General features: G+C 28.1%; 50 protein-coding genes (1 of these 50 cut by a window edge). 12 read left to right on the plus strand and 38 right to left on the minus strand.

The window, feature by feature from the left end:
* From ABHC41_RS09955 to ABHC41_RS09990, 8 genes are all read right to left on the minus strand, one after another.
* The coding region (locus ABHC41_RS09955) for a glutamate decarboxylase (protein ID WP_195238365.1) at window positions 1-1047 on the minus strand (1047 nt) is incomplete at its 3' end.
* Between the two features lie 318 nt (window positions 1048-1365).
* Window positions 1366-2427, minus strand: a complete 1062-nt coding sequence (locus ABHC41_RS09960; protein ID WP_092921564.1) for a DUF2776 family protein — start codon at window positions 2425-2427, stop codon at window positions 1366-1368.
* A 205-nt stretch (window positions 2428-2632) separates the two neighbouring features.
* Complete coding sequence (locus ABHC41_RS09965; RefSeq protein ID WP_166506129.1) at window positions 2633-4027, minus strand: glutamate decarboxylase; 1395 nt, start codon at window positions 4025-4027, stop codon at window positions 2633-2635.
* Between the two features lie 104 nt (window positions 4028-4131).
* A complete protein-coding gene (gene gadC / locus ABHC41_RS09970; RefSeq protein WP_092921567.1) occupies window positions 4132-5553 on the minus strand; it encodes a glutamate:gamma-aminobutyrate antiporter in 1422 nt (473 codons plus the stop codon).
* 229 nt (window positions 5554-5782) lie between these two features.
* Entirely contained in the window at window positions 5783-8989 is a 3207-nt protein-coding gene (carB, locus tag ABHC41_RS09975; RefSeq protein ID WP_166506130.1) for a carbamoyl-phosphate synthase large subunit, read from the minus strand.
* 34 nt (window positions 8990-9023) lie between these two features.
* On the minus strand, window positions 9024-10070 hold the full coding sequence (gene carA / locus ABHC41_RS09980; RefSeq protein WP_195581680.1) for a glutamine-hydrolyzing carbamoyl-phosphate synthase small subunit: 1047 nt from the start codon (window positions 10068-10070) through the stop codon (window positions 9024-9026).
* A 10-nt stretch (window positions 10071-10080) separates the two neighbouring features.
* Entirely contained in the window at window positions 10081-10797 is a 717-nt protein-coding gene (gene pyrF / locus ABHC41_RS09985; RefSeq protein WP_195581681.1) for an orotidine-5'-phosphate decarboxylase, read from the minus strand.
* A 468-nt stretch (window positions 10798-11265) separates the two neighbouring features.
* Window positions 11266-12108: a nitroreductase family protein gene (locus tag ABHC41_RS09990; protein WP_166506133.1), complete on the minus strand. Its 843-nt coding sequence runs from the start codon at window positions 12106-12108 to the stop codon at window positions 11266-11268.
* Window positions 12109-12537: 429 nt separating this feature from the next.
* Between ABHC41_RS09990 and ABHC41_RS09995 the strand changes: the two genes are divergently transcribed.
* Window positions 12538-13767, plus strand: a complete 1230-nt coding sequence (locus ABHC41_RS09995) for an aminopeptidase (protein WP_092921577.1) — start codon at window positions 12538-12540, stop codon at window positions 13765-13767.
* A gap of 263 nt (window positions 13768-14030) precedes the next feature.
* On the opposite strand, the gene ABHC41_RS10000 is transcribed toward ABHC41_RS09995, so the two are convergent.
* From ABHC41_RS10000 to ABHC41_RS10030, 7 genes are all read right to left on the minus strand, one after another.
* A complete protein-coding gene (locus ABHC41_RS10000; RefSeq protein ID WP_092921581.1) occupies window positions 14031-14990 on the minus strand; it encodes a carbohydrate kinase family protein in 960 nt (319 codons plus the stop codon).
* Window positions 14991-15144: 154 nt separating this feature from the next.
* Window positions 15145-17535 carry a homocysteine S-methyltransferase family protein gene (locus tag ABHC41_RS10005; protein ID WP_195581682.1) on the minus strand — a complete coding sequence of 797 codons (2391 nt, stop codon included), beginning with the start codon at window positions 17533-17535 and terminating at the stop codon, window positions 15145-15147.
* Complete coding sequence (locus ABHC41_RS10010) at window positions 17507-18232, minus strand: vitamin B12 dependent-methionine synthase activation domain-containing protein (protein ID WP_195581683.1); 726 nt, start codon at window positions 18230-18232, stop codon at window positions 17507-17509. The genes ABHC41_RS10005 and ABHC41_RS10010 overlap by 29 nt, the downstream gene beginning before the upstream one ends.
* A gap of 3 nt (window positions 18233-18235) precedes the next feature.
* Window positions 18236-18691 carry an S-ribosylhomocysteine lyase gene (locus ABHC41_RS10015; protein WP_092921587.1) on the minus strand — a complete coding sequence of 152 codons (456 nt, stop codon included), beginning with the start codon at window positions 18689-18691 and terminating at the stop codon, window positions 18236-18238.
* 126 nt (window positions 18692-18817) lie between these two features.
* Complete coding sequence (locus ABHC41_RS10020) at window positions 18818-19933, minus strand: HAMP domain-containing sensor histidine kinase (protein ID WP_195581684.1); 1116 nt, start codon at window positions 19931-19933, stop codon at window positions 18818-18820.
* Window positions 19923-20612, minus strand: a complete 690-nt coding sequence (locus ABHC41_RS10025; RefSeq protein ID WP_195581685.1) for a response regulator transcription factor — start codon at window positions 20610-20612, stop codon at window positions 19923-19925. Before ABHC41_RS10025 ends, ABHC41_RS10020 begins: the two co-directional genes overlap by 11 nt.
* A gap of 107 nt (window positions 20613-20719) precedes the next feature.
* Window positions 20720-21400 (minus strand): M15 family metallopeptidase, encoded by a 681-nt coding sequence (locus tag ABHC41_RS10030; RefSeq protein ID WP_195581686.1) that lies wholly within the window; start codon window positions 21398-21400, stop codon window positions 20720-20722.
* Between the two features lie 152 nt (window positions 21401-21552).
* Between ABHC41_RS10030 and ABHC41_RS10035 the strand changes: the two genes are divergently transcribed.
* On the plus strand, window positions 21553-22278 hold the full coding sequence (locus ABHC41_RS10035; protein ID WP_330405538.1) for an ATP-binding protein: 726 nt from the start codon (window positions 21553-21555) through the stop codon (window positions 22276-22278).
* Window positions 22279-22686: 408 nt separating this feature from the next.
* Here ABHC41_RS10035 and ABHC41_RS10040 read toward each other — a convergent pair whose 3' ends face one another.
* Entirely contained in the window at window positions 22687-23547 is an 861-nt protein-coding gene (locus ABHC41_RS10040; RefSeq protein WP_271893740.1) for a C39 family peptidase, read from the minus strand.
* Between the two features lie 1131 nt (window positions 23548-24678).
* Here ABHC41_RS10040 and ABHC41_RS10045 point away from each other — a divergent pair.
* Window positions 24679-24894: a hypothetical protein gene (locus ABHC41_RS10045; RefSeq protein ID WP_195581688.1), complete on the plus strand. Its 216-nt coding sequence runs from the start codon at window positions 24679-24681 to the stop codon at window positions 24892-24894.
* A gap of 158 nt (window positions 24895-25052) precedes the next feature.
* On the opposite strand, the gene ABHC41_RS10050 is transcribed toward ABHC41_RS10045, so the two are convergent.
* The 6 genes from ABHC41_RS10050 to ABHC41_RS10075 form a co-directional block, all read right to left on the minus strand.
* Window positions 25053-25670 carry a DUF488 domain-containing protein gene (locus tag ABHC41_RS10050; protein WP_195238378.1) on the minus strand — a complete coding sequence of 206 codons (618 nt, stop codon included), beginning with the start codon at window positions 25668-25670 and terminating at the stop codon, window positions 25053-25055.
* Window positions 25671-25877: 207 nt separating this feature from the next.
* Complete coding sequence (gene mprF, locus ABHC41_RS10055) at window positions 25878-28418, minus strand: bifunctional lysylphosphatidylglycerol flippase/synthetase MprF (RefSeq protein ID WP_330678046.1); 2541 nt, start codon at window positions 28416-28418, stop codon at window positions 25878-25880.
* A gap of 294 nt (window positions 28419-28712) precedes the next feature.
* Complete coding sequence (locus tag ABHC41_RS10060) at window positions 28713-29150, minus strand: YaiI/YqxD family protein (RefSeq protein ID WP_195238379.1); 438 nt, start codon at window positions 29148-29150, stop codon at window positions 28713-28715.
* A 154-nt stretch (window positions 29151-29304) separates the two neighbouring features.
* Window positions 29305-29973, minus strand: coding sequence for an ATP-binding cassette domain-containing protein (locus ABHC41_RS10065; RefSeq protein WP_166506144.1), 669 nt, complete (start codon window positions 29971-29973; stop codon window positions 29305-29307).
* A 1-nt stretch (window position 29974) separates the two neighbouring features.
* A complete protein-coding gene (locus ABHC41_RS10070) occupies window positions 29975-30730 on the minus strand; it encodes an ABC transporter permease subunit (RefSeq protein ID WP_195238380.1) in 756 nt (251 codons plus the stop codon).
* Window positions 30705-31706, minus strand: a complete 1002-nt coding sequence (locus tag ABHC41_RS10075; RefSeq protein ID WP_271893735.1) for an ABC transporter substrate-binding protein — start codon at window positions 31704-31706, stop codon at window positions 30705-30707. Before ABHC41_RS10075 ends, ABHC41_RS10070 begins: the two co-directional genes overlap by 26 nt.
* Window positions 31707-32013: 307 nt before the next feature.
* Here ABHC41_RS10075 and rbr point away from each other — a divergent pair, with 307 nt between their 5' ends.
* Window positions 32014-32595 carry a rubrerythrin gene (gene rbr, locus ABHC41_RS10080; protein ID WP_195928805.1) on the plus strand — a complete coding sequence of 194 codons (582 nt, stop codon included), beginning with the start codon at window positions 32014-32016 and terminating at the stop codon, window positions 32593-32595.
* 167 nt (window positions 32596-32762) lie between these two features.
* On the opposite strand, the gene ABHC41_RS10085 is transcribed toward rbr, so the two are convergent.
* The gene (locus ABHC41_RS10085) at window positions 32763-33104 is read right to left on the minus strand and encodes a zinc ribbon domain-containing protein YjdM (RefSeq protein WP_092921613.1); all 342 of its coding nucleotides are present in this window, start codon (window positions 33102-33104) and stop codon (window positions 32763-32765) included.
* Window positions 33105-33473: 369 nt separating this feature from the next.
* Here ABHC41_RS10085 and ABHC41_RS10090 point away from each other — a divergent pair, with 369 nt between their 5' ends.
* On the plus strand, window positions 33474-34574 hold the full coding sequence (locus tag ABHC41_RS10090) for a PQQ-dependent sugar dehydrogenase (protein WP_271893733.1): 1101 nt from the start codon (window positions 33474-33476) through the stop codon (window positions 34572-34574).
* Between the two features lie 220 nt (window positions 34575-34794).
* Here ABHC41_RS10090 and ABHC41_RS10095 read toward each other — a convergent pair whose 3' ends face one another.
* Window positions 34795-35313: a YmaF family protein gene (locus ABHC41_RS10095; RefSeq protein WP_195581691.1), complete on the minus strand. Its 519-nt coding sequence runs from the start codon at window positions 35311-35313 to the stop codon at window positions 34795-34797.
* Between the two features lie 427 nt (window positions 35314-35740).
* On the opposite strand from ABHC41_RS10095, the gene ABHC41_RS10100 reads away from it, so the two are divergent.
* Window positions 35741-36445 carry a DUF421 domain-containing protein gene (locus ABHC41_RS10100; protein ID WP_166506151.1) on the plus strand — a complete coding sequence of 235 codons (705 nt, stop codon included), beginning with the start codon at window positions 35741-35743 and terminating at the stop codon, window positions 36443-36445.
* Window positions 36446-36936: 491 nt separating this feature from the next.
* On the opposite strand, the gene ABHC41_RS10105 is transcribed toward ABHC41_RS10100, so the two are convergent.
* Window positions 36937-37305 carry a phage holin family protein gene (locus ABHC41_RS10105; protein ID WP_166506152.1) on the minus strand — a complete coding sequence of 123 codons (369 nt, stop codon included), beginning with the start codon at window positions 37303-37305 and terminating at the stop codon, window positions 36937-36939.
* Window positions 37306-37989: 684 nt separating this feature from the next.
* On the opposite strand from ABHC41_RS10105, the gene ABHC41_RS10110 reads away from it, so the two are divergent.
* Complete coding sequence (locus ABHC41_RS10110; protein ID WP_271893731.1) at window positions 37990-38595, plus strand: cupin domain-containing protein; 606 nt, start codon at window positions 37990-37992, stop codon at window positions 38593-38595.
* Window positions 38596-38869: 274 nt separating this feature from the next.
* On the opposite strand, the gene ABHC41_RS10115 is transcribed toward ABHC41_RS10110, so the two are convergent.
* Window positions 38870-39505, minus strand: a complete 636-nt coding sequence (locus tag ABHC41_RS10115) for a flavodoxin family protein (protein ID WP_092921625.1) — start codon at window positions 39503-39505, stop codon at window positions 38870-38872.
* 232 nt (window positions 39506-39737) lie between these two features.
* Here ABHC41_RS10115 and ABHC41_RS10120 point away from each other — a divergent pair, with 232 nt between their 5' ends.
* Window positions 39738-40079 carry a helix-turn-helix domain-containing protein gene (locus ABHC41_RS10120; protein WP_195928811.1) on the plus strand — a complete coding sequence of 114 codons (342 nt, stop codon included), beginning with the start codon at window positions 39738-39740 and terminating at the stop codon, window positions 40077-40079.
* 617 nt (window positions 40080-40696) lie between these two features.
* Window positions 40697-41827: a zinc-dependent alcohol dehydrogenase gene (locus ABHC41_RS10125; RefSeq protein WP_166506155.1), complete on the plus strand. Its 1131-nt coding sequence runs from the start codon at window positions 40697-40699 to the stop codon at window positions 41825-41827.
* A 158-nt stretch (window positions 41828-41985) separates the two neighbouring features.
* On the opposite strand, the gene ABHC41_RS10130 is transcribed toward ABHC41_RS10125, so the two are convergent.
* From ABHC41_RS10130 to ABHC41_RS10155, 6 genes are all read right to left on the minus strand, one after another.
* Window positions 41986-42351: a metalloregulator ArsR/SmtB family transcription factor gene (locus ABHC41_RS10130; protein WP_092921631.1), complete on the minus strand. Its 366-nt coding sequence runs from the start codon at window positions 42349-42351 to the stop codon at window positions 41986-41988.
* Window positions 42352-42367: 16 nt separating this feature from the next.
* Window positions 42368-43144, minus strand: a complete 777-nt coding sequence (locus tag ABHC41_RS10135; protein WP_271893727.1) for a nitroreductase family protein — start codon at window positions 43142-43144, stop codon at window positions 42368-42370.
* A gap of 461 nt (window positions 43145-43605) precedes the next feature.
* Window positions 43606-43986: a hypothetical protein gene (locus ABHC41_RS10140; protein WP_271893726.1), complete on the minus strand. Its 381-nt coding sequence runs from the start codon at window positions 43984-43986 to the stop codon at window positions 43606-43608.
* A 12-nt stretch (window positions 43987-43998) separates the two neighbouring features.
* Window positions 43999-44361: a class I SAM-dependent methyltransferase gene (locus ABHC41_RS10145; protein WP_271893724.1), complete on the minus strand. Its 363-nt coding sequence runs from the start codon at window positions 44359-44361 to the stop codon at window positions 43999-44001.
* 579 nt (window positions 44362-44940) lie between these two features.
* Complete coding sequence (locus ABHC41_RS10150; protein ID WP_092921635.1) at window positions 44941-46089, minus strand: toxic anion resistance protein; 1149 nt, start codon at window positions 46087-46089, stop codon at window positions 44941-44943.
* Window positions 46090-46116: 27 nt separating this feature from the next.
* On the minus strand, window positions 46117-47259 hold the full coding sequence (locus ABHC41_RS10155) for a 5-bromo-4-chloroindolyl phosphate hydrolysis family protein (RefSeq protein ID WP_166506159.1): 1143 nt from the start codon (window positions 47257-47259) through the stop codon (window positions 46117-46119).
* A 484-nt stretch (window positions 47260-47743) separates the two neighbouring features.
* Here ABHC41_RS10155 and ABHC41_RS10160 point away from each other — a divergent pair, with 484 nt between their 5' ends.
* A complete protein-coding gene (locus tag ABHC41_RS10160) occupies window positions 47744-49123 on the plus strand; it encodes a GntP family permease (RefSeq protein ID WP_271893722.1) in 1380 nt (459 codons plus the stop codon).
* 361 nt (window positions 49124-49484) lie between these two features.
* On the opposite strand, the gene ABHC41_RS10165 is transcribed toward ABHC41_RS10160, so the two are convergent.
* The 6 genes from ABHC41_RS10165 to ABHC41_RS10190 all read right to left on the minus strand — a co-directional run bounded on the left by ABHC41_RS10165 (window position 49485) and on the right by ABHC41_RS10190 (window position 56398).
* A complete protein-coding gene (locus ABHC41_RS10165) occupies window positions 49485-49661 on the minus strand; it encodes a hypothetical protein (RefSeq protein ID WP_195238405.1) in 177 nt (58 codons plus the stop codon).
* 12 nt (window positions 49662-49673) lie between these two features.
* Window positions 49674-50990, minus strand: coding sequence for a hypothetical protein (locus ABHC41_RS10170; protein ID WP_271893719.1), 1317 nt, complete (start codon window positions 50988-50990; stop codon window positions 49674-49676).
* A 219-nt stretch (window positions 50991-51209) separates the two neighbouring features.
* Window positions 51210-53261, minus strand: a complete 2052-nt coding sequence (locus ABHC41_RS10175; RefSeq protein WP_195238409.1) for a DUF262 domain-containing protein — start codon at window positions 53259-53261, stop codon at window positions 51210-51212.
* 256 nt (window positions 53262-53517) lie between these two features.
* The gene (rlmH, locus tag ABHC41_RS10180) at window positions 53518-53997 is read right to left on the minus strand and encodes a 23S rRNA (pseudouridine(1915)-N(3))-methyltransferase RlmH (protein ID WP_271893717.1); all 480 of its coding nucleotides are present in this window, start codon (window positions 53995-53997) and stop codon (window positions 53518-53520) included.
* 46 nt (window positions 53998-54043) lie between these two features.
* Window positions 54044-54838, minus strand: coding sequence for an MBL fold metallo-hydrolase (locus ABHC41_RS10185; protein WP_092921643.1), 795 nt, complete (start codon window positions 54836-54838; stop codon window positions 54044-54046).
* Window positions 54839-54925: 87 nt separating this feature from the next.
* Window positions 54926-56398, minus strand: a complete 1473-nt coding sequence (locus ABHC41_RS10190) for a M1 family metallopeptidase (protein WP_176698620.1) — start codon at window positions 56396-56398, stop codon at window positions 54926-54928.
* 150 nt (window positions 56399-56548) lie between these two features.
* Between ABHC41_RS10190 and ABHC41_RS10195 the strand changes: the two genes are divergently transcribed.
* Window positions 56549-57601 carry a DnaD domain protein gene (locus ABHC41_RS10195; RefSeq protein ID WP_092921645.1) on the plus strand — a complete coding sequence of 351 codons (1053 nt, stop codon included), beginning with the start codon at window positions 56549-56551 and terminating at the stop codon, window positions 57599-57601.
* An 8-nt stretch (window positions 57602-57609) separates the two neighbouring features.
* Window positions 57610-57671, plus strand: partial view of an ATP-binding protein gene (locus ABHC41_RS10200; protein ID WP_092921647.1) — the 5' end (the start) only. 931 nt of this gene lie beyond the right edge of the window; the window shows 62 of its 993 coding nt (coding positions 1-62); its start codon is at window positions 57610-57612; the stop codon falls past the right edge of the window.

Raw genomic sequence — 57671 nt, forward strand, 5'->3', positions numbered from 1 at the left:
ATCTTTTGTACGTTGATGTATTTGTCTATATCCTTCAAATCCAAGACGTAAGAAGTTATAATATTGTCCTATAACTTGACTTGCTGATCTTGAGAAGTTTATAGCCATAGTTGGCATTGATCCACCTAAGTAACTTACTTCAAATATTAATTCTTTTGGTAAGTATTCTTCATCTTTCCATATTACCCAACCTATACCTGGGTATACTAATCCATATTTATGACCTGATGTACTTATTGAAACTACATTTTTTAATCTAAAGTCCCATTCAAGCTCTGGATCTATAAATGGTACGAACATACCACCTGATGCACCATCTATATGTATAGGTACTGATATCTTAGCTGTTTTATTGTATTCTTCTAATAAAGCATCTAATGCTTTTATATCATCAAATTTACCTGTGTATGTTATACCTAGTAAACCTACTACACCTATTGTATAATCATCTACATAATCTAACACTTTGTCTACATCTAAACTCATGTGTTCTTCATCCATTGGTACTAAACGCATTTCTATATCCCAATATACACAGAATTTTTCCCAACAAACTTGATATCCTGAAGATATTACTAAGTTTGGTTTCTTAGCATTTACATCTATTCCCGCTTCTTTTGCTCTATTTCTCCATCTGAATTTCATAGCCATACCACCTAGCATACATGCTTCAGATGAACCTACTGTAGAAGTACCTATGTATTTCATATCTTCTGGTGCATTCCATAAATCTGCTAACATACTAACACATCTATTTTCCATTTCTGTTGTTTGTGGATATTCAGACTTATCTATAGCATTTTTTTCTAATGTTTCTGCCATAAGTTTAGTTGCTTCTGGTTCCATATAAGTTTGGCAGAATGTACATAAATTAAGTCTTGCATTACCTTCATTCATTAACTCATCTTTAATTAATTGATATGCTACATTTGGAGCAATAGAATCTTTCCCTAAAACATCTTTGGCTACCTCAGAGCCAGATTCTATTGTCCCAAATACTGGTGTATCATATTTATCGCCTAATCTGTCTTTTCTACTAAATAACATTTTTGATTCCTCCTAATAGTGTTTTTATAATTATTAATTTTAATAATTATAAATTTAATTTTTTGTTCAAATTATTGAGCATTTTTCATTTTAGACTTTTTATATATTATTTTGTTTTTTGTTATACTATATATATACCTCTCTTTTTGTGTGTTAAACATATTTTTACAATTTTTTTATATATTTTTTCTTTTTTCTAAATTTTCTTTATAATAGAAAAGAGTATTTTTCAATGCATAAAACAAGTTCTATACATTTCAAAATACTCTTTTTTGCAATTTAATTTTATATTAAAATCAATTTTCTTGTTTAAGTTAATTATTTTGAAGATGAAGTTCCACTTTCTAATATAGATACTATAGAGAATAATGTAAAACAAATGGCTCCAAGTCCAATCATTACACGCGCTGGTATAAAGTATGCTATATTAAATATTTCAGCTTCAAATAAAAATGCTCCCATAAATAAGCATATAAGTGCTGTCACTACTGGTATTAAAGGTACTCTCTTAGCTAATGGATTTGATTTTCTCCACACCATTCCTAATAAAAGTACTTTACTTAATATACTGTAACATACTATCCCTAATCCAATTAGAACAAATCCTGGAGCTATCCAAGCAGGATTTGTAGCTATTGAAAGTACTGCTATCCCCCATATTATATCTATGGTTCCTAATATAACAACTAATATTGACCATTTATAGCGCTCTTTCTCTGTAAACTTATTTTGTATTTGTCTTACAACACTAGCTACTAGTGCTACTAAGCTAGCACAAACTAATGAGATTCCTATTATTACATGCCCTGCTACAAAATTTTCAGTAGCCGAAGATGACATTAATAAATATATACCCCTAATAAAAGCAATTAACGCGCAAACAACAGGTACTGATATTAATATTTTAGCTGTAGATTCTTTAAAAGAATCTTCAGGTTCATCTCCTTCTTTTAAATTAGAACTATTTTTAGGTATTAAAAGAAATTTAGTTGATGAAGTTGCAACTGTTGAAACACAACAAGCTATTAATCCTAATCCAAATACTACGTTTCCTGAAACAACATATGCTGAATTTTGACCTGCTGTTTCAAATAACATTATTCCTGATACCATTGTAAATATTGATGCTAAATAACCTATACTTGGTAAAACCCACTTATCAAAATTATTGTACTTATTTATAAGCTGTCTTATTATAGTTGCTGCAGTGGTAAATAGTGCAATACATATAGCTGTTAAATATATCAGAACATGGCCTGCAACTACAAACTCAGATCCTATTAATTGCCCTAAATTTTTCACATAAAACCCATACCCTAGACATACCACTCCCATAAGTAATGGTATCGCCCTAAAAAATATACTAATATAATAATTCATCTTTCTTACCTCCAAAAAAATTTTGAAAGTAGATAAAAATCAAACCAATACCTACATATTAATTATTAGCTTGATTCATAGCTACTTATCTTATTGTAAAAAAGCAACTAGAATTATATTTAATTCCAATTGCTTTTTTATATATATTTTACCAAGTTAGATTAAAGGTTTGATTACTAAAATCTTATTATAATTTAATTTATTTTTAGTGAGTAAATCCATATTTTTTATTTTCTTGTTTTTTTCCATGAACTAATATCTTAGCATTATTTAAATCATTTATAGCCATTTTTAAATCTCTTATGAATAATTCAGCCATATCATAACTTAAGTCTGCTCTACATACTATACGTTGTATTATTGTATCTTGTAGGTTAACTGGTAATGGATATGCTGGTATTTGCCATCCTTTCATAGCTAGTCTATCTGCTAAATCATATAATGTCCATTGTACATCATCTTCATTTTTTAATCTGTAACATACTATTGGTAAATTTTCACCATCATTATAGATTTTAAATAAACCAGTAGCTTCTATTTCTCTACTTAAGTACATAGCTACTTCTTTTGTACGTTGATGTATTTGTCTATATCCTTCAAATCCAAGACGTAAGAAGTTATAATATTGTCCTATAACTTGACTTGCTGATCTTGAGAAGTTTATAGCCATAGTTGGCATTGATCCACCTAAGTAACTTACTTCAAATATTAATTCTTTTGGTAAATATTCTTCATCTTTCCATATTACCCAACCTATACCTGGGTATACTAATCCGTATTTATGTCCTGATGTACTTATTGAAACTACATTTTTTAATCTAAAGTCCCATTCAAGTTCTGGATTTATAAATGGAGTAAACATACCACCTGATGCAGCATCTACGTGTATAGGTAACGATACTTTAGCTGTTTTATTATACTCTTCTACTACTGCGTCTAATGCTTTTATATCATCAAACTTACCTGTATATGTTATCCCTAATAAAGCTGCTATACCTATTGTATAATCATCTACATAATCTAACACCTTATTAATGTCTAAACTCATATGTTCTTCATCCATTGGCACTGTACGCATTTCTATATCCCAATATACACAGAATTTTTCCCAGCAAACTTGATATCCTGAAGATACTACTAAGTTTGGTTTCTTAGCATTTACATCTATTCCTGCTTTTTCTGCTCTATTTCTCCATCTGAATTTCATAGCCATACCACCTAGCATACATGCTTCAGATGATCCTACTGTTGATGTACCTATATAGTTCAACTCTTTTGGAGCATTCCATAGGTTAGCTATCATATCAACACATCTATTTTCCATTTCTGTTGTTTGTGGATATTCAGATTTATCTATAGCATTTTTTTCTAATGTTTCTGCCATAAGTTTTGTTGCTTCTGGCTCCATATAAGTTTGACAGAATGTAGCTAAGTTAAGTCTTGCATTTCCTTCATTCATTAACTCATCTTTAATTAATTGATACGCCACGTTTGGAGCAATAGAATCTTTCCCTATTACGTCTTTTGGAATATTAGAGCCAGACTCTATTGTCCCAAACACTGGTGTGCTGTAAGTATCTTCTTTTTTACTACATAACATTTTAAAAATCCTCCTAGAACTTCATGCTTTGATTTAAATTTTTAATGATTTTTTCTAGTGTCTATTTTGCGACTTTTTTACACTTTCTTTAGAGTTAAGACTGTTTAATTAGCCTTTCTCTTTTTATCAGTTATTGCATAAATTACAAAAGGTATTAGAATAGTTATTACAAAACTAACACTTAATATTGTTAAATATTCTGTAACACTCTTACCACTTAATTGGCTAGGTGGAACAAATGATATTACTAGAGCAAATATAGATGTTATGAATCCACATGCTGCTACTATTAATTTAAATGTTTTTCCTCCTGGAACTTGGTAAGAACGTTTTAAATCTTTATGTTTAAGTACTAAAGTAAAGTATCCTATGAAGAATAGTAAGTATCCTACTAGATATATTACAACTGTTAGTGATATTGCTGTAAGGAAAGATACGTTATTTCCTCCTCCACCAAAAGTAAGAACAGCTGCCCATATTGTAACTACTATTCCTTGAATTAATACTAAACGTACTGGAACATCATGTTCATTTGTTTTTGTTAATGATTTAGGTAAAATTCCTTTTTGTGCTGCTGAATACATTCCTCTTGAAGGACCTACAACCCAAGCACTAACTTCTCCCATTACTCCTAAAGCTAATAATAAAGCTATTAATTTTACAAGCCATGTAGCATTAGCACTAAAATGAAGTATTAGAACTTTAAATGTTTCAACAACACCTGAACTTAAGCTTAATTGAGACTTAGGTATTACAGATGCTACTGTTAAACCACCTATAGTATTTAGTATTATAGCTAGTACTACTAATATTATCATTGCTAATGGGTAATTTTTCTTAGCATTTTCTAATTCATTTACATGAGATGCTGATGCTTCAACCCCCATATAAGCTAATATAAATGAAACGAATACAACTAATGTATTTACTTTTGTAAAATCAGGTACGAAATATTTCATTCCAATTTTTACATCTACTGGGTTACCTTGTACTAAGTATGCTATTGATAAACCAAATAAAATTATAGCGGGTATAACTATACCAAATATAAATCCAGCCTTAGCTATCTTAGCTGTGTTTTTTGTTCCGCCTAACTGAGAAAATGTTAATCCCCAGAATATAACTAAAACTCCTATAAATTTTATAGCTGGAACATTGTTTAACGCATTCCAGTTAAATATGTATGAAACACATCCTAAAATAAAATAAATCATAGTTACAAATCCAACTGTGATTTGGAACCATTGGAAGAATATAGCTGCAAAGCCGTATCTTTCACCTAGAGTATTACCTACCCAAGCGAATATTCCCCCTTCTTGCCATCCTTCTACAGTGGCCATTTCTGCTGCACATAAAGCAACTGGTAAAAACCATAAAATTCCTCCTAATAAAAGGAAAAATACTAGATTAAATCCTGATGTTGCGAATGTTGGATATTCATAAACAGTCATTACCATTGATGCTGTCATTGCAAAGAATGCAAACAATGTAAGTGTTCCCTTTTTACCTACTTGTGCATCTTTCATTTGAATCATCTCCTAGGTATTAATTTTTTCTAACATATACTAAATTATCTTAGGCCTAAAGTAACTTATTGTCGTTATATGACATAAATACCCACGCTTCAACATCCATAACCATTTGATTTAAAATTTATTTAGTTTTCTTATTTTATAATTTTCTAACTTTTTCCATGTGTTAAAATTAATAAACACCACTTTAGAGATATCTCTAAAGTGGTGTTTATTAATTTTATTATTCAGCTATATTGTATACTTCTAAACCTTCATTCATTATATGCTTCTTTTTCACTTCAACTAAAGCCTTTAATGTATCAAGTGATGTCATTACTTCCGTAGAGAACTCTGTTGCAGTTCTTCTTATTTTAAATCCATCTCTTGTTGAGTCATTCCCTTTAGTAGGGGTATTTATTACTATATCTACTTGCTTGTTTCTTATAACATCAAGTATGTTTGGTCTAGCTTCTTCTACTCTCTTAACTATATCAGCATCTATTCCATTTTCTTGTAATATCTTAGCTGTTCCTTCTGTAGCTACGAAAGTATAGCCTAATTCATTCATATCTTTTGCTATTTCTATAAACTCTTCTTTATCATGATTATTTATAGTTGCAAGTACTACACCTTTTTTGTCAGACATAGTTTTTCCTGCTCCTAAGAACCCTTTATATAAAGCTTCTTCTAAAGTCTCACCTACACCTAGTACTTCTCCTGTAGATTTCATCTCAGGCCCAAGACTTACATCAACACTAGCAAGTTTTGACATTGAGAATACTGGAACCTTTACAGATACTAGATTAGGCTCTTTATATACACCTGTTCCATATCCTAAGTCTACTAACTTCTCTCCCAACATACATCTAGTAGCTAGGTCCACTATAGGTACATTACTTACCTTACTTATATAAGGTACAGTTCTACTTGCTCTTGGATTAACTTCTATTACATATAATTCATTTTTGAATTCTATAAATTGTATATTTACCATTCCAAGTACGTTTAGCTCTAAAGCAATTTTCTTCGTGTAATCTAATATTTTGGCTTTTATTTCATCATTTATATTTTGACTTGGATACATTGTTATACTATCCCCAGAATGAACCCCAGCTCTTTCTAAATGCTCCATTATTCCTGGTATTAGTATATTTTCTCCATCACATATAGCATCTACTTCTATTTCTCTACCTGTTAAGTACTTATCTATAAGTACTGGATTTTTCTTGTCTCTCTTGAAAGCATCTTCCAAGTATCTAGCTAACTTAGTTTCATCATAAGTTATTTCCATACCTTGACCACCAAGTACATAAGATGGTCTAACAAGTACTGGGTATTCTAATCTCTTAGCTTCTTCTATACCTTCTTCCACTGACCATATAGCTTTTCCTTTTGGTCTGTTTATATTTAATTTCTCTAGTAATTCTTCAAACTTTTCTCTGTCTTCTGCTGCATCTATGTCAGTAAAGTCAGTTCCTAATATTTTTATATTCTTTTCATGTAAGAATTTAGCTAATTTTATAGCTGTTTGCCCACCAAATTGAAGTATTACTCCATCTGGATTTTCTTTTTCTATTATATTTAATACTTCTTCTTCTGTTAATGGTTCGAAGTATAGTTTATCTGATGTATCAAAGTCTGTACTTACTGTTTCTGGGTTGTTGTTTACTATTATAGTTTCTATTCCCATTTTTCTTAATGATTTTACACAATGTACTGAGCAATAATCAAATTCTATCCCTTGACCTATTCTTATTGGTCCAGAACCTAATACTACAACTTTTTTCTTATTACTTACCTCTACTTCATCAAATTGCTCATAAGTTGAGTAGTAATATGGAGATAATGCATCAAACTCTCCTCCACAAGTATCAACCATCTTATATGCTGGTTGTATGTTGTATAGCTTTCTTAACTCACATAATATCTCTGGACTTATCTTCATTAAGTCAGCTATACCTTTATCTGAGAATCCTTTTTTCTTTAGTTCTAATAGGTAATCTTTATTTAAGTCTTCTATTTTCATACCTCTTAATTTTTCTTCTTGCTCTACTATCCACTTAAACTTGTGTATAAACCACTTATCTACACCTGTTATTTGCTCTATCATGTCAACTTTATAGCCTCTTCTTATCATTTCAGCTAAGTCGAATAATCTTTCGTCATCTGGTACCACTATACTCTTCTTTAATTCTTCTAAGCTCTTTTCTTCTGAAGGAGCATGAACTAATGAATATTTTCCTATTTCAAGAGATCTTATACCTTTTAACATTGCAGCTTCAAAGTTACTTCCTATACTCATTATTTCTCCAGTTGCCATCATCTTTGTTCCTAACTTCCTATTAGCTTGCTTGAACTTATCAAATGGCCACTTTGGTATCTTAACTACTACATAATCAAGCGTTGGCTCAAAACATGCGTATGTTTTCTTTGTAACTGCATTTTCTATTTCGTCTAGAGTGTATCCTAAAGCTATTTTTGCAGCAACCTTAGCTATTGGGTATCCAGTAGCCTTAGATGCTAATGCCGAAGATCTACTAACTCTTGGGTTTATTTCTATAATTGCATATTCTAAACTGTGTGGGTTAAGTGCTATCTGTACATTACACCCACCTTTAACCTCTATTGCATTTATTATATCTATAGATGCTTTTCTAAGCATTTGGTATTCTCTATCACTTAAAGTTTGACTTGGAGCTACAACTATACTATCCCCTGTATGAACTCCAACAGGGTCTATATTTTCCATATTACATACAGTTATACAATTTCCATTGCCATCTCTTATTACTTCATATTCTATTTCTTTCCAACCCTTTATACTTTTTTCAAGCAATACTTGGTTAACCGGGCTTAATTGTAAACCTTGAGTAAGTATTTCTGTAAGTTCTTCAACATTTTCAGCTATACCTCCTCCAGTTCCACCTAGTGTATATGCAGGTCTAACAACTACTGGATATCCTATTTTTCCTGCAAACTCTAATCCACTTTCTAAGTCAGTTACTATATCACTAACTACAACTGGTTGATTTATTTCTCTCATTACTTCTCTGAAAGTATCTCTGTCTTCACCTTTTTTTATAGATTCAACAGATGTACCTATTATTTCAACATTATACTTTTCAAGTATTCCAGCTTCATGTAATTCAACTGCTAAATTAAGAGCTGTTTGACCACCCATTCCTGCTAATAAGCTATCTGGTCTTTCCTTTTCTATTATTTTTTCTATAAATTCTATTGTTAATGGTTCTATATATATTTTATCCGCTACTTCTTTGTCCGTCATTATAGTAGCTGGGTTACTGTTTATTAATACGACTTCTATTCCTTCTTCTTTTAATGCTTGGCAAGCTTGTGTTCCAGAATAATCAAACTCTGCTGCTTGCCCTATGATTATAGGTCCTGAACCTAATACTAATGTCTTTTTTATTCTATCTATTTTAGGCATAATTTTTTCTCCTTATCTAATTAAATTTAACAATCTATACTAATGCTAAGAATTTATCAAATATATAATCATTGTCTTTTGGCCCTGGGCAAGCCTCTGGATGATACTGGACACTGTATATAGGTAATTTTGTATGTCTCATTCCTTCTACAGTATTGTCGTTTAAGTTTATATGCGTTACTTCCATATCCTGTGGTAATTCACATACGTAATAACCGTGATTTTGAGATGTTATAAATACTTTGTTTTCCTCTAAATCTTTAACTGGATGATTTCCACCTCTGTGTCCAAACTTTAACTTTCCTGTTTTTCCACCTAAAGTTAATGCTAGTAATTGGTGTCCTAAGCATATTCCTGCTATTGGCTTTTTACCAATTAATTCTTTTATATTTTCTATAACATCTTCTAAATCTTCAGGATCTCCAGGTCCATTAGATAAGAATATTAAATCTGGGTTTATTCCTAATACATCTTCTGGCTTTGTTGTTGCAGGAAATACGGTTATATCACATCCACGATTTGCAAATGATCTTAGTATGTTTTCCTTAACTCCAAAGTCCATTACAGCAACTTTTGTTCCTCTTCCAGCTATATGCTCTACTTCTTTCCTAGTTACTGTTTTTACCGCTTGAGTATTTGAGAATGCATCTAATTTAGCTTGAACTTGCTCTAATGATATACCTTCTAAAGTTATTATGCCTTTCATAGTTCCGTTGTTTCTTAATATTTTTGTAAGAGCTCTTGTATCTATTCCTTCAAGCCCTATAACTTTATTTTGCTTTAGGTATGTGTCTAAATCCATTTCACATCTAAAGTTATTTGGCATATCACTTTTTTCTCGTACTATAAATCCCTTTACATGAACTCCCTTAGATTCTACGTCTTCTAAGTTTATACCATAGTTTCCTACAAGAGGATATGTCATCGTTACTATCTGTCCATAGTACGAAGGATCTGTTAACACTTCTCCATATCCTGTCATAGAAGTATTGAATACTACTTCTCCTACACTGTCATTTAAATATCCAAAGGCTTTACCTTCGAATATAGTTCCATCTTGTAATATTAATTTCCCCTTCATATTAACCCTCCTAAGCATTCGCTATTTCATTTACTATATTTTTAGCTGACTGAGCTGGATTTTCAGCTTTAGTTATAGGTCTTCCAACTACTAAATAATGTGCTCCTTTGTTGATTGCATCAGCTGGAGTTACTACTCTCTTTTGATCTCCCTTGTCTGCACCTGCTGGTCTTACACCTGGGCATACTGTTACGAAATCTTTTCCGCAAGCCTCAACTATCTTATCTACTTCTTGTGCTGAACAAACTATTCCATCAATTCCTGCTTCCTTAGCTAGTTTGGCTCTTTTTATAGCTAATTCTTCTGTAGTCATATTGCATCCTATATCTTGTAAATCTTTATTGCTTAGCGATGTTAATACTGTAACACCTACTATTATAGGTTTTTCTATATTCAATTTCTCAGCCTCTTCCTTAGCAGCTAATGCACATTGTCTCATACCTTCTATATCAGAAACATGTATTGTCATTAACCAAACATTATCCCTAACTGCTGCTCTTACTGCACTTTGCATAGTATTTGGTATATCATGGAACTTAAGGTCTAAGAATATTTTTTTACCTTTTTCTTTTAAGTAATCTACTGTTTTACCTCTTGTTGCTACATATTGTTCTAACCCTACTTTAAATATATCCACTTCATTTTCTAGTGTATCTATTAATTCTTTAGCTTTATCAAATTCGTTAGTGTCTATCGCCACTATTAGTTTGTCTTTTCCATTTACCATAATTTTACTCCCCTTTTTAATAAAGCCTTAATAAAAAATCCTCATACCACAGGGTATAAGGATTCTATCTATACATAACATTACATTTATAAGCTATGAGATATCTTTCCCAGCCTCTCTGGACTAGTTTAAAAGACTTTATTATATTTTTATTTTAAAAATTCACTTCGTTCATATCGCCAACGATATGTCTTCGTATTCACTCAGTCACATCCGTTGCTAAAAAAACCTCTAGCCAATCCAGCTAGAGGTTATATATACAAAATTAATTATTATAGTTAACCTTTTTAGCCTCTCTGGACTAGTTTCAAGGAATTTCTATTTTATTTTAATTACATACTACACTTCATATCCTCTCGGGATATTTTAAAGCTTTATCTTGTATACAATTATTACATCTTTTCCTTTTAATGTCAACTCTTCTTTTGTTCTTCTCTCTTTATAAATCGATATAATATATAATATTTTCTATTCTTCTATTATAGCACTTATATAATACTCTTTCCCTAATCTTTTTTTAGCCTTTGTTTTTTCATATTTTACTTTCATATCATATTTTTTACAAGCTATATCAAAATTTCTAAGACAAATTCCCATACTTATTTTACTCATTTTCTCTATAGACTTTTTTTGTTTTTCTTCATATATATCAATAGATGTTTTCGTATTGTAAAATCTCCAAGGTTGTACATTCTTTACAGATGATGACATTCTTACAGCACTTAATATTTTAGTCCACTTTCTATCCATTTTCTTTGATATTTCTTTTATTCTTTTTCTTCTTGGCTCTGCATTTACATTTCTAAAAATATGCTCTCCTTCTTTTGGGTATCCAAAAGCTATTACAATATATGGTTGCTCTTCACTTTCCTCTATACTTTCTTCTAGTTCTATATCTTCTTCCTTAACTTGTTCTTTTGAATATATTTCTATACTCTCTGTATCAATGTCTATAATCTCCTTTACATCTTCTTGAGATAAGTTACACTCTATCCAACAAGTACCTAAACCTAAAGTTGTTAATTGTAACACTACATTTTCTATTGCAAAACCAATATTTTGTAAATAGTCTTCCCCTTTATTCGATGTTACTAATATATAGTGAGGTGCCTTTATATTACAGTCCTTTTTCATTAAAAACTGTATCAAGTGACCTCTATCTATTAAATGTGCTTTTATATCCAATTCTTCATTTAAATAATCAATACTCTTACATATTTCTTTAATTTCTTTCATTAATTCTGGTTTTACAGCTCTATTTGAATATTCTTTTATCGTTCTTCTATAAAATATAGCATCATATAAGTCCATTTATTTCCTCCTAAAATATTTCCAATATCTATATAAATCAAATTGATATATTATATATCTTTTATTAATAGTTATATTTTTCTAGTCATTTCTACAAATTCATATATTATATTATAAATTTTTTTATTCTTTTTGTACATTTAAATACATATTATTTATAATTTATAGTTAAATATTTTTTATATATTTACTTATATTTTTTGGGGTATAAAATATAGTATTATAGTTTATCTAGTGCTTATTTTTGCCGATAATTTATTTTATAAGAAAACTGTTTCCAATTTTCTGTTTTTGTAAATATATTATAAATATTTTTTTATAGTAAAATTATGTAATTCCCTTATTTTTTTAGTATTATTAAGTTAGCAGTGAATAAACTATAATTATCTTAATAAGATAATTTTATTAAAATTTTAGGAGGTTCAAATTATGGAATTTGAAAGAAATTTAGATAAGTATGCTGAGTTAGCTGTTAAAGTTGGAGTTAATATACAAGCTGACCAAACTTTACTTGTTAGATCGCCTATCGAATGTGCTCCTTTTGTTAGAAAAGTTGTTGAGCATGCTTATAAGGCTGGAGCTAAAAATGTACATATAGAATGGTCTGATGAAGAATGTACTTTAATAAAATACTTAAATGCACCTGAAGAAGCATTTAACGAATTCCCTAAGTGGACTTCAGAACAATATGTTGATATAGCAAAAGAAGGGGGAGCTTTCTTAACTATATATGCTCAAAACCCTGATTTATTAAAAAATGTAGATCCTCAAAGAGTCGCTAACTTCCAAAAAGCATCTGCACAAGCTTTAAAGGAATGGAGATCTTACACTCTATCTGACAAATGTAAATGGAGTATAGTATCTGTACCAACTGAATCTTGGGCAGCTAAGATATTCCCTGATGTTTCTAAAGAAGAAGCTGTTGAAAAATTATGGGAAGCAATATTTAAGTGTTCAAGAGTTTCTGGTCAAGACCCAATAGAAGCTTGGAATAATCACAACAATGACTTAAAAACAAGAATGAATTTCTTAAATGATAAAAACTTCAAAACATTAAAATTTAAATCAGCAAAAACTGATTTAACTATGGAATTACCTGAGGGGCATATTTGGTTAAGCGGTGCATCTCAAGACCCTAATGGTGTTAACTTCAACCCAAATATACCAACAGAAGAGGTTTTCTCTATGCCTCACAAATTTAAAGTTAATGGTGTAGTTCATAGCACGAAACCACTTGTTTATGGTGGAAATGTTATAGATAACTTCTCTTTAACATTTAAGGATGGAAAAATAATAGATTTCACAGCTGAAAAAGGTGCTGAGACACTAGGTAAATTAATAGACACTGATGAAGGTTCTCATTACTTAGGAGAAGTTGCATTAGTTCCTTTTAAATCTCCTATATCAGACACTAATATAGTATTCTTCAACACTTTATACGATGAAAATGCATCTTGTCACTTTGCATTAGGATCTGCATACAAGACTTGTATAAAAGATGGAGATTCTATAAAAGAAGAGGAAATGGATAAATATGGTGTTAACACAAGTTTAACTCATGTTGACTTCATGATAGGTTCAGCTGATATGGATATCGTTGGTATAACTAACGATGGTGAAGAAATTCAAGTATTCAAAGATGGAAACTGGGCTTTCTAATTTAATACCTATTAAATAAAAGAGATGCTAGTTAGGCTTAGCATCTCTTTTTAAGGTTATATAAAAATAATAGTAAATATTATAATAAGTTTACTGTCTTATCTATTTATTATCTATAGATAATAAAAAACATCTAGGATTACAAAATATAACCCTAGATGTTTTTTGGTTGTCGACGATAAATATTTTATATCAATTAATCTTACATTTTGCAGATTAACTTATAACTTAATTATACATAATTTTTTTAATATAGTAAATTTCTATTTACTATATTTTACTTCTGTCCACTCTATATTGTTAATATATTTTTCAACTAACTCGTGGCTCATATCTGGATGAATAGTTTCTTCTGTTGCTATAGTTATAGATGACATAGCTATTGCATATTTTACAGTATCAACTATATTAATATTATTCATATAACCATTAGCTATACCTGCTACAAAAGAATCTCCTGCACCAGTAACGTTGATTACTTTTACATCATTAGCCTTAATTTTACCTTCTTCTTGCCCATTGTTGTAGTATATACCATCTTCATCTAATGTTATAAATACGTTTTGGATACCTAAGTCTGTAAAATATTTACCAGCTTTTCTTAAATCTTCATCATTGTGTATTTTAAATCCACACATTATTTCAGCCTCATATCTATTTGGCTTTATAGTATGGAACCCTTTTATTAAGTGTTTAACTGTTTTAGCCTTTGCTGCTGAAACTGGATCTAATATAAGTTTAGTATCTTTACTAAAGTTTTGTATTATATATTCTACTATATCAGGTCTATCTGAGTCTAGTATCATATACTCGGCATTTCTTATTATTTCCGCTTTTGAGTCTATAAATTCTGTAGTAAACATGTCTATTATGTTCATATCAACTACAGCAGAAACCATCTCACCTTGTTCATCTAAGATAGCCATATATGTAGGAGTGTGCCCTCCTTTTATTATTAGAGACTCGCTCATATCATAGTTCATCTTTTTAGAATGATCTAACATTCTTTTTCCTGTCTCATCATCTCCTAATATAGAGATAAATCTTGTATTTACACCTACTCTAGCCATACATTCAGCTATATTTCTACAAACTCCTCCGAAAGAAGTCTTAACTTTACCTGGATTAGAATCATTACATCTATAATTATTGTTTGTAAACCCGCAGATATCAAAAACTGATACTCCGAAAACTAACGCATAAGGTTGCCTATTGTCTATCATTTTTGTTTAAACCTCCCTAAGAATCACCTTCCTATTTTATCACATTCTTATGAGTTTTTTCTATAGATTTTACGTTTTAATGTCAATTATGCAAATTTTTACACTTTTTTTGTCATATTTTAATAAAATAGGAGGTTAAAATACCCCCTATATTTTATCTTAAATTTGTCTTTGCTATTTCTATAGATGATTTCGCATCTTTAGAATAATAGTCTGCCCCAATCTCTTTTGCATACTCACTAGTAAGTACTGCACCACCAACAAATACTTTCGCATCTAGTCCTTCTTTTCTTATTGCTTCTATTGTTTCTTTCATGCTTTTAACTGTAGTTGTCATTAAAGCACTTAATCCTATAAGTTTTATATTTCTATTTTTAGCCTCTTCAACAATTACATCAATATCAACATCTTTCCCTAAATCTAGGACATCATACCCATAATTTTCAAGCATTATCTTTACAATATTTTTACCTATATCGTGTATATCTCCTTTTACAGTTGCTACTATAATTTTTCCTTTTTGCTCTATACTTTCACTTTTACTTTGTAAACTTACTTTTAGAATATCCAGTGCTACTTTCACAGTCTCTGCCGATTGTATTAATTGCGGTAAGAATATTTCACCATTTTCATATTTTTTACCTATTTTATCTAGTGTAGGTATAAGTATTTCTTCTATTACTTCATTTTCTGATTGACTTTTTAAAATATTTGGTATTACTTCTTTTATTTCTTCTTTAAGTCCTCTTTCTATTATTTGTTCTACTGATAATTTTTCTTTATTATTTTGTCTTGTATTGATATCTTTATTATTTACAACATTTGCATATTTACTTATGTAATTTATACAATTTTTATCTATATTTTTTATTACTTTAAAAGAGTTTATAACCTCCATCATGCTATCTTCATTTGGATTTATAATTGGTAAGTCTAGTCCATTTGCTAATGCCATAGTTAAGTAAGTACTATTTAAAGCTTTTCTATTTGGTACACCAAAAGATACATTTGATACACCTAATATAGTTTTAACTCCCAATTCCTCTTTTATCATTTTTATACATTCTATAGTCGCCATGGCCTCTGATTGCTGCGCTGAAACTGTAAGTGATAAGCAATCTATAAATATATCTTCTTTATTTATTCCATAAGATATTGCTTTATCTACTATTTTTTTAGCAATATTAAATCTTCCTTTTGCCGTTTTTGGTATTCCATTTTCGTCTAAAGTAAGTCCAACCACACATGATCCGTATTTTTTTACTATCGGAAGTATTTTACTTAAGGATTCTTCTTTTCCATTCACAGAATTTACTATAGTTTTACCGTTATAATATCTAAGACCTTGTTCTAAGACATCTATATTTGATGAATCCACTTGAAGAGGAGTATCTATAACAGATTGAATTTCTTTTATAACCATAGGCATAAACTTTTCTTCTTCTATATTAGGTATTCCTACGTTTACATTTAATATTTCAGCTCCACCATTTATTTGTTCTAAACCTAAGTTTATAATGTAATCAAAGTTTCTATTTTTTATTGCATCTTGAAGACTTTTTCTCCCTGTTGGATTTAATCTTTCTCCCATAACAGTCGGAGCTTTTATTTCTACAACCTTTGATGGTGAGCATACAAAACATTTATTTACTTTCTCTACATTTACCTTTTTTAATTCATCTAGATTATTAGATATTTTATTTATAAAAGATGGATCTGTTCCACAACATCCTCCTATTATTGATGCACCTACTTTTACAAAATTTTTAACACCTTTATAAAATTCCTCTGCATCTACATCATATGTAGCTTGTCCATCCACTATATTTGGTAGTCCTGCATTAGCTTGAACCACTACCGGCACCTTTGTCATCTTAGCTATTCTCTCTACTATTGGTAAAAGCTGCTTTGGCCCTAAAGAGCAATTTACACCTACAGCATCTACTCCTAATCCTTCTATAGTTAAAACCATACTTTCTGGAAGGCACCCAGTAAAACTTCTCCCATTTTCATCAAAGGTCATAGTACAAAATACAGGTAAGTTAGTATTTTCCTTAGCTGCTAATACTGCTGCCTTAGCCTCATATAAATCCATCATAGTTTCTATTATTATTAAATCTGCACCAGACTTTTCACCTTGTATTGCTTGTCTTTTAAATATTTCATATGCCCTATCAAAACTTAGTGTTCCCATAGGTTCTAACATTTCTCCTATCGGTCCCATATCTAGTGCTACAAATTTATTATTAATATTTTGTGATTCATTAATAGCTTTTTTAGCAACTTTTACTGCATTATCTACTATTTTTTCTACAGTATACCCTAGTTTTTCTAATTTTAGCTCGTTAGCACCAAAAGTATTTGTAGTTATTACATTTGACCCTGCATCTAGGTATGATTTATGTATTTCTAAAAGTTTATCTGGATTTTCAAATCCAAATATTTCTGGATTTTCCCCTATTTTTAAACCTTTTTGTTGAAGCATTGTTCCCATAGCTCCATCAAATATTAATATATTATCTTTTATAAAATCTCTTACATTCATCTCTGTCATCCCCTTTTTTATATTTACAATTTTTGTTATTTTGGCATTTTGAACATGATTTAAAGCTTTGAATTGTTTTATCTTCTGATATTCCTATTATCGCTATAACAGACTTCCTTGGAATCATTATTCCACTTTCAGTTATAGTCAAACCGATTTCTTTTTGACAATTTAATAGATTTATTATTTCTCTATTTTTTTCTATTGGTAAGTCCCCATATCCTGGGCTATATCTTGATGTTATGAATTTATTAGTATTAATTAATTTTTCTTGTATTTCCAATTGTAGTCTATCACACAACTCTTCTACAGCTGTGGTAGCACAAGCATCTAATATTATGCTTTTGTTTAATTCATTATAAGAACGCTTTTTTATTTCTTTTTCTATTTCTATTCCTAGTGTTGTAGCCATTATTATACACTCACTGCAACTATCTAACAAATTATATAAATCTCTACTTTTTAATGTTAAATTACTTCCTTTTATATATACATTATCTCCATATGGTTTGTTATCTTCTCTTAATATAGGATAAACCCTCAAAATATATCGAGGGTTTATTGTTGATTTAGTTATTTTTATGCATTCATCAATTATATTATGAAGATTTTCATTTATTTCTTGACCTTTGTACTCTAGATATCTTAATACTTCATTTTTATCTATATCTATGGATTGCGAAAAGTCAATTCTCATTTATTATTCTCCATATATATTTAGTGAGAATCCTTTTTCTAAAGCTTCTCTAGCATATTCTTGTGCTCCAAATAGAGATAAATCTTTGTAGTTCCCACACTCTACAGCAGTAGCTGCTGGTATCTCTTTAGCATCTAAAACCATCTTTAATGCTTTTTCTAATCCTTCTTTTATAACTGCTGGTTCTACATCTCCCCATACTATTAAGTAGAATCCTGTTCTACATCCCATTGGAGATAAGTCTATTATGTTATCTATTGTTTCTCTTAAATAAGTAGCTAATAAATGCTCTAAACCATGCATAGCAGCTGTTCCAAATGTTTCTGCATTTGGTTGTAAGAATCTTATATCAAACTTACTTACCATATCTCCTTTTTCTCCATTTAATAAACAACACTTTCTAACATAAGGTGCTTTTACTTTTGTATGATCTAGTTTAAAACTTTCTACTTTTTGCATTTTAATTCCCTCCGATACTTAAATTTTTTATATGATAATATTATACTTCATAATAAGGATATATTATCAAGTTTTACATGATATTTTTATTTATTAAATTAATTTTTTATTAAATTTCTAAATATTTTATATTAATTTAAGCTTTACTTCAAAAATAGTTCTGCTACTATTACTTTCAACTTTGATGTTTCCCCCATGTAACTCTACTATATTTTTAGCTATAGCTAGTCCTAGTCCTGATCCACCATCATTTCTATTTCTAGATTTTTCTACTCTATAAAATCGTTCGAATATATGAGGTAAGTCTGAAGAAGGTATTTGTTCTCCATAATTTATAATTTGGGCTATAGCCATATTGTCTTGTTTTCTTGTTACTATATCTATATATCCCCCATCCTTACCGTATTTTATCCCATTGCTTATTAAATTTTCAAATACCCTTACTAACTTATTAGCATCTGCATTTATTATTAATTTATCTTCAGAAAAATCTGTTCTTCCTTTTATATCATTTTGCTTAAATTCATATTTAAACTGTTCCGTTATTTGTCCTAATAATTCTACTAAATTTATATCAATCTTATCTAAGCTTATAGTATTATTTTGCATCTTTGTAAGTTCAAACAAATCATTTATAAGAATGCTCAAGCTTTTAGATTTTTCATATGCAATCGTCGTATAGTATCTAAGTTCAACTTCATCTTTATATCTATCATCTTCTATTAGACCTAAGTATCCTATTATAGATGTCAAAGGTGTCCTTAAGTCATGTGAGACATTTGTTATTAAATCTGTCTTAGTTTGTTGTGCTCTTCTCTCTTCTATTGTTATATTTCTCAACTGTGAAACTATACTATTAATATTGTTTCCTAATTGTCCAACTTCATCTTTTGATACAACTTGTATAGTTTGATTTAAATCACCATTAGCCATAATATTAGTTGTATTTATAATTTCACTTATACTCTCAATCTTTTTCTTCATAAATATAATATATATAGGTATTGTTATTAGTAGAATTAGTATTATATAAATTAAATCTCCTATATAATTATTTTTTGCATATAAAAATTCGTTTACTACATTTATAATTACTTGGGGAATTTTCGCATAACTATTCATATACATATCTATTAATTTAAAATAAATAATACCTATTATGCTACCGCCTATAACTAAGCTAATTATAAAATATATTATGGGCTTAAAAGCATATTCAAACAAAATTTTTTTATTTTTCAACTTTATATCCTACCCCCCACACAGTGTGTATTATTTTATCATCTATATGATTTTCTATTTTTTCCCTTATCCTACTTATATGAACCATCACAGTGTTATTAGATTGGTAGTATTGTTCTTTCCATACCTTTTCAAAAATTTCTTCTGTACTAAATACACGCCCTTTATTACTAGCTAATAGATATAAAATATCAAATTCCCTAGATGTTAAAGGTATTTCAATTTCTCCAACAGTAACCTTATGTTTACTTTTATCTATATTTAAATTTTCTATTGTTATTATATCCCGACTATATTTTGATTTATTATTAAAATAATACGCTCTTCTAAGTAATGATTTCACTCTAACTGTAAGTTCTAATGGATTAAAAGGCTTTGTCATATAATCATCTGCCCCTGTCATTATACCTTGAATTTTATCCATATCTTCAGATTTAGCACTTAGTATTAATATAGGAATATCTAATTTTTCTCTTATCCTTCTACAAACTTCTATTCCATCTATACCAGGCATCATTATATCTAGTATCATCAATTGTATATCTTCTCTGTCTAATATATTTAAGGCTTCTATTCCATCTTCAGCTTTTATTACATCATATCCTTCATTTAATAAATATATTTCAAGAAGATTTCTAATTTCCTTTTCATCATCTACTACAAGTACTTTATTTTTCAAATTCCATCATTCCTATCTATATAATTCGTTTTTATATAATAATTCTACATTATTCGTTAATGTTTCACATAAAACAATTATAATATACTTTTATTGATTTAATTTAATTAATTTTTACTAGCTGTATACTCTTCTAATGTAGAATTATTTTCATATATTTCTTTAGCTACATCTTTCCCTACATATCTTATATGCCACGGTTCATATGACTTACCTGTTATATCTTCTTTTCCTAATGGGTATCTTAATATAAACCCGAATTTATGAGCATTCTCTGCTAACCATATAGCTTCTTTCGTACTACCTACAAACCATCTATCTTCATTAGTCACGTCTATACATAATCCAGTTTGATGTTCACTACTACCTGGCTTAGCCACATATTCATTAGCCTTTGTTAGTCCATCCGAAATAACCTTTTTAGTATATATATCTTTTTGAGTTGCATAAGATCTATACGCTGATGTACCTAAAAAATTAATTCCTTCTTCTTTTGCTTGCTTAAATAACTCCTCTACTGCTTTTGACGCAACCTCTTCCATTTGTTTTTCTTCATTAGTTGCATTATCGATAAAAGGAATGTTTGGCACATCACTTTTATATGGTTTATAGTTTTCATCTAACTTATTATCATTGTTTACTAATAGCGTGTTTGTTATAATATTTGAGTTACTTTTATTTAATATTTTTTCTTGTGTTGATGTTTTTCCTGGCATTAATATTTTTACTAAAATAATTGTAACTGCTACTATTATTATAATGGGTACTATAACCCTAAATTGTTTCATAATCTATCTTCTCCTTTTAACCTTAACTACTACATTTTCAATGAAATTGTAGTGAATTTTCATAGGTTTATTTTAAAAGATAGATTTTAAATAACTTATAAGTAATTCTTAAGAAATCTTAAGTTTATTAAATTTTGATGGAGGACACAAATATGACTATGCAAAAACTTCTTAGTAAAGCTCGTCAGGCTATACAAGATTTTGATATGATACAAGATAACGATAAAATAGCAGTAGGACTTTCTGGAGGAAAAGATAGTTTAACATTACTTCACATACTGAAAAACTATCAAAGATTCTCACCTCAAAAGTTTGAATTGATTGCAATAACGCTAAACCCTGGTGGTGTAGACAATTCACCATTATACAAACTTTGTGAAGATTTAGATGTAGAATTTCATGAAGTTCAAACTAATATAAAAGAAATTGTATTTGATATAAGAAAAGAGAAAAATCCATGTTCATTATGTGCCAACTTAAGACGTGGTGCGCTAAATGGTACTGCTAAAGAACTAGGATGTACTAAGGTTGCGCTTGGGCACCATAAAGATGATGCAATAGAGACATTTTTAATGTCTATGCTATATGAAGGAAGAGTTAACTGTTTTTCTCCAAAGACGGTTATGGATAAACAAGATTTAACAATAATAAGACCTATGATTTATATAGAAGAATATATGACAAAAAAGGCCACAAGAGAATATAACTATCCAGTTATAGAGAATCCTTGCCCTGCCGATGGTCATACTAATAGACAAAATATAAAAGAACTTGTCCAAAGATTAAATAAAGAAATGCCAGGTTCAAAAAAGAACATATTTGGAGCTTTAAATAATCCTGATAAATTATTTATATGGGATAAAGAAAAAATAAAATAAATATAAAATCTTAAAAATATTATATATCTTAGGTATCAATCTATGAATTAATATTATATTATTCAATTCATAGATAATACGTCAAAATGACTTAAATTTTATTTTGGCGTATTTTTTTATCTATAATAATTGTAATATTATCTCATTGAAGTTTTTTATAGTACCTGAATCGTATAATTAAATCAGATAAATATATAAATAAAAAAGACACTTATGATGCACTTAGGTAACCGACTAAGATCAACAAAAGGATGGTCAAAAATGTATTTTAATTATATTAACATAAATTAGCTATAGTAACTCTAGTAGAAAAACATCAAATGAAGTTATGAAAAAATGAACTGTTTTGAAAATAATTAACTCATCATCCAAAACAATTCATTTAAATTTTATAAATTTTTATTAGTTTTAAGCTACACTAAACTTCCATAAATCCTTAGTTTCCTTCATGAAAATATCTATATCCCAAGTTTTATTGCTTTTTTCTTTACTATCAGGGTCATTCACTATTATATTTCCATCTTTATCTACGCCAGTTAAGACTATATAATGTCCTTGAGTTGTAAATGTTCCTGGACCCATAGTTGCTATTATTGGCTCTCCTTTTTTAAGAGTAGATATAATTACTTCTTTACTTAAAGGTATTTCTTTGCCCTTTAGTCCAAAGTTGCTTGCTCCATCAGTCATTAAACTCCACTTAGAGCCTATGCCCTCTACATAGTACCCGCTATTATAAGCAAAATCTGAAACTGCCTTTGGATTTATGTTTGTATTTCCTGTAAGACCTACCGCAACCATTGCTAAAGAAGTTGGTCCACATCCATCAATTGCAATAAAGTTTGAACCATATTTATCGTATCCCCATCTTTCGTCCCATTGAAGGAAAAGTGGTATTTCACCTTTTTTGTAATCATCTTTTACAGATATTTTTTTACTTGTTTTTGAATCATTATAGATATAATCTAAAACAAAATCTATAGTTTCAGGCTTTTTAGCTGCTAAATCTAATAAATCCTTAGGATATAAATCTATATTATTTAATATCTTTTTTACTTTTGGATATTCATTTGATTCTTCTACTAAACTAATTATAGTTGGATCATTTGAGTTTAAATTTTCTTTAGATATTAATTCATCCCCTTTATTTCCAGACATTGTATGCTTCCCCAATATGGCTACTAAACCTATACCTAATATAGCCGCTACGCCTATAATAGAATATTTAACATTCTTCTTCATCACTCTTTTTTTCTTCTTTTTATAGACCATTATGTCATTCTCCTTTTGATGCATATAAAAAACATCTAAAAGCTACCCTATATAGGTTTATTCTATACTTCATAGTTTCCAGGTGTTTTATTTTTACTATAATCTTAAGTCATTCAGCTATTTTCTAGTTGTATCAAACAACTTTGAGCATAATCACCTTCTAACATATTAACTAACTTGTCCATGTTCTTTAATTGAGCTTTATCAATTAATTCTGTAGTAATTTTAGATATTAAGTTTACAGTAGATTATATAAACTAATATCCTTTAGCTTAAGGTTCATCTCTTATTCTATATAACTAAATTCCAATATATATTATAATCTATATTTTATAAAAATTTTATTAAGTAATTATCTGCATTATCATATTCCACAATGCTTATAAAGTAGTTTATTATTCAAAGTTACAACACCATCATTTTTGATATATCCATTAACGAAATTATATGTTAATATAATACCTTAATACAATTCTATAACATATTAATAATCAAAAAAGACGCTTATGATAAGCTTAGTTAATCAATTAAAATCAACAAAAGGAATATCAAAAATGCATTTTAACCATACTAACATAAACTAGCTAGCAAATCTAGAGGCAAGTTATTACTTAGGTGCAAAAGAGAGAGGCTTACTTCCAGTTACTTAGTGAACCATAGGTAATTTTCCTTATGTAAATTAACAATTTAGGATATAAAAATCTCTTTATCAATTAAACTTATATCTTAAGAAAATATAATTTTTATAACAAAAAAAGACTGTTTCCGTTACAGTCTTTTTAAAGGGCTATTAAAATTTTTATCAAATACTATTTAAGGGGGGTTAGTATTTTTATAGTTATAATTCTATATTTAGAAGGAGCATTAAGTATAGCTCCTCCTTTTATGTCAAATTCTTAAATGTCAATTTTTTATGTCCGTTCCTAATGCATATATCATCTTATGTCATTTCTTGTTGCCTATGTATACAATGTACTATATTTTTGTATAGCTGTCCATAATACAAAATATTTTTTATAAAAAATTTACCTTTTATAACAAATTTAGTTTTTCTATAAATATTTTATAAATTTATATTTTAAAAATCCTTATAATGAATAAGTTCATAGAAATGCATTTAATATAACCGCTATGAACTTTGCTCCTGAAGAAGTCGGATCTGAAATTCAGAAACATATACCAGAATTTGAGCTTAGCTATAATGTAGACCCTATACGTCAATCTATTGCAGAATCTTGGCCTAATTCTATAGATTCATCTTGTGCAGTAGCAGAATGGGGATTTAAGTTCGAACATAATTTAAGTAAGATGACATCAGATATGCTTAGTAAATTATCATCAAAATAATATATAATACGTTTATATAAAATATATGTAATTATTTACATTCCATAGATTCTATCAATAGGAATTTAAGGTGTTTAAAGATTATTCCTATTGATAAAATCTATTTTTTTACTTTTTTAAAAAAAATAATTCTATATACATTATTATGGTTTTATTGTTTATTTAGATATACCTTCCGTTCTATATCCAATTTCTTTATTTGCTAGCCTATATGCTTCATTTATCATGTCCTCTTTAGACATGCTATTACCAATTAAACTATCTATGGTTATTTGATTTCTTTCACTAAAATATTTATCTAAAAGTTGATTTTCTATATCCTCTTGTTCGGCCACATCTCCTTCGTGTAGTATATACTTCACATTTATTCCATTTTCATTTAATCTTCTTCCAACTAATATACTCCTATGACATCTGATTGGATCTTGCATTGCCCCTAAAAGAGCAATTTTATATCCTTTTTTACACCCATCTTTTATTCTCTCTATCCCCTTTTTAAATATATCTTCTTTGCTTACTTTCTCAAAATCAGCAAATCCTTCTCTATTATAAGATTCTTTTGATCCTCTCCTAGCTCCAAATTCTTTTCCCATGTATATATATATAAATCCTTCTTTTCTTAAAGTTTTACAAAAATCTTCTCTATTGTATTGAATATTATACCTAGAATATGGAGTTTCTCTAATATCTACAACACAATTTATATTGTATTGATTTAACATATCTATAAGCTTTTCAATTGGATAATTAGAGTGACCTATCGCAAATACTTGCATAACTTCACCACCTTTTTTAATGCACTTTTACTTATATTTATATCCAAAATGAATTTATATAAATTCTATTATTTTAAATTAACTATTTAAATAATTAGTGTTTTTTATTATTATATCTCATAAACAAAAAATGATAGTCTATTGATGATTGATTTAATCTCATAGACTATCATTTTATTATTATATTTACTTTATATATTTATAAGTTTAATCTACCTTCTCTATAGGTTTCGAAACTAACAAAATAACTTGAATCATTGTAGTTATTAATGATGTTTTTCTTTTATAAGCCATATATCTTCCATCCCAAGAATCACAGTATTTTTCTTTGAACTTCTTTAGACCTTGGAATGAATAGAATTTATGTCCATGTGAATATACCTTGGCAGCTATCTTCTCACCTAGAAATGCATACTTTGATATACCTACATTTGATAATGGAGCCATACCCATATTAAATCTTGAGTATCCATTTTCTTTTCCCCACTCAAATAGATTAACGAACATGAAGTCCATTATTCCATTACAAGTTTCATGTGAAAAACGCATTAAGTCTATCGATAAAGTTTTATGACCATCATACATCGGCATAAAGTTAGCAAATCCCTTTATTTCACCATCTTTATTTTTAACTATAGATATTGGATTTCTACTTAAATACTCTACATCGAAAAATCCTATTGAGAATCCTTTTTCTTGTCTTCCACATAGCCATTCATCAGATACAGCTTTTATACTATCCATAAATTCATCACTGAAAGGAGGCTTTACAACTTCAAATGTATATTCTTCTTTGCTAACTCTTGATATAGCATTTCTTACACTCTTCATTTTTCTTCCTTCTAATGTAAATTTATTTAAATCTACAGCTGCCTCTTCTCCTAATTTAAAGAACTCATATCCTGTTTCATGAAGGTATGGAATTAATTTATCATCTATAGCACAGAATGTTGGTATATATCCATATTTATCAGCTAACTCATAGAATTCCTGAATAGTATTAAATATATTTTCATCATTCCCTACTGGATTTCCTAATATAAATATCTTATTAGCATAAGTTTGATATTGTATTAAAACATCCTTATCTTTATTTATATAAACATACTTATCATTTAAATATATAAAGTGTATTATAGATGTCCCGCCAAATTTATTTAGTATATTTTCTACATCATCTTTACATTCTTCTAATTTCATCTTAGGGAATTCATTTTTACCATTCTTATAATATATAATACATAAGAATAATATGGCTATTATAAATCCAGCTATACTTAAAAACATTACATTTGATGATGCATTTGAAAATTGTATTTGATATTGAGTAAAAGGTATCTTTCCTACTTTTCCATGAACGCTTGCGTAGAAAGTATATAGATATAGTATTAAGAAAGATAGCAATATTATTACATCTTGTATAAATATTCCCCAACGCATTACAAAACTTTCTCTATAAAATTGTTTTTTACCAAGCCAAATTATAAGACCTACTATTACTAAATACAATGCTCTACCATAGTCCGTTCCTTGTGCGAAAGTCACCCCAATACATAAGGCAACTATTATTAAAGTTAATTTATAAATATTTTTTGATTTATAAATTAATAATCTAGACATAGCTATAAGTAAAAATCCTAATACTATGGCAAATTTATCTGGTATATATATTATTGATAGATGTGAGACTCTACTTATTATATTTATTTTATTTATAACTTCAGGAATAGCTTCTGATATTAACAGAATACTTCCTGTTAATAGTACAATAAGTACTATACCTATATGAGCCATTTTTGATAGTATAGTCATTACTATATCTCTTATATCATCATCTACAGTCTTCCACATTACATTTCCATATAAAATTAATCCTATAATTAATGGAACTATATAATAAGAAATTCTATATAGGAATATAGCTAATAAAACTTTCTCTGATGGAACATTTAAAGCTTGTAATCCTAGTATCATTGTCAAATCAAAAGAACCAAGTCCTCCTGGTGATAAACTTACAATAGCCACTATAATTGCTAGTACAAATACCGGGAATAATTTCATAAATGATATATTTGCATCTAGTACTAACATGATAGAGTATATTAAAACTATAGTTGTTAACCATTCTAATGCTGATATTCCCATTATAGTTACCGCATCTTTAATATCTTTTCTATCTTCATCATTTCCCTTAATAAACTTATATATGAAGTATATTGATATTGCCGGGAAATATATACTTATTATTAAAGTTAATATGCTTGTCCAATCATTTAACTTTAATGACTCAAAATTAGTGATGGCATATATGAAACTTACCATCGAAAAACCAGTTAAATTTAAAGCTACTATTTTTGATATCTCTTTTACAAGTAACTTTTTGTCCTTCACATAATTACCATAAAAATTACTCTTTAATGCTATGGCTGTACTTCCTCCAAATCCAGCTATACTAGCAATTGAACTAGCTATCCATGAGAATTTATATAACTCCCTGTTATCTAAGTTGATATTCACTCTTCTTTTTAGTACAAAATCGTAAAGACTTAAAGGAAGATATGAAATAATTCCTAAAAGTATTATTGTTATTGAGTTTATAAGCGTTAACTTATCTGCATATAGTTTAAATGTATTCATATTAAATGAAGAAACTACACTGATAAACTCTTTCATAACTATAACAAATATTACTAATGCTATTAAATACTTTAATATATTTTTTAATTTTACTTTATTTATAATTATAATCTCCTCCTTTTATATTTCTGATAATAAGGCTATTTTACCATACTTTGACACAATATATCCTTACATTCTTCTTTATCTTATATAACAGATTTGTAAGAATTTAAATTTATTGTAAAAGTTTTGCCTGACAATATATATTATTCTACAAAAAAAAATAGATATTTAAAATCTATCCCTTTTTATTTTTAATAAACTTCTTAATACTATTGCTTTATATTACTAATAATATTAAATATTCATACTATTTGTTAATAATATAAATTTTAAAGATAACGGATTTATAGTTAACAATCTTTATAATAATTCCTTACATAATTCTTGTAAATACTTTTCAAATCTTATATTATCTTCTTTCTTCCTTTTTGATGGACCCTTTACTCGAGCACCTGAGCTTCTTAGTTTTTTTGATATATGTCTTGTAAATAGTAATTGGTCTATATTTTCATTTGTATATACTCTTCCATTTTGATTTATTGGGTATCCTCCCTTTGAAAGTGCCATTGCAGCTAAACCGTAATCTTGAGTTACTATTATATCACCCTTATTTACTTTATTAACCAAAGAAAAATCTACGGAATCCCTTCCTTTTGATAAGACTATAGTTTCTACATTATACTTATCAAAGTTATGTGATGTATCACACATTATTAATACTTCTATATTAAATTTTTTAGCTACTTTTATTGTTATATCTACAACTGGGCATCCATCACCATCTATTAATATTTTCATAATTTCCCTCTTCTCTTTTATATGTAATACTACTCTATAGTATTTTACTTTATAATGTTTATTAATTACAAAAAAAGATGAACTAATTTTTAAATTAGTTCATCTTTAAATTAAATTATTTTTATATACCTCGTAAATACTAAAAAATTATTAATTATATTAAATTTATTATCTGTTTTTTATCTTCTATCTGATTTGAGTTAAATGTTGCTTTTATAATTAATGGATCCCCTCCTAGTATATATATTTTCCCCGTAAAATATAAGGCTTCATCTATATCATGTGTTACAAATAAAACTGTTCTAGTTTCTTCTCTCAAAACATTTTTGAAAGCCTTCATAATGTCATTTTTATTTTTTATATCTATCGATTTAAAAGGTTCATCCATTATTATAAGTTTTGATGGTTTAGCAAATGCTCTAGCGATATTTACCCTTTGTCTGATTCCACCGCTTAAACTTTGAGGATAATAGTTTTCAAAATCCTGTACTCCCACCAAGTTTAAGTATTTTTTGCAAATTTTGTCTAACTCACCTTTTTTATAGTCATTTTTTAATATTAACTTCAGATTTTCCTTTACTGTTAACCATTCTACAAGCCTATCCTCTTGAAATATGTAACTTATACTATTTGTATTTATACCTTCTATTTTTCCGCTATCTTTTTCTACTATATTGCTAATTATTTTTAGTAATGTAGTTTTTCCGCATCCTGATTTCCCTAATATAGTATTTACTCTATTTTCCTTAAATATAATATTAAAGTCTTTAAATATAACCTTATCATCATATTTCTTATATAAATTTTTTATCTTTATATCCATACTACACTCTCCATTTAAAGGACTTTTTAGTTATAAACTTATTAAGTATATCTAAAGCAAATGAAATCATTGCTATGATTATTATCCATGCAAATATAGCTTCTGTATTAAAATTCATTTTTTCATATTGAATTACTGTTCCTATTCCATACTTTGGTTGCCCGTGAACCTCTCCTGCTATAACCACTTTAAAAGCCAATGAAAATGTAGACACTAATAAATTAGTAACTTGAAACTTTATTAATGGAAAGTAGATATATTTAAGTTTGTCTATTTTTTTTACCTTATAGATATTTGTCATCTCTATTATGTTTTTATCAACTCCTAAAATAGAACTTAATACACCTTCATATAATATGGGGAAAACTATAAATATCCCAACTATAAAAGGTGCGTTGTCCTTATCAAACCATATAAGAGCCAATACTACTAAAACCATAGTTGGGATAGATGTTGATAAAGCATTTACGGGTTTTAGTATGTTTCTAAATAAACTACTTCCTGAAGAAACTATACCTAAAAATATTGAACTTATTAAAGCTAATAAAAAACTTACTATTGTCCTGTAAGCAGAGCTAAGCACATTTATAAAAAAATCTTCACTTTTAAATATAATTAGAATATTAGCTAGAACCACTTCTACTGTAGGTAAATATATCGGATTATCTATAAGTGTCGCTAATATTTCCCAAATTATAATTAATAATATACAAGATGCAAGTATCTGTAATCTATCTTTCCATAAAAATTCCTTCATCTGGTATATTTCCTCCTAGTGACTTTGGATTTGAGTCGAATAGCTTTTTATAATAGTTTTTGTATATATCCTTGCTATCTTCTATAGGTACGAATTTAAGATTTGCTCTTTCAATAGATTTTACAATTATAGGTTTCTCTGTTGAAACTTCTATTTCTTTACAGTATGTAGCAAGTTCTGATGGGTTTTCATTTGCCCATTCTATCCCTTCTTTAACATTATCTAAAAATTTATTAGTAAAATCTTTATTTTCTTCTAAAAAACTATTCTTAACTATAATAGTTGCTTGAGGATATCCATATTCTGAATCTGCTATTTCTTTATATTCATCATTTAAGCCTTTAAATATTTTCACATTTTCTTTTTTAGTCATGAGGGCACTAAGAGCTGGTTCTGGTACTATTGCTGTATTTTCTTTACCAGACACTATCATTGGTACTAATTCACTTGGTGAATTTACATAGCTAAAATTAACATCACTTTCAGTATTTAATCCCTTTTCAGATATTATATATTGTGCTGTTATGTCTGGTGTTAAACCCTTACCTATGTTCATAATATTTTTTCCTTTTAAGTCTTCATAATTATTTATATCTTCTGTTGAAACTATGTAAGATGAACCAAACCCTGTTGTTCCTGCTATTTGGTAATTCTTTGTTTTGTTATAAACTATAGATGCCATATTAGATGGTACTATAGCTATATCTGGTTCTTCTTTCATAACTGTTGTTGAAAGGGTTTCTGATGTCTTTTCTATCGTATATTCAATTTCATAATTTGACTTTATTTCTGATTTCTCTTTTATTAATTTAGCTATTGCTATTGTTGGTAATCCATCTGGAGATACCACTTTTACAACCTTCTTAAATGTTTCGTCTTTAATACTTTCTGATTTTTCTTTATCAATAGATGAACAACCTGACAATACCCCCATTGCAATTATTCCTGTTGATAAAATACTTATAAACTTTCTCATATCTAATCCCCCTTTTTTATAAATTCCCTATAACACTTATTTGTTCAAATAAATTCTGTCAACTTTATCAAATATTTAATTTTTCTATCCTTTATATTTTCTATATTTATAATTAATTTACCTTTTATCATATTCTTTAGCTTATTAATTATTCATCAAGTAATATAGCAACTATTCATTTTTATTCTATTATTCTTAAAATTACGAAAATATAAGATTTCTAATTATTTTGTTTAGATTAATTTTAAGTTGGTATTTATATTAAAGTATTTAAAATATAATTTATACTTAGGGAGATGAATTAAAGATGAAATCTTTAAAAGGAACTAAAACAGCACAAAATTTAATGAATGCATTTGCAGGAGAATCAATGGCTAAGAACAAATACCAATTCTATGCTAAAATAGCTAGAAAAGAAGGATTTGCTCAAATTGGAGATATATTTGATGAAACTGCTCAAAACGAAGAAATGCATGGAAAAATATTCTTTAGATACTTATTAAATGATTTCACTAAAGAGGATGTTCAAGTAACAGGTTCTTATGGGGTAGGTATGTCTAGTACTTTAGAAAACTTAAAAACAGCAGCAGCTGGTGAAAATGAAGAAGATACTCTTTACCTAAAATTCGCTGCAGATGCTAGAGAAGAAGGATTTGAAGAAATAGCTGCTTCTTTCACTCATATTCACACAATAGAAGCTCATCATAGAGATAGATTCTTAAGATTAGCTAAAAACATAGAAGAAAACAAAGTTTTCGAAAAACCTGAAGTTAAAGAATGGATATGTACAGTATGTGGATATGTTCATTCAGGAACAGAAGCTCCACAAGTTTGTCCAGCTTGCAAGCATCCACAAGGATATTATGAAATAAAAGCTGAGAACTTCTAAGGCTAAGTATATGAAGAGGGTTAAACACATATCATTTATCAATAATGTGTATTTAACCTTTTTTATATCTCATAAATGTTTACTTTTATACTACTTTATATCATTTATTCTAACGCAAAAAAAGACTAGGTATTTTACCTAGCTTTTTTGTGTTTAGAACCTATATACTATGCTTTTTTAACAACACTAGACTTTAATTTCATAGCTCCAAAACCATCTATTTTACACTCTATATCGTGTCCATCAGCTGCATCTGGAACTAAACGTATACTCTTTACCTTTGTTCCTATTTTTATAGAAGATGAACTTCCCTTAACTTTAAGGTCTTTAACTACTGTTACAGCATCTCCATCTTTTAATACGTTTCCATTTACGTCTTTTATTACAACTTCTTCTTCAACTGACTCAGTTGGATTCCATTCATATGCACACTCTGGGCAAACTAAAAGATTTCCATCTTCATATACATATTCTGAATTACATTTTGGGCAATTTGGTAAAGTTTCCATAATACTATTTCCTCCGTTCAATATAGTTAATATTTTTACTCATAGGCTATATAATATCATAGTCTTCTCATATTGACAAATCTTCATACCGACTAGGCTCAAAGTTAGTATTTATCCTTGCTAATATAATTATGTTTTTATCACTTAATACTGTCTATTTTAATATTTTCTGATAAGTATCAAATGATTAATACTTTAAATCTCAAATTAATATAATTAAACATAGAATTACTTAACTAATAGAAATAATTTTACTAGTACAACTTAGATTCACTAAGTATTCTATTATAATTTCTATTTATTAGGATTGTAATTTTCACCTTAAAATAACAATGTGATTTTTAGATAAATAATTTGGAGGATATCAATATGAAAAATAAGATTTTTAGTGTTTTATATAATACAATATTTCGTAATCATAATAAAAACAATATAAAAATAAAGTCAATAGCATCAAGACAAATTCCTTATGAAATTGAAGTTATCGCTGAAAATTTATATGTACCTTGGGCTATAGATATAAGCAATGAAGGTAACATATATTTTACAGAAAGATCTGGTGCTATTAGAATTATTGAAAATGGGAAACTTAATCCACAGCCACTCATCACATTTAGTTCTCCCTTTGTAAGTCAAGGAGAAGGAGGATTAATGGGTATTGCCCTAGATCCAAACTTTTCAAATAACCATTATATTTATGTTATGCATTCATATCTAGAAGCTAATCAAATCTATAATCGTATAGTTAGGTTAGTTGAAAACAATAATATAGCATCCATTGACCAGATTATACTGGATAAAATCCCTGGAGGAAGTATCCATAATGGAGGAAGAATAAAGATAGGACCAGACCAAAAATTATATATAACAACAGGAGATGCCGGAAATCCTGCATTAGCACAAGACCCTACAAGCACCGCTGGAAAGATACTTCGAGTAGAATTAGACGGAAGTATTCCTAAAGGTAATCCAATTATTAACTCTCCTATTTATAGCTTAGGTCATAGAAACCCTCAAGGCTTAGCATGGAATTCAAAAAATGTATTGTATGCATCAGAGCATGGGCAATCAGCGCACGACGAAATAAACATAATACAACCAGGAACCAATTATGGGTGGCCTATCGTTCAAGGAGATGAAGAATCTACAGAAGTTATAACACAAAAACCTTTGATACATAGCGGTGAAGTTACATGGGCTCCATCTGGTATCACCTTCGTAAATCAAGGACCATGGGAAGGAGAATTACTCGTTGCTACTTTACGTGGACAACAGTTGCTTGGTATTTCGCTAAATGGAAAGGGAACAGTAGTTAAGAATGTAGAATCATGGCTAAAAAATGAATATGGACGTTTGCGTGAAGTTGTCCAAGGAAAAGATGGTTCAATTTACCTTGCAACAAGTAATAAAGACGGTAGAGGGAATCCTGATATAAATGATGATAGAATTTTCCGCCTCACTCCAAAATAAAAACACAATTTCTAAATATACTTTCTTATGGCATAATCAAATTATTTTCTAAATAATTAAAGTAATTAAAATATAGGAGCTTACCTTTGATTTATGAAAAATATAGAATATATGTAAAGAGGTCTATAAAATATATTTTATAGACCCTATTAAACTTAATTCTCTTTTTTATGCAATTATATTTTTAATCACAGTAAATTTTTATCTATTTTTATAGAATTTATACTAAAGGTGCTTGAATTTGGGTAGTGAAAAGGAACATATGAAAATGGCCATCAACAACAGTAGTTTGTCCAGATACTAAATGAACATGTTTATTAGTTCCTGGTATTGGAATTGCTGGACCAGTTGTAACGCGTATTTGATGGAAATGATCTAAAAAGTCTGTATTGTCATTTCTGATTCTATGAACATGGTTTGTCCCACCATTTATTGGAATAGCTTCTCCTGTAACACCAGCAACTCTATGATTATGTCTGTCATCGCCTTCTTCAGCTAATTTAACACTTTCTGAGTATTCATGAACATGCGTCTGCATTTCGTCTTCTTCATGACAATTACAGCAATTACATTTATGCCAATTCATATGTTTACATTCATCTTCATTATGACATTTACAGCAATTATCTCTATGACAATTCATATGTCTACATTCATCTTCATTATGATATCTCATACATTTAAAGCTGTTACCTCTATTATCATTATCTCTTCTGCATCTATTATTTTGAAAACTCATTCTTTCTCTCTCCTATTATATTATATTATATTAAAAGACTCTTATAAGAAATCTCTTGATATAATATATATGAGCATTTGTCAATTTCGTTCCTATTTCTCGTTAATTTTACATAATTCCCTCCTTTACACACCACTATAATTTTTCGTTTTTTAGTAAACAATTTTCCCTTCACTCTTGATACTTCTTACTTTTTTAGATTCCATTAATATGTATTAATAGTTAGATTATTATTAATCATAATACTCAAGTTAAAATAAAAGATTCTATTCAAAAAATATTATCCTCTTATATATTGAAACATCATCATTCCACTTTATTTCGTCAGAAAGGTGCTTTGGAATTAGTCTATATATTCTAATTTTTTATAAGTTATTGGTTAAAATAACATAAGTATTAAATATTTTAGGCAAAGGAGATATTTTATATGAACTTTTTAAATGGTCAAGAAACACTTAGCACCATTGACTGGATACTTCGTGCTATTATTGCTTTTTTCTTTTTGCTAGCAATTGCAAAGTTATTAGGGCATCGTTCCATTTCTCAATTAAGACTAATTGATTTTGCTATTACTTTAGTAATCGGTAATATTATTGCTCATCCATTGTCTGATGAAAAGCTTGGACTAGAAGGCTCCATCATTACAACACTTGTATTAGTTGTTCTATATATTTTGGGAGTATTCATAGTTCTTAAATTTCCGTACCTTGGAAAAATTATTAATAATCCACCAATCACGCTTATTCAAAATGGTGAAATCCTTTATAACGGGCTAAAAAAAGCACGAATATCAATCGATATATTATTAGAAGAATTACGTGAAAAAAAGGTAGAAGATCTGAAGAAAGTAGCATTAGCAACATTAGAGCCTAATGGTAAAATTTCTATTTTTTTACATCCAGAATATGAGCCCATTACACCTTCACATTTGTCTATTAAAGTGGAACCTTTTGGTTTTCCAAGAACAATTATTAAAGATGGTAAAATTAACTTTGAACAGCTAAAAATGCTTAATAAAGATGAGAACTGGGTCGTTTCCAAATTAGAAAGTTTATATCAAGTCGATGTAAAAAATGTTTTACTTGCCACACTTGATAATAAAGATAATTTAAATGTTTTTTTATATAAATAATCCATTGAGGCATAAACATATCCATATACACAGATTAGTTTAAGCCTCTTTTATTCTAAGAATATCATTTATCTATAATGCTGTTATCAGAAACTTACTCTACGGATCTTATTTTTATTTAGTTTGTTATTTATCTCACTTACATACCTTTTTAAACCAATGAAAAATATCACCTTCTATATTTACATTTATCTGTCTCTTAGCAACATAACTACGTATTAAATGCCTTATCTAACTACTTCAAAATATCTATAATTGCTCTTTCATCCAATTGAACTAAATTCAAAATTAATATATTAATTTTGAATTTTATCCTTAAAAATCTAATAGAATTTTTTTATTTACTAAGTTGACAAAATCCTATATTTTTTAATATTTATTATATATAAAAAACCGTATCACTTCGTTGTGATACGGGTTTTTGTAATAACCTTAAATAAAACTATTGGTTAAATTACTACTTTAGTATAATTTTTTAAATGTATTTTAAATTACATAGCTCTAGCAGGGAATATTGCATCTAAAACTCCAATAACTATAGCTGCAAGTATTGCGCCTATAATAGTTACACCCATATCAGGTACTAAAAATTGTGCTAAATATATTATTATAGCTGCAATTATAAACCCTTTTATTCCTTTTCCAAAAGGAGATGCGTCAACTCCCATAAGTAATTCTGCTAAATAATCTAATCCAGATATAACAACTGCAGCTATTAAAAATGACCATATTCCATTGATTGAAAATCCTGGAGTTACAAATGATGTTATCATTAGAATAACTGCGACTAATATAAATCTTCCTATCCATCTTAATAAACTATTATTATTTCCTTTTTTTTCATTATTATCATGTGCCATATAAGCCACTCCTTTAATAAAATTTTATAATTACTTTTTGTTATTAAATCTCTACAAATAAATCTTCAGTATTTATTAAATAGTTCATTTTTAATAATAAATATTTATTATTTTTACATTATAGTTATATATTTACCATTGTGTTAAATATTATTCCTTATAATATTGAAAAACCTTACAATTATAATTTTATTATTATCTAAAATCCTAATAATCCCTATTTTTAATTTTTGTAAGCTAGGTTCGAGTTTAATAGTTAAAGGAGTATATAACAATGAAAAAATTTAAAAAAATTCATTTTTATCATTATTTGTATTAATGCTTATTTTAATTAATTTGATTATCATAAAAACTTTTTATTAATACTCTAATATCTAATAAAATATTACAATACTAAAAAGCCTTCTACTATCAACTATTTTGCTATATAGAAGTATAACTTACCATATATAAATAACACTACCCTATGAATTAATAATATAATTATTATTATACTAAATTCCACTATATCTTACTTCTAATGCACTTCTCTGTACTTTACTCTACGAAACAAATTTTTCTTTATTTTCTCATTTATATTGTCACCTTTAAATTCATTAACTTCAATACAACTAAATGAAAATACAACTTTCTTGTGGGATAAGCACCTTCTCTAAACATATATCATAAAATATTATAAAGTCTATGAAAGGAATGAGAAATATGTTTAATGTTTGTGAACCATATACCTATTCTTACTGGATTAATACACCAATGTATAATATTTATAGAGGATATACATACCATTACTGGGTTAATGCTCCAATGTATCCATACCCCTTCTGGACTAACACACCAATATATAACTCATACTTTAAGAGACAAACTACTAAATTGAAGGATTATGGAGCAGAGCCATTTACAGTTAATATTGATGAAGCTACTAAGCAAAACAATACTTTTCGTACCGCTTTATGGACAGGAAACAATCTGCAAGTTACCTTAATGAGCATCGATGTTGGGGATGACATAGGTTTGGAAGTCCACCCAACAGGTGACCAATTCATACGTATTGAAGAAGGTCAAGGTCTTGTTAAAATGGGTGAGAATAAAGATAAATTGGACTTTGAAAGAGAAGTTCATGATGATTATGCCATCATGATACCTGCTGGTAAATGGCACAATGTAATCAATACGGGTGATAAACCACTTAAATTGTATGCTATCTATGCCCCACCTGAGCATCCACATGGTACTGTTCATAAAACTAAAGCAGATGCAGAAGCTGCTGAGCATAACTCCGAGCATTAATCAAAAGATACTGTAAAAATGGCTTTCTATGTTAAGATTAAATTCTCGTAGGAAGCTGTATTTTACAGCAAAACAAATTCTTCTATTTATACAATATAAGTATAAACTTTAATATAATTGTTTATAAAATCTAAATTCTATATTTCATTCAGAATATAAAGCATAACTATTCACTATAATTTATATACTTTTATTTAAGTAATCTAATGACTTTCCGTTTTTCATTAATAAATACCAAAAGACCGTATCAATTATTTGATACGATCTTTTTTATCTATCTTATAAAGTTTGTAAATATCTTATCTTCTTTTTCATTTTCTTTAACTTGAGATTTTCCAGCTTCAAGTACTTTCATCATCCAAGCCATATTTTTCCCAAGTACTCTCATTATTTGCATACCTTCTTCATCTTGAGTCACTTCTCCAGGAGTAGTTCCATAAGCTACATTCCAATAATTAGATGTAGGCATTATCATTTCTGAATAATTAATATAGTTATTTAATTGGTCAAATACAGGTATTCCTCCTGATCTTCTTACTGCTACTACACTTGCTCCTATTTTATGTCTAAACATTCCTCCATTTGAAGAAGCTACATAAAAAGCACGATCTAAGAATGATTTCATAGTTCCTGCTATTGCTGAATAATGAACTGGAGATCCTAAAATTATTCCATCAGCTTCTTTCATTTTTTGAACCCATTCATTTACTCCATCAGTTTCTATGACACATCTTTCATTCTGATTTCTTGAACATCCCCCACAAGCTAGACATCCACGTACTAATTTATTTCCTACATGAACAATTTCTACTTCTATACCTTCTTTTTCTAATTCCGCTGCTACAGTTTTTATAGCATTATAAGTATTTCCGTTCTTATTAGGACTTCCATTGAAAGCAACTACTTTCATAACTTTACCTCCAAACATTGATTTTGCCTATGTGATTATTATATTTGTCATCTAGAAGCCTTACAAGTACGCACTTTTTAGTAAGATTACTTACCTATAGGTAAGATTTTTGAAATAAATATATTTTGAAATAAATAAATTTTTATAAAACTAAAAATAATATATAATATATTCATAAGTAATTTATTATAGTATTACTTTATTAAGAATAATTAGCAGGTAGGTAAAATTAATGGTTTATTATAATGGCAAAGAATTTGTATGTTTATTAGACTTCGCAATGGAATTTATTAAAGGTAAATGGAAATCTATTTTATTATGTAATTTATATAGAGGACCTAAAAGATTTTTAGAACTTCAAAAATCCATTGGAAGTTTAAGTCAAAAAGTTTTAAACGAAAAACTTAAAGAGCTTGAGAATGATGGTTTAATAGAAAAAATAGTATATGCTGAAGTGCCACCTAAGGTAGAATATTTCTTAACTGATAAAGGAAAAGAGCTTTATGAAATTATATCCCCTCTTGAAAATTGGTCTAATAAATACTACCCTAACTTAGATAAGATTCATAAATAAATATTATATAAAAGCAACTATATATTACTTTTATATAATATTTATTTTTTGTTTTATAAGATACAATATCTAATATATATCTAGAAAATAATATACAAATAAAAACCGTATCACTTACTTGGGATACGGTTCTCCGTTACACTTCTAAAAGAGATAATTTTTAGGTTAAATATTTTCAAATCAAGTATTTTCTACAATTATCTTCTCTACTAATTTTACCTCTGATCTAAAACCCAACTTTTTAAGATGTATTACTAGTTCATTCCCATCTATTACCCTATAATGAGACTTTCTAGTAACTTCTACATTGCCAATTATTTTTGCAATTTGTAACGTCTTATATTTATTTTACATAATATTTTCACCTCAATCCAACTATATCTTAACCTATATAATAAGTATGGTGTTGTAATGGATAGTTAGACTTAACATCACTTATGATACTGTTATTTTTACATTATAGTTATATATTTATTAATATATTAAGTATTATATTTTATTCTTAGTATATCTCAAGCAAAATACAATATTTCAGTATCAACCTAAAGAATATTTTGCCTTAATATAGCTAAAACTACATTATACGTAAATTTTGCTATATCAAGGAGGGCATATTATTGAAAGCTATTGTATATGAAGGAATTAAAAATGTAAATGTACGTGATGTAGCCGATCCCAAACTAGAAAAAAGTGATGATATTATTATTAAAGTTACATCTACTGCTATATGCGGTTCAGATCTTCATTTAATTCATGGAATGATTCCAAATCTTAAAAAAAATTCAATCTTAGGTCACGAAACAATGGGAATAGTTGAAGAAGTAGGTAAAGATGTTACTAAATTAAAAAAAGGTGATAGAGTTGTTGTTCCTTTTCCTATATCTTGTGGACATTGTTTCTATTGTGAACATGAGTTATATAGTCAATGTGATAACTCTAATGAATATGGCTCATGTGGTGGTATATTTGGTTATAGTGATACTTTTGGTGGATATGATGGAGGGCAAGCAGAATATTTAAGGGTTCCATATGCTAATGTAGGTCCTATAAAAATTCCTGAAGAATTATCAGATGATCAGGTACTTTTCCTTACGGATGTTTTGCCAACTTCTTACTGGGGTGTTGATAATGCAGGTGTTAAAAAAGGTGATACAGTTGTTGTACTTGGTTGTGGACCTATAGGTCTTTCTGTTATCAAATGGCTTATATTAAAAAATGTAGGAAGAATTATTGCAGTGGATAGAGTTTCATACAGACTTAAGCATGCCGCCTCCTACAAAGGTATTGAGACAGTTAACTTTGAAGATCATGATGATACAGGTGAGTACATAAAAGAAATTACTCATGGTGGTGCGGATGTTATTATAGACTGTGTAGGAATGGATGGTGTAATGTCAAACTTTGAAAAAATTGAAACTCTCCTAAAACTTCAAGGAGGTTCAAAGTCAGCAATTGAAGTTTCATCTAGAGCTGTTAGAAAAGGGGGAACTGTTATGATGGTTGGTGTTTATGGTGCAAGATATAATCTGTTCCCATTAGGTGATTTCTTTTCTAGAAATATCACATTAAAGATGGGTCAATGCCCTGCTCAAGCTTATATGCCTAAAATTTTAGATATAATCAAAAAAGGTGAATATAATCCTACTGATATTATTACTCATAAGTTGTCATTATCTGAAGGTAAACATGCCTATGATATATTTGATAGTAAATTAGATAACTGTATAAAGGTAGTCTTAAAACCATAATTATAAAAACCGTATCACTTACTTGTGATACGGTTCTCTGTACCTTACTCTACAGATCATATCTTTAAGGTGACAATAGTGCCTCTGTTTTTAAATTCTTTATTTTATAATACCAACCAGAAGTTAATGATGCTATTTATATCTACAATAACTTTGATTTACTCCCCTTTTCTAGTGTCATCTTTACTAATGTGTTGTACCCCCATAAATATAAGATTCATTAGTTCTGTTAGGTTTTTCCATTGTGATTCCTTTGAATCGAGGTAATAAAAGTTTTTTGTTCCTTCTCGACGTACATTCACAATCTCTGCTTCTTTGAGTATTTTAAGATGATGAGATACAGCAGGACGTGAGAGATGAGTTTTTTCTGTAATTTCTCCCACTCGAATTCCATTAAAATCACTCTCTAATAGAGTAAGTAAGATCAATTGCCTTGTTTCGTCACCGATAGCAGAAATTGCCTTACGACATATTTTAAATTTTGATGTTATTTCTTTTAATCTTTCTTCACATTCTTTTTCCATAAACTTCTCCTCACACTTATAAGTATCTTACATTAGCTGTTTCTTTTTGTGCAGTACGTCTGTATTTCATATCTGGATATCCAAGAACTAGCGTTGTAACCACATAATCATTGCGTTTTAGATTTAAATGTCTTCGTAATTTTGGTGAATGGTTTACTACACTTGTAAAAAATCCACTATATAGTACACCCAATCCACAAGACTCTGCCATTAGTGCCATATTTGATGCTGCAAGCGATCCACTAACCTTATCTTTAGTTACTACCATTATTGCAATAGGTGCCTGTTTAAAAAAGAAGTTATCATCAATCGTAACTTCTTTTGCACTTTTCATAAAAAGGCTTACAATTGATTTTATTCTTCTAAAAAATTTCACTGCTATTTTCTCATACTTACTTTTGTCCTCACCCAAAACAATGTATGATACATTTTGTGCATTTTTAGCACTAGGTGTAAATCTACCTGCCTCAATAATTTTTTGAATAATTTCTGAAGGTAATTTTTTATTTTTAAACTTACGGATAGTTCTTCTTGATTTAATTGCCATTAATAATTCATCTGAATCTAAAACAGGTTGTTTTGAAAGTTCTATTGGTGGTTCATCAAATCCTGTCAGTGTAATAGCTTCTTTTGGACATATTGCTGCACAGTGACCGCACTTTATACAATCTTGATTTTTTATTACTGATTTTTTATCTTTAATAATTATATTATTTACCGGACAATCATTTTTACAAAGGCCACACCCAATGCAAAGATCTTTGTTAACTTCAATTATGTGTTGCTCTTTCATAATATATTCATCTGCCTTTCGTTTATTTGTTTAAACCATTATAACATTTAAATATTTTAAAATTTCATTGGTAAAGAATTTGATTACCATTAAATTTTATTAATAACACTACTTTTAGTTATTATTGTTAGTTTAACTAGCAAGAGTAATATATTTTTAATTACGTACAAATTGAAATTAAAGTAATCGAACTTGATATAGAAATTAATTGCAAAGAAAAAAAGCACTCCATCTCGCAAGATTAGTGCTAATTTTTATTAACTTATTCTTATATTAGATTTCAGTTAAGCTATTATCCCTTACTTATGGTGCGGTGCTCCGTTACAGCTTTAAATGAGCACGATTTTATTTCCCTTTTATATCCTATATTCCTCTTATATTTACATCCCTTATTTATTCTTATTTTAAGTATTAACTATTTAAACCGCCAAATTTATTAAACTTAATATGGTGCTTATTTTCTATACATCTCCAACATAGCTACGTGTTAAATTCGGCATTATAAGTTGTCCGTTATTGCTATATTTTTTATAAATTTTTTTTAATTCATTAACGTAGTTATTATACTGTGAATCATTACTTTTTAGGGCATATGAGGATGATAGATTTCGTCCAATAAATTCATCCATATCAAAAATTAAATTGTTAGGAAAAACTTTTGTTTCATATTTACCGTTAAAAAAATCTGAAAAATCGTCCTTATTAGTTTTACCATACATTCCATCAGAAAAACCTTTGAAATTTGGGCAATATTTGCGATTAACTTCATAGTTTTCTATAACTAATTCATTGTTATTATCTCTAATATTCCAAACCAAAATCACTTTTTCTTCAGGTTTCAAAATACGCTGGCACTATTTTTTAAATCTTTCCCTATCAAACCAATGGAAAGCCTGTGCAACAGTGATATAATCAACGCTATTGTCGTCAATAGTAGTATTCTCAGCATTTCCATTAACAGATGTAAATCCAAGAAAATTATTTAAATTAGTTTCAGCAATATCACGCATATCAGCATTAGGTTCAATACCATATACCTTACTACCTTTTTCAAGTAGTTGCCGAGTTAAAATACCAGTACCAGAGCCTATATCAGCAATAATACTCCTTTGAGATATTCCTACATCTGTAAAAAGATAATCAATAAAGTCGAAAGGATATGATGGACGATATTTAGAGTATATTTTTCCCATACCATTAAATTTATTTTCATTCATATCTCTAACCTTCTAAGCTAATACAAATAATATTGCATATAATTTATGATTTATTCACATTCAGTATATAAGACCATAAAATTCTATCTATATAGAAATATTTTTTATAGATAGATTTCTATAGCTAGGTCTTGTATTCTTCTTTACTAATTATTTCAAAACTATGATTTTTTCCTTTTCATATTGTTTGATAGGATATTTGATAAACTATTTTGCCTACATTCTATAATTCATGACATACAAAGATCTATTTTTATTGTCTAGATTTTTACAAGTCATATACTTCCTTATCTTGAACTGTTTTAGAATAATGCATTTCAAGACAATAAATACATTAGAATTATTATCCCATTAATAAGTAAATCTGAAAATATCTATAATTTACCTTATAATAAAAGACTCACAAATACTTGTAAACCAAGTAATTGCAAGCCTTTTATTAATGTACCTAATGAATCTGAACTAACAATCTATGTTTTATTAACCCCTATTTCATATACTTAAATTTTATCTAACTATAAAAAAATGTACTTATTTATGATATGATTCACCGTATCAGCAATAAGTGAAGTATATATACTAATATTTAAAAGCTAAAAGCTTATTTTTTAATTGATTTTCAATATTTCTTAATTCAACTTCGGCTTCCCTACGTTTTTGACGTCCTTCTGTTTGTATATTAAGTATTTCATCAAGAGTTGAAATTAATGACTCATTTGTAGCTCTAAGTGTTTCAATATCAACAATTCCTCTTTCAGACTCTTTTGCAGTTTCTATAGTTGAAGTTTTTAATATTTCTGCATTTTTACGTAAAAGTTCATTTGTCATATCTGTTACTTCTCTTTGAACTCTTGCAGCATTAGCAGCGTGAGCAACTCCAAGTGCTAAAACCATTTGATTTTTCCAAAGTGGAATAGTATTTATAATTGTAGATTGTATTTTTTCAGACATTAATGCATCATTATTTTGAATTAAACGAATTTGTGGAGCCATTTGTAAAGAAATCATTTTAGTTAATTCTAAATCGTGAATTTTCTTTTCAAAACGATTGCAAAGAGCCACAAAATCATTCAATTCTTGAGCATCCTGAGGGTTCCCACTATTTCTTGCTTTTTCTTGCAATTTAGGAAGTTCTTCCTTTTCTAGTTTTTGAAGTTTCTTTTTACCAGCTAAGATATACATAGAAAGCTCTTTAAAGTATACTTTATTTATTTCATACATCTTATCTAGCATAGCAATATCTTTTAAAAGCTGTATTTGATGCGATTCAAGAACATTACACATTTTACTAATATTCTTATCTACATTTTCATATTTTATTTTCATTTGGGAAATCTTATCCTTACCTTTTTTAAAGAAACCTAAAATTCCTTTTTTCTCTTCGGATTCTTCAAAATTCTTTAATTCATGAACTACACTAGATAATATTTCCCCAATTTCACCTAAATCTTTAGTTTTTACATTATTCAGCGCTGACTGTGAAAAATCAGAAATTTTCTTTTGAGCACCTACCCCATATTGTAAAATAGAATTTGAATCATTTATCTCTATTTTATCTACAAATTGATCAACCATCTTTTTTTCTTCTTCTGTAAGTTGTATTTCATCAATTATTTTTTCTTCTACTTTTTCCTCTTTTACTTTTACATTAAGCACCTCATCTTGGAATGGTTGAAAAGTTAATTCTGGTTTTATATCAATAGACCCTTCTTTGAATTCATCACTCATTTTTAATGCCTCCCTTTTATTTAAAACTTACTTTTTAAAATCGTCTTCTGCTAATCCCTCTTGTTTAAATAATGTTTTAAGAACAGAAATATCTGTAGAAATATCTAAAACAACATCTTCAAATAAATCATCTAATAAATTTTCAAAAGCGCTATTAATAAGATCAATACTCTTTTCAATTTCACTTTTAGCACTTTCTATATTCTCACCTTGAACTAATTGATTGTTTATATCTTTGTACGAACTAATTAATTTTATAGTAATAGGAAGATAATGATTTATAAATTTATTAACTTCTTGTATCTTTTTAGGATTCTTTTCAACTTGAATAAGGATTTGGTTTGAAATGTTTCCTAATTTATCTAACTTTATAGCTATTTCTTCTTTATAAAGATCATTTCTTATACTTTTTATTTGTTCAATATAATTTCTTCCTATTTTAATTGTAGATTCTATTTCTTCTTTTTCTAAATTTTCTATTTCTTCATTTAATTTTTCATTATTGCTCTCTTTAACCATTTGTTGCTTTTTTAAATTTAAATAGTCACCATAAACTTCATCACTTAACATAAAGTAAGTTTTTTCTTCATCTATATGTCCTTCTAAAAACATACCTAAGTCAATCATTTTACTTAGATCTTTAACAACAAAACTCTCTTTTTCTTTGGCAAATTTCGCTAAGTCCTTAATTAAGAAATAACTATTGTCATCAATAAACCTTACATACTTCTTAAAACGTTTTACTCTTTTTCTTAAATTTATTCCTCTTAATAATAAACCTACACTTACTGCAAGGAATAAAAATAGAACTCCAAAAATAATGTTGCTACCTAAAATAATTCCACTGAAGAATGTATTAACTATTAGAAATATCAACACTGAAGAGCCAAAAACTAAACTTCCACTCGCTCCGAATAATATATAAAGTATTCCCGATATACTTCCAGCTGGTCTTTTACTAATATATGTTGATATATTATTTTTAGATTTTTTATTTAAGCCCATATATTTTTCACTATATTCATTAAGCTTTGATTTAAATTGATTTAAGGTATCCTCAGTTTTATCGTTAACATCCTTTTTAAAATTAGCTAAATCTATTGCTTTAAGTGCATTGCTAACTGTAGACATAATTTGGTCTTCTAAATTAGAAAAATCCTTTTTATCCATTATCTTGCCTCCAGATTATTTTTCTTATAATTAACATAAGTCTAGATATATACTATACCGTTATGTTAATATTTTAAGTTTATTATATCTTATAATTTAGCTAATTGTAACTGCTAACTTAAAAGGAATATAATAAATATATTTTATAAATACATTATTACTTATGATACAATACCTTTGCTAATAAATATAGCCTTAAGTAAGTCATATCAACACCTGAGGCTATGTATCTTGCTTATTTATGATACGGTTCTCCGTTACACCCCCAAAGGATGTCGCTTTTTATTCTATTATATTAGTATATTTTTTAATTTCTCTATATCTGTATATGGAAAGAAACTCAAGAATAGATGAAATCACAAATATAATATTTTTTATCATAAGTTGTCTAGTAAGAGCAACTTACCTTGTTTTTAATTTAATCATTTTGGGTATCATAAGATAAGCTACTTTAAAATTTTAAATTGAAAGAGGACATTTTAATATGATAAGCATAATCGGATTAATTTTATCATTATCTTTGATAATATTCTTAGCCTACAAAGGGTATTCAACTATTATTACAGCTCCCTTAGTTGCCTTACTTACAGTATTTTTAATAGGTGGAGATACTAATACACAGTTAATGGTTCATTATACTGAAGTATATATGGGTGGGTTTGCAAATTTCGTAAAGAACTACTTCCCTATTTTCTTAACAGGTGCAATCTTTGCTAAATTAATGGAAGAAGCTCTTTATGCTAAATCCATAGCAAATTTCATTACTAAAAATTTAGGTAAAAATAAAACTATATTAGCAGTAGTACTTGCTGGTGCACTTCTTACATATGGAGGGGTTTCTTTATTTACAGTTGCCTTCGTATTATATCCTATTGCCAATGTTTTATTTAAGGAATCTGATATTCCAAAGAGATTAATTCCAGGAACTATTGCTCTAGGGTCATTTACCTTTACAATGACAGCTCTTCCAGGTACTCCTGAAATACAAAATGTTATTCCTATGAGGTACTTTGGTACAGATACTTTTGCTGCACCCCTTATAGGAATTATAGCTAGTGTATTAATGCTATTACTTGGTATGGCTTGGCTTACATATCGCGTTAGAAAAGCACATGAGAATCTAGAAGGATATGGAAATCATTATATTGAGGATAGCTCTAATGAAGATAAGAATATTCCAAGTATATTTTTAGCAGTAACACCTATATTAATTATATTTTTAAGTAATTTATTCTTTTCAAAAATATTTTACCAATTAATCGATGGCTCTTATTTGAGTAAATATAACTTATCACTAGATAATGTGTCTGGCACATGGAGTGTAATTATCTCTATAGTTATATCCACATTATTTATAATAATAACTAACTTTAGGAAAATTTCTAACTTAAATAAAGTTCTTAATGAAGGTATATCAAATTCCTTTTTACCACTGCTTAGTTCTAGTGCTATTGTTGGGTATGGAAGTGTTATAAAATCATTGCCTGTATTTATTGCTTTGCAATCAATGATATTAAATGTATCCTCTAATCCAATAATTTCAGAAGCTTTATCAGTGAACATAATTTGTGGTATTACAGCATCTGCCTCTGGAGGACTTACTATAACACTAGATGCTCTATCATCTACCTTTATAGCAATGAGTCACTCCCTTAATATTTCTCCTGAAATAATGCATAGAATAGCTTCTTTAGCTTCTGGTGGACTTGATACCTTACCTCATAATGGAGCAGTAATAACAACACTTGCTATTTGTAGCCTTACTCATAAGGATTCCTATAAAGATATTTTTATTACCTCTGTTGTTATACCTATATTAGTAACCGCATTGGTCGTTATTACTACATCTATATTATATACTTAAGATTAATGGTATAAAAATAACCACACTTTAGGATTTCAATATATTAAATCCTTAGGTGTGGTTATATATTTAGCATAATTTCTAGAAAAATTATCTATTGTGTAAATTCACGCATTCCTTCACGCCTTTTTTCTTATGGATAATAATATTATCACTAGAATCTTTTCAGTATATCACAAGAGAGTTATACTTTACTTGTGATACGGTTCTCCGTACCGTACTCAACGGAGCACGATTTTTATTTTATATTTTTCATTCCCATTTACACAATCTATATTTTTAAATATAACCTTCTACTTTACAAAAATTAAGCTAGATAAAGCATGCTTTATCTAGCTGTGAAACTTATAAATCTACTTATTTAATTCTTATTATCTTTTTCAAAAAAATGCTGCTTATTATAAGCTAATTTATCTTTTGTTTTATACGGATTATACACAAATAGTTTTTCACTTTTAGAAAAATCATTTTTATTAGAAAATATATTTTTGCTATTATTATTGTTATAATTTTTATCTAGTAAATTATATTTATTCATACTAATGCCTCCTTATTTATTTATATTAAAATATGAGTGATTTAGTTCTTTGCTAAAATAATGCTTTCTCTTAATCCATATAAACCCGTCACTTTTAGAAATTATAGCTACATCTATTGGTCCACCAACTATTTCTGCATCAAATGTAAATTTTCTTTTAAAAGATGTTATATTCACCAATGTTTCAGCCATTATAGCTAACTCTTCTTTGGGAAGCAATGATACCATATCTAATATCGGATTTATAAACTTTTCCCTTTGTTTATTAGTAATATTAGATTTTAATTCATTTAAATTATTAATCAGGTATTCTGCAATACTATCTATATAAACTCCATTTTCCATTTTATTATTCTCTTTGTTTAGTAATGATATTCCATTTTCTTGTAGCATATTAATTATATAGCTCATTATTTCAGAATAACTATTTTCTAAATTTTGCATTAAGAACATCTCTAGATTTTGATCTATTCCTGTTAGTATTGAGTATACCATTTCTTGTTGTGCAAATGGAACAATTTCTGCTGTTGGATGTCCGTCTATATCATCTTGGTATATTTCACTTACCTTATTTAATTTATATTTTAATTTTCCATTAATTATACCTTCAGTATAAAACTCTTGTAACACTGGTAATAAATCAGATTCTCCATATCCTGCTATAACTATTCCTGTTTGATTTAACCATATATCTTTACAAATTAAATTTCCTGCTAATATTTTTAATTTCTCTATATTTTCTTCATCTAATTTTACAACTAGCCTATCACTTATGTTTCTCACAACACTTTCACTTTGTGATTTAATGTATTCTATATCGTCTTCACTGAATCCTTCTACAAATTCCCTATTTTTAGAATCTTCTACGATTCTATTTAAGACCTCTATAAATATATCATCTGATTCTTTAACTGTTGGATGTCTATCCACAAATATATTATAAATTTCATTTCCAGCTATTTCTGTTATTTCTTTTACAGCTACCATCATATTATTATATATTATTGCTTCACTATTAGTATTCCTATAAAACTTATTTGGATTTCCTAAAAAATTTATAAAACTATTTGATGCTTCTTCAAGAGTATCAAATTTAATATCTGATAGAGATATATGTTTTCTATATTCTTCTATCACAACCTCCCATGGTAAGCCCATAAATGATCCATTTCCATATACCATAATTCCTATTGGCATACCTTTTACTAAGTTAAATAACTTATTTGCCGAATTTAATATTTTAGGATTTTCACTTCCTCCAAATGTTACGGCACTATCAGCTGCAAGAGCAACACCTTGTCTATTTAAAATTCCAATTTCTGCTGTCATATATTCCTCCAAATTATTTAATTAATGCCTTTTAATAAGTAAATATTCGACAAAAATACTAATTTCCCTTTAAATTATCAAATAAAAAGACCGTATCACTTACTTGTGATACGGTTCTCCGTACCGTACTCTACGGAGCACGTTTTTTGTAATTATATATACATAGATTTTTATAAATCAAATCTAAATCATTAAATTAACTCTTTTCTTATAATTATATTAATTTTTAACTTCAAAAATTTCAATATCTTCTTCATTTATGTTTAAAAGCAATATTAGTCTCTTTAAATATTCATTTTTCATTTGAGAATTATATTTAGTTCCAATATATATACCAGTATTTTTTAATTCAAAATAATGATGTTTAAGTGATTCACTTTCATATGAAACAAATGATTTTCCACCAAATCCAGTTTCGTTTAATACGCTAATAAACTCAGTTGGATTTTCTAAATAAAAACATTCTATTAAAAATTTATATACATCTGTAACACTAGATACGTCTTTTTCCTTTTCTTTAAATATGACTTTATTGATTTTTTTATTTACCCAATTATCATTAATTGTTAATGCAGAGCTATTGCCTACCTCTATATCAGTAATAGGGTAATCCCAAATTTCTTTTGCTTTGCTAAATAAATCATTAGCTCTATTTATAATAGCTTCTTCATTCCAATGATCTAATTCTCTTAATCCATCATTTAACCTTGCTGGACATTCTTTAAATCCATTCTTCATATCCCTTTTTTCACAAAATACTTTATCACTCATCCTTGAGTTATATCCTGTAATTGTTAAATTACCTATACTATGACCATACTTATCTTGAATTTCTTTCCAGTTTTCTCCTAGTTCTGATATCCATTCTTTTGATAACTTTTTGTTTTGAGGTAATATATGTTCGATTGTAAGTTCACTAGCCTCTATATTTAATTTTTCATTTTGATTATAATTTTCTAACTCATATATTACATAATTTCTTATATTTTTATTTTTTTTGTATAGCGGCTGGCTTATAAACCCTTGTAAAAATTCATTATCCTTAATAAATTTAGTATTACCTTGTCTTGTTAATAAAAATCTCTCTACTGAATGTTTATAGTCTTTTTCTCTTATCTGGCTTATTAAAGCTATAGATAACTTATTATAAACATTGGTTGGTTGACCTTGAAAGAATCTTCTAATCGTATAACTAAGTATTATCTTAAATATATCTATTAAATCTGACTTAGATAGTTTTTTAGACTTATAATCTATTATTAACTTAATTAATATTATTTTAAATGGATTTATATCAATTTTATTAAAGTCAGATATATACTTTCTTATATCATCATCCTCAAAATTTTCACATATTATATCTTTATATGCTTTCGCATATTTTAACATATCATCTAATTCAGAATTAATAATAACTAAATCTTCTTTATTAAATTTATCCTTGAATTTTTCATATACATCTGTTTCTTTTATTATTTCCTTTGACTTTATAGATAAATAATTTCTTAGAAATTCTGTTAAAGATTTAGAGTCGTTATCAAATAAACCTTCTATTTTACTCCAATAATTATAATAAATTTCTTCTTGTAATCTTATTGGTAGATTTAAAAAGATATAGTTTCTAATAAAATCAGCACTTTCCATACCTAACCCTGTAGAATTTACACTTTCAAATGTTTCTTGAGCATCATCATTTTCTCCTAATGATAACTCTATAATCATTAATCTGTTCATTAAAGTGTATATTTCATCGCAATTAACTCTTTCTTCTTTTAATCTATTGTAAAAATATTTGTAATTTATATTGATTAAATGGTTTGAATCTTTAATTTCCCTATTATTAATTAAATCATTGTATACTTCTCTATCTGTTTGGGAAAGTGTTAATTTTGTTTTAGTTATTGATTTTGTATATGGATTAATCAATGCCTGATTATATATTTTTCTGTAAAAATCTGTTTCCTCACCATTATGTATTTCCTTGTCATAATCGGCTAAAGCTTTTAAAAATATTGATGTTGTTGTCAATCTTTGTTGAGAATCTACAATTTCTAAAGTGCTTACATCTGTTCCAATTAAATTATCTTTTTTATAAATAACAGTTCCTAAAAAGTGCTTACTTTTGCTATTTTTCTTTAACCTAACTATATCATCATATAATTTTTTACATTGAATAACAGTCCAACTATATTTTCGCTGATATACAGGTATATAAAATTGAGAATTTGGATAATTGATTAATTTAATAAATTCTATTTGTTGTGATTCCATTTAAATGTTTCCTTTCAGCTTTATAAAATTCATTATATCCTTTCGGTGTTATACAAACAATTATATCTTTTCGGTATAGAAAAATATATATCATTTTCGCAATTCCAAATATTACTATGTTTTTCGCAAATACATAGTAGTATATGTCGTAATTTTTTATATTTTATTCACAATATAATTTCATAAAAAATAAACACTCCTAAAAATATTTAATATATTTAGAAGTGCTTACTTTTATAACTTAAATTGTTATCCCTTATTTGTGATACGGTTCATTATTATTTATTCTAAACGCTCTATAAACTTGCTCTAAAAGTATAAGTCTCATAAGTTGATGTGGAAAAGTCATCTTAGAGAAAGATAACTTATAATCAGCTCTCTTCAATACTTCGTCACAAAGCCCTAAAGAACCTCCTATAACAAAAGTTATATGACTATTCCCTCTAACAGCTAGCTTGCTCATAGTATCTGCTAATTCTTCAGAAGATAAATTCTTTCCATCAATAGCAAGAGCGATAACATAACTATTACTCTTTATTTTACTTAGAATTTTTTTACCTTCCTTTTCTTTAACTATTAACATATCCTTTGGGCTTAAGTTTTCTGGACATTTTTCATCATCTAATTCTATTAAATCTAGTTTACAATACTTAGATAATCTTTTTGAAAATTCTTCTATTCCTAATTTTAAATACTTTTCTTTTAATTTACCTACGCTAATAACCGTTATATTCATAAGAATTCTCCTTTATCCGCTCTATTTATGTCTTAATAAATCCTCTTTATTTAACTTTGTATATATCTGAAACTTCTTCTCTTAATAAAACATCTAACTTAACATCTTGTCCAACTATTATATCATTTTGAGTAAGTATACTCTTAGATGTCTCATATGCTAGTTCTGGGAAGTTATTTTCTTTACTTAAATGAGCTAATAATATTCTTTCCGTTCCGTTATTTATAAGCTCAACACAGAATTTAGCTGCATCTTCATTTGATAAATGCCCTTCCTCTGACATCACCCTCTTTTTTAATGAGTATGGGTAAGACCCCATCATAAGCATATTAGGGTCATAATTTGATTCTAATATTACTAATTTTGATTTATATAAATGTCTTCTTATATTGTCATCTATATATCCTATATCTGTAGCTATAGACATCTTATCATTCCCTGTGTAGAAGTTGTATCCTACTGCGTCCGATGCATCGTGTGGTATTGAAAATGGTCTTATTACCACATCTCCTAAAGAGTAAGTTTTATCATTTTCAAATACCTTCATATTATTACTTTCTATATTTCCTAATTTATCTTTCATAGCACACCATGTTTTTACATTTGCAAATATAGGTATATTATATTTTCTAGACATTATCCCTGCACCTTTTATATGGTCTGAATGTTCATGAGTTATGAATATTCCTTTTATTTTTTCCATGTTTATTCCTATATCATCAAGTCCTGTTGTTATTCTCTTTCCACTAAGACCTGCATCTACTAATATTCCTGTATCTTTATACTCTATATAATGGCAATTTCCGCTACTTCCACTTCCTATTGAACAGTATTTTAGCATTTATTCACCTCGTCTTCTCATTGTCATAGATTATATTATACCAAAAAACTCAAGCATTAAATAATTATTTAATGCTTGAGTTAAAATTTACTTGTATTCTTTTATAATTTTATCTATATCTACACCTTTATCATTCCATAACTTTACAAACTCTGCACTACTTACATTTTTGTGCATATATGTAGAGTAATATTCCTTTAAAGTATCAAAAAATACCTTATCTCCCACTTCTTTTCTTACTTCATGGAAAGCTAAAGCCCCTTTAGTATACACATTTAAACTATATTCAATTGAGTTTGAATACCCTGTTACTGGTTTAAATATATCTTCACTACGATAGCTTTTGGCCTGTAACTCCATATTATCTATTAATTTTTTAGCTAGTTTATCTCCATATTTTTTTTCAAAGTATAATATTGTGGAATACTCTGTTAGTGCTTCATCTAGCCAAGGTTCACTTATTTCATTATTTCCAACCACTGAATACCACCATTGGTGCGCTGTCTCGTGTGCAATTACATATTCTAATAAAAACTTATCTCTCTTATTGTACAAGCTTTGATCTATCATTATTAAAGTTGGGTATTCCATCCCTCCTATAAAAAAGTCGCTTGCTATTACAGAGTATGTATCATATGGATATTTCCCAAATAATTCACTAAATATCTCCATAGAGCTCTTTGCGATATATGTAGCATCCTTAGATAATTCTTCATTTAAATTATATGTATTAATATTCACTTCATTATATTTATCACTATCAACGTGAAACTTATCACTTAAAATAAAAGCGAAATCTCTAACTTGTCTTGCTTCTACTTCATAAAGAGTCTTATCACTATCAGATGTCTCCTTTACTACCTTCCCTGTGCATCCCATTTTATACTTTTTAGGCAAAAGTATCTTTAAATAGAAGTCGCTTGTATCACTATAAAATGGATCACCTACTGTTTCATAACTATTTAAATTCCATCCGTTGGCATCATTGACACTAGCTATTGGAAACCAATTGGCTACATTTACTGTGTTTTCTCCATACCCAAATCTACCTTGTGAATTAGGTATTTTAACATTGTATTTCATATCTATAGATACTTTATTTCCTGGCTTAATTGGATTTTTTAATTCAACCTCTAGTATATCATTCTTATCACCACTTACCTTATAGGCCAATTTTTTACCATTATTTAGTATGTTTTTTAAATCTATATATCCTTCATTAAATCCATTTGGATATGCTTGTTTCATTTCAGATTTTTCAAAAGGTGCAAATTCACTCTTTGAAAAGGCATTTGGATATATATGAAAATATAATTTGTCTAAAGTGCTTTTTGTATTATTTACATACTCTATATTTTGGTTACACATTAAACGTTTACTTTCATCATCGAAGACTACATCTATTGTATATCTATTAATCTCTTTTTCATTTGCTAGGTTAGCTGAAGGTATTCCTTTTTTATCATTGTAAAAATATACTCCTCCACTGGCTACTAAAACTAATGCTATTATTCCTACTGATAATAGCTTTCTTACTCTTTTAGTAAAGTTTATTATCAAATCTTCTCCCCCCTGTTTTACATGAATAATTTAAAAGTTTTTTTGCAAGATAAATTTATATAGCTTTTTATGATATAATTCTTCTTGATAATTATGTAGGCTACATTTAATATCACATTTTTATGATATAATTTAAAGCGAGGTGATAAAATGTTTTTTAAAGAACCTAATGAGGTTGACTTAGGTGATACATCCATTCCAAATATCTTTATAGATATATTTATGCCTATGGCGGACGGGTTATACGTTAAAGTTTATCTCCTTGGATATAAAAATGCTTGTGACCCAAGTTCTAATCCTAAGTTTAACAATAATTCTATTGCAAAAGACTTAAATATCCCTCTTTCAGATGTGTTATCAGCATGGAAGTTTTGGGAAAGCAAAAATATAATTAAAATGCACAAAAACGAAGGCCTTGATGAATTTGATTATTCTGTTGAGTTTTTAGATTTAAAGAAACAGTATATAGAAAATACCACTGTTAATACTAAATCTATTAAATCAAATACAGACTCTATCGTTTCTGTTGCTGAAAACCCAAGCATTAGAAAGATGTTTAACTCTATAAATCAAATTGTAGGCAGACATCTTGACCCAGGTGAAAAAATTAGTATTTTAGATATAATGAATAAATACAATATGAATCCAGATATGATTGTTTATGCTTATGAAAATGTAAAAGAAAGAACTGGTTCTTCCAAGCCTGTTAAATATATTGAGAGTATAATTAGAAACTGGTATGATAGCAACTTATATACTCCTGATGATGTTAAGGTTAGTTTTAATGCTAGAAGTGAAAGATATACGATATACAAAACTATATTTAATGAATTAGGATTCTTTAGACAGCCTTCTAGGTCTGAAAAAGAAACTATGGATATATGGTTAGATCAATTTAATATGGATATTGAATTAATTCTTGAAGCTTGTTCTAAGTCCAAAAATATTTCTAATCCTTCTATAACATACATTGATGGTGTTATTAAAAGTTGGAATAATAAAAGCATAAAAAATCTTCAAGATTTAAAGATACAAGAAGAATCAAGAAAATTAAAAGAAAATGTTGGTAAATTTTCCTCTAATAAAACTTCCGAAAATTATAAAAAGACTAAGTTCCATAACTTTAATGAGACATTCACTCAGTATAGTCCAGAGGAATTAGATAGAATTATCGAAAAAAGTCAGAAGGAAAAATTTAGGTAGGTGATTAGATGAACGAAAGTAAAATAAGAGAGATCCTGCTAAAGTACGAGCAAAAAAGAGATGCAGATGA

Source organism: Romboutsia sp. 1001216sp1 (assembly GCF_039841805.1).
In the GTDB taxonomy this organism is placed as follows: domain Bacteria; phylum Bacillota; class Clostridia; order Peptostreptococcales; family Peptostreptococcaceae; genus Romboutsia_C; species Romboutsia_C hominis.

What these genes read in the sequence shown, in the direction of transcription:
- ABHC41_RS09960 (WP_092921564.1), bottom strand. Translation starts at nt 2,427, where the DNA reads ATGAATTATTATATTAGTATATTTTTTAGGGCGATACCATTACTTATG.
- ABHC41_RS09965 (WP_166506129.1), bottom strand. Translation starts at nt 4,027, where the DNA reads ATGTTATGTAGTAAAAAAGAAGATACTTACAGCACACCAGTGTTTGGG.
- gadC (WP_092921567.1), bottom strand. Translation starts at nt 5,553, where the DNA reads ATGAAAGATGCACAAGTAGGTAAAAAGGGAACACTTACATTGTTTGCA.
- carB (WP_166506130.1), bottom strand. Translation starts at nt 8,989, where the DNA reads ATGCCTAAAATAGATAGAATAAAAAAGACATTAGTATTAGGTTCAGGA.
- carA (WP_195581680.1), bottom strand. Translation starts at nt 10,070, where the DNA reads ATGAAGGGGAAATTAATATTACAAGATGGAACTATATTCGAAGGTAAA.
- pyrF (WP_195581681.1), bottom strand. Translation starts at nt 10,797, where the DNA reads ATGGTAAATGGAAAAGACAAACTAATAGTGGCGATAGACACTAACGAA.
- ABHC41_RS09990 (WP_166506133.1), bottom strand. Translation starts at nt 12,108, where the DNA reads ATGGACTTATATGATGCTATATTTTATAGAAGAACGATAAAAGAATAT.
- ABHC41_RS09995 (WP_092921577.1), top strand. Translation starts at nt 12,538, where the DNA reads ATGGAATTTGAAAGAAATTTAGATAAGTATGCTGAGTTAGCTGTTAAA.
- ABHC41_RS10000 (WP_092921581.1), bottom strand. Translation starts at nt 14,990, where the DNA reads ATGATAGACAATAGGCAACCTTATGCGTTAGTTTTCGGAGTATCAGTT.
- ABHC41_RS10005 (WP_195581682.1), bottom strand. Translation starts at nt 17,535, where the DNA reads ATGAATGTAAGAGATTTTATAAAAGATAATATATTAATATTTGATGGA.
- ABHC41_RS10010 (WP_195581683.1), bottom strand. Translation starts at nt 18,232, where the DNA reads ATGAGAATTGACTTTTCGCAATCCATAGATATAGATAAAAATGAAGTA.
- ABHC41_RS10015 (WP_092921587.1), bottom strand. Translation starts at nt 18,691, where the DNA reads ATGCAAAAAGTAGAAAGTTTTAAACTAGATCATACAAAAGTAAAAGCA.
- ABHC41_RS10030 (WP_195581686.1), bottom strand. Translation starts at nt 21,400, where the DNA reads ATGAAACAATTTAGGGTTATAGTACCCATTATAATAATAGTAGCAGTT.
- ABHC41_RS10035 (WP_330405538.1), top strand. Translation starts at nt 21,553, where the DNA reads ATGACTATGCAAAAACTTCTTAGTAAAGCTCGTCAGGCTATACAAGAT.
- ABHC41_RS10040 (WP_271893740.1), bottom strand. Translation starts at nt 23,547, where the DNA reads ATGGTCTATAAAAAGAAGAAAAAAAGAGTGATGAAGAAGAATGTTAAA.
- ABHC41_RS10045 (WP_195581688.1), top strand. Translation starts at nt 24,679, where the DNA reads ATGAACTTTGCTCCTGAAGAAGTCGGATCTGAAATTCAGAAACATATA.
- ABHC41_RS10050 (WP_195238378.1), bottom strand. Translation starts at nt 25,670, where the DNA reads ATGCAAGTATTTGCGATAGGTCACTCTAATTATCCAATTGAAAAGCTT.
- ABHC41_RS10060 (WP_195238379.1), bottom strand. Translation starts at nt 29,150, where the DNA reads ATGAAAATATTAATAGATGGTGATGGATGCCCAGTTGTAGATATAACA.
- ABHC41_RS10065 (WP_166506144.1), bottom strand. Translation starts at nt 29,973, where the DNA reads ATGGATATAAAGATAAAAAATTTATATAAGAAATATGATGATAAGGTT.
- ABHC41_RS10070 (WP_195238380.1), bottom strand. Translation starts at nt 30,730, where the DNA reads ATGAAGGAATTTTTATGGAAAGATAGATTACAGATACTTGCATCTTGT.
- ABHC41_RS10075 (WP_271893735.1), bottom strand. Translation starts at nt 31,706, where the DNA reads ATGAGAAAGTTTATAAGTATTTTATCAACAGGAATAATTGCAATGGGG.
- rbr (WP_195928805.1), top strand. Translation starts at nt 32,014, where the DNA reads ATGAAATCTTTAAAAGGAACTAAAACAGCACAAAATTTAATGAATGCA.
- ABHC41_RS10085 (WP_092921613.1), bottom strand. Translation starts at nt 33,104, where the DNA reads ATGGAAACTTTACCAAATTGCCCAAAATGTAATTCAGAATATGTATAT.
- ABHC41_RS10090 (WP_271893733.1), top strand. Translation starts at nt 33,474, where the DNA reads ATGAAAAATAAGATTTTTAGTGTTTTATATAATACAATATTTCGTAAT.
- ABHC41_RS10095 (WP_195581691.1), bottom strand. Translation starts at nt 35,313, where the DNA reads ATGAGTTTTCAAAATAATAGATGCAGAAGAGATAATGATAATAGAGGT.
- ABHC41_RS10100 (WP_166506151.1), top strand. Translation starts at nt 35,741, where the DNA reads ATGAACTTTTTAAATGGTCAAGAAACACTTAGCACCATTGACTGGATA.
- ABHC41_RS10105 (WP_166506152.1), bottom strand. Translation starts at nt 37,305, where the DNA reads ATGGCACATGATAATAATGAAAAAAAAGGAAATAATAATAGTTTATTA.
- ABHC41_RS10110 (WP_271893731.1), top strand. Translation starts at nt 37,990, where the DNA reads ATGAAAGGAATGAGAAATATGTTTAATGTTTGTGAACCATATACCTAT.
- ABHC41_RS10115 (WP_092921625.1), bottom strand. Translation starts at nt 39,505, where the DNA reads ATGAAAGTAGTTGCTTTCAATGGAAGTCCTAATAAGAACGGAAATACT.
- ABHC41_RS10120 (WP_195928811.1), top strand. Translation starts at nt 39,738, where the DNA reads ATGGTTTATTATAATGGCAAAGAATTTGTATGTTTATTAGACTTCGCA.
- ABHC41_RS10130 (WP_092921631.1), bottom strand. Translation starts at nt 42,351, where the DNA reads ATGGAAAAAGAATGTGAAGAAAGATTAAAAGAAATAACATCAAAATTT.
- ABHC41_RS10135 (WP_271893727.1), bottom strand. Translation starts at nt 43,144, where the DNA reads ATGAAAGAGCAACACATAATTGAAGTTAACAAAGATCTTTGCATTGGG.
- ABHC41_RS10145 (WP_271893724.1), bottom strand. Translation starts at nt 44,361, where the DNA reads ATGAATGAAAATAAATTTAATGGTATGGGAAAAATATACTCTAAATAT.
- ABHC41_RS10150 (WP_092921635.1), bottom strand. Translation starts at nt 46,089, where the DNA reads ATGAGTGATGAATTCAAAGAAGGGTCTATTGATATAAAACCAGAATTA.
- ABHC41_RS10155 (WP_166506159.1), bottom strand. Translation starts at nt 47,259, where the DNA reads ATGGATAAAAAGGATTTTTCTAATTTAGAAGACCAAATTATGTCTACA.
- ABHC41_RS10160 (WP_271893722.1), top strand. Translation starts at nt 47,744, where the DNA reads ATGATAAGCATAATCGGATTAATTTTATCATTATCTTTGATAATATTC.
- ABHC41_RS10165 (WP_195238405.1), bottom strand. Translation starts at nt 49,661, where the DNA reads ATGAATAAATATAATTTACTAGATAAAAATTATAACAATAATAATAGC.
- ABHC41_RS10170 (WP_271893719.1), bottom strand. Translation starts at nt 50,990, where the DNA reads ATGACAGCAGAAATTGGAATTTTAAATAGACAAGGTGTTGCTCTTGCA.
- ABHC41_RS10175 (WP_195238409.1), bottom strand. Translation starts at nt 53,261, where the DNA reads ATGGAATCACAACAAATAGAATTTATTAAATTAATCAATTATCCAAAT.
- rlmH (WP_271893717.1), bottom strand. Translation starts at nt 53,997, where the DNA reads ATGAATATAACGGTTATTAGCGTAGGTAAATTAAAAGAAAAGTATTTA.
- ABHC41_RS10185 (WP_092921643.1), bottom strand. Translation starts at nt 54,838, where the DNA reads ATGCTAAAATACTGTTCAATAGGAAGTGGAAGTAGCGGAAATTGCCAT.
- ABHC41_RS10195 (WP_092921645.1), top strand. Translation starts at nt 56,549, where the DNA reads ATGTTTTTTAAAGAACCTAATGAGGTTGACTTAGGTGATACATCCATT.